We start from the raw sequence: 56,583 nt of genomic DNA, 5'->3' as shown, positions 1-56,583 counted from the left end.
CGGCGGTGAGGGGCTGCGCGGGATGGTGACCCGGCGGCTCACCGGCGAGCAGATGACGGTGATGGAGGTGAGAGGACAGGGGACCTGCTGGTTCGCGGACCGCGCCTCGGAGATCAATCTCGTGCAGCTCCAGGGGGACAAGCTCTACGTGGAGTCGAGCAACCTCCTCGCGACCGACGCGGGGCTGAGAACGGGCACGACGTTCACCGGACTGCGCGGCGCCTCGCAGGGCAACGGACTGTTCACCACGACGGTGGAAGGGCACGGCCAGGCCGCCGTCATGTCGGACGGTCCGGCCGTGGTGCTCCGGGTCAGCCCGCAGTACCCGCTGATCGTCGACCCGGGCGCGTACATCGCCCACCAGGGGAACGTCCGGCAGTCCTTCCAGTCCGGTGTGACGTTCCGCACGTTCTTCGGGGAGGGCGGCGGCGAGGCCTTCCAGATCCGTTTCGAGGGCGACGGGCTGGTCTATGTGCAGCCGAGCGAGCGGAACACGATCGCGGGAGACGTGTGAGATGAGCTTCCGGGAGATCAACTCCAAGATGGTCGAGGCGACCGTACTGCCCGGGCAGCGGCTGTTCAGCCAGCGCGGGGCGATGCTCGCCTACCGCGGAGACGTGTCCTTCACGCCCAATCTCCAGGGCGGCCAGGGCGGGCTGATGTCCATGATCGGGCGGCGGGCGGCCGGAGAGGCGACTCCGCTGATGTCCGTCGAGGGCACCGGCACCGTCTTCTTCGGGCACGGCGGCCACCACGTGCACGTCATCAACCTCTCCGGCGACACCCTGTACGTCGAGGCCGACCGGCTGCTCGCCTTCGAGGGCACCCTGCGGCAGGGCACGATGTTCATGGGCTCGCAGGGCGGCGTCATGGGCCTGGTGCGGGGGCAGGTCACCGGGCAGGGGCTTTTCACCACGACCCTGCAGGGCCACGGGTCCGTGGCCGTGATGGCGCACGGCGGAGTCTTCGAGATCCCGATCACCCCGCAGCGTCCGGTCCATGTGGACCCGCAGGCGTACGTCGCCCACCACGGCGAGGTCCGCAACAAGCTGTCCACCGCGCTCGGCTGGCGCGACATGGTGGGCCGCGGCTCCGGCGAGGCGTTCCAGCTGGAGCTGAGCGGAAGCGGCACGGTGTACGTCCAGGCCTCGGAGGAGAAGCTGTGAGCGCGTACGGGACCCCCGGCGGCCCGGTGGTGTACGACCCGATGACGCTGCCCGCCGACGACAACGTGAACAAGTACACGTTCTGCGTCGAGCTCAAGAGCGGGGAGTGGTTCCTGCAGAAGGGGAAGATGATCGCCTACTACGGGGCGATCGAGTTCAACGGCATCGGGCACGGGCGACTCGACCGACTTGTCCGTACCTCGTTCCATTCGCCTCTGCACGCGAGCGACTGGGTCGTCGCGGCGGGCTCGGGGAAGATGCTGCTGGCCGACCGGGCCTTCGACGTCAACTCCTACGACCTGGACGACGGGAACTTGACCATTCGCGCGGGCAACTTGCTCGCTTTTCAGCCAACTCTCGCACTCAAGCAGTCGATCGTGCCGGGATTTCTGACCCTTATCGGAACCGGAAAGTTTGTGGCCGCATCTAACGGTCCGGTGGTGTTCATGGAACCTCCGATCCGGGTGGACCCTCAGGCACTGGTCGGGTGGGCCGACTGCCCGTCCCCCTGCCATCACTACGACCACGGGTACCTCACGGGTGTCCTGGGCGGACTACGTGCAATGACTGGCCTCGGCGGGGTTTCCGGCGAGGAGCACCAGTTCGAGTTCGTGGGCGCCGGGACGGTCCTGCTGCAGTCCAGCGAGACCCTCATGGCGGAGCCGGAAACGGGGGCGGTCCCGGCCGAGCCGGGGGTGCCTGGCGGTGGCTCAGCGGTACCGGGTGGACACGGTCCGCAATCGTCGGGCGCACCGCGCCTTCCCGGACAGCTGGGGGACCTCCAGCGTCGCTTCGGGCTGTGAGCGGTAGTCTGCGGAGTGTGACGTCGAACGCGTGCGCACTGTCACACCACCCGAAGTAGTTCGTCATTCAACTTCTTAGGTAGACTTCATTCATGGAGACCGAAACGGCCACGCGCTGGCTGACCGATGCGGAGCAGTGCGCCTGGCGCACCCACCTGGAGGTCAACAGGCTGTTGACGTACCAGCTCGAAAAGGATCTGCAGCCGTTCGGCCTGACGATGAACGACTACGAGATCCTCGTAAATCTGTCCGAGTCGGACGACGACCGGATGCGGATGAGCGATCTGGCCTCGGCGACCCTCCAGTCCAAGAGCCGGCTCTCGCACCAGATCACGCGCATGGAGAACGCGAACCTGGTGCGCCGGGAGAACTGCGAGTCGGACCGGCGGGGGCTGTACGCGGTCCTGACCGATCACGGGCTGGAGACGATGAAGAAGGTCGCTCCGCATCACGTGGCGTCGGTGCGCAAGCACTTCATCGATCTGCTGTCGCCGGAGGCGCTGACAGAGCTGGACAAGGCACTGAAGCCGATCGCCGACCACCTGAGGGGGCAGCGGGGGCGTCCTTGAGCCCGGGTGACGCCTCCGGGGTGCCGGGGGTACCCCGCCCTGGAGGCAGCCACCCTCCTTCCCCTCTGCCGAGCCTGGACAGGCCCCGTCCTTACGCTCCCCCGCTCTCGGCTTCGCCCGGGCGGGGGGACCCCCACGACGGGCTGCTCCTCACACCCCCCGCCACCATCGCCGCGGCGACGGCCGTGCCGCCCGCCAGCAGGAAGACCACGCTCAGCGGCAGCCGGCCGATCAGCAGGCCCGTGGCGAGCGCCCCGGTCGAACCGCCCGCGTTCACGGCGGCGTTCACCCAGGCCCCGGCCTGGGTGCGCGAGGCCTCCGTCGCCGTCTCGTCGGCCAGCAGGTACGCCGTCGTCAGCGCCGGTGCGATGAACGCTCCCGCGCAGACCATGGCCGCCGTGAGCGTCCACAGGCCGGGGGCGAGGCCCGCCGCGGCGAGCACCAGGCCGAGACCCGCCGCGAAGGCGGCCAGCCGGACCCGGGCGGGCATGCGCCAGTCGACCGCCCCGCCCGCGAGGCCGCCCACCGCGCTGCCCGCCGAGAGCGCACCGAGGACCCACGGCACCACGGCGGTGTCGTGGGACCGCTCGGCGGCGAAGGCCACCACCAGCAGGTCGATGCCGCTCAGCGCCAGACCGACGCCCGCGGCCACCGCGACCGGCGCCAGCAGGCCGCGGACGGTGCCGCGCCGGCTCTCCCCGCGCGGCGCGGGGCGCGGGCCGGGCATCGCGGGCGAGGTGACGAAGGCACCCGTACCGAAGACGATCAGCAGGGCGCTGAGCAGGATGCCCGAGGCCGGCGGCGCGAAGCCCACGAGCACGCCGACCAGGGCCGGGCCGGAGACGTACAGCAGTTCCTCGGCGACGCCGTCCAGGCTGTAGGCGCGTTGCAACAGGCGCCGGTCGGCGACCAGTTCGGACCACAGGGCGCGCATCGTGGGACCCAGCGGGGGTGCACAGGCGCCGGCGAGGGCCGCGGCCGTGGCGATGGCCGCCGCCGGTGCCCCGGGGCGCCAGGTCAGAGCGGCCAGGGCGCACAGCAGGGTGCCGTAGACCATCGCCATGGGCAGCAGGGCGCGGCGCGGGCCGTACCGGTCGACGAGAGTGGCCCGCAGGGGCATCAGGCAGACCGTCGCGGCTCCGAACAGGGACATGACGGCGCCGGTGACGGCATAGGACCCGGTGGCGCGGGTGACGGAGAGCATCACCGCGAGCGAGACCGTCCCGTAGGACAGGCGGGCCGTGAGCGCAGCGGTGAAGGTGCGGCGCGCGTGCGGGACGCGCAGGACGGCGGCGTAGGAGGGCCGCGACGGCAGGGCAGGGCAGGGCGACGTGGACGCGGACATCGAGAAGTTCCTCACGTGAAGGCATGAAGAGGGGACACCGGAGCGCCGCGTCGGCCGACGGTCGTGCGTCGGCTGCGTACGCGGGCGCGGGTGTGCGCTCTATGCCATGAGGAGGAACATGCCGGTCAAGGTAGCAGCGGACGGCCGGTGCAGGCCACGGCTTTGTACCGGCCAGGCTCGGGCATGACTCTGTACCGGCCAGGTCAGACACAGCTTTGTGTCGGCCGGGCCCGGTCAGCTCTCGGTCAGTCCTGCCACCAGCTCGTCCGCGGCGCGGTAGGGGTCCAGTTCGCCCGCCACGATGCGTTCCGCGAGGGCGCCGAGGTGGCGGTCGCCGTGCAGGTCGCCGATGCGTTCGCGCAGGGCCGTGACCGCGATGGTCTCGACCTCGCGGGCGGCGCGGGCCAGACGGCGCTCGGCGAGGACGCCGTGCTCCTCCATCCACGCGCGGTGCTTCTCCAGGGCCTCGACGACCTCGTCGACACCCTCGGCGCGGGCCGCGACGGTCTTGACGATGGGCGGACGCCAGTCGCCGGGGCCGCGGGCCTCACCGAGGCCCAGCATGTGGTTCAGTTCGCGCGCCGTGGCGTCGGCGCCGTCCCGGTCCGCCTTGTTGACGACGTACACGTCGCCGATCTCCAGGATTCCGGCCTTCGCCGCCTGGATGCCGTCGCCCATGCCCGGGGCCAGCAGGACCACGGAGGTGTCGGCCTGGGAGGCGATCTCCACCTCCGACTGGCCGACGCCGACCGTCTCCACCAGGACCACGTCGCAGCCCGCCGCGTCCAGGACACGGATCGCCTGGGGCGCGGACCAGGCCAGGCCGCCGAGGTGGCCGCGCGTGGCCATGGAGCGGATGTACACGCCGGGGTCGGAGGCGTGATCCGACATACGGACCCGGTCGCCGAGCAGGGCGCCGCCGGAGAACGGCGAGGACGGGTCGACGGCCAGGACGCCGACCCGCTTGTCCTGCTTGCGGTAGGCGGTGACCAGAGCGGAGGTGGAGGTGGACTTGCCGACGCCGGGCGAGCCGGTCAGACCGACCACATAGGCGTTGCCGGTCAGCGGGGCCAGCGCTGCCATGACCTCCCTGAGCTGTGGGGACGCCCCCTCCACCAGGGAGATCAGCCGGGCCACGGCCCGCGGCCGGCCGTCCCTGGCCTGGGCCACCAGAGAGGAGACGTCCTGCATCAAACAGCTCCGTTCACTTCACCGACGTACAGAGAACTCGGGCGTACCGAGGGCCCGGGCGTGCCGGGGCCGCACGCATGCGAAGGCCCCGGCGTACCGGAGGCTCAGGCCTTGGGCACCCGCACGATGAGGGCGTCGCCCTGGCCGCCGCCACCGCACAGCGCGGCCGCGCCGACGCCGCCGCCCCGCCGCTTGAGTTCGAGCGCCAGGTGGAGCACGAGACGGGCACCGGACATGCCGATCGGGTGACCCAGGGCGATGGCGCCACCGTTGACGTTCACCTTTTCCGTGGAAACGCCGAGGTCCTTCATTGACTGCACGGCGACCGCGGCGAAAGCCTCGTTGATCTCGATGAGGTCGAGGTCGGAGACCTCCAGGCCGTCCTTCTTCAGGGCGTGCTGGATGGCGTTGGACGGCTGGGACTGCAGGGAGTTGTCCGGGCCGGCCACGTTGCCGTGCGCGCCGATCTCGGCGAGCCAGTCCAGGCCCAGCTCCTCGGCCTTGGCCTTGCTCATCACGACCACGGCCGCCGCACCGTCCGAGATCTGCGAGGAGGTGCCGGCCGTGATGGTGCCGTCCTTGGCGAAGGCCGGCCGCAGCTTGCCCAGCGACTCGACGGTGGTGTCGCCGCGGATGCCCTCGTCCTTGCTGAAGACGACCGGCTCGCCCTTGCGCTGCGGGATCTCGACCGGGGTGATCTCGGCCTCGAAGATGCCGTTCTTCTGCGCGGCGGCGGCACGCTGGTGGGACAGCGCCGCGATCTCGTCCTGCTCGGGGCGCAGGATGCCGAGGCGGGTGTTGTGCTTCTCGGTCGACTCGCCCATGGCGATGCCCTCGAAGGAGTCGGTCAGGCCGTCGTGGGCCATCGCGTCGAGCATCTCCACCGCGCCGTACTTGAAGCCCTCACGGGACTTCGGGAGCAGGTGGGGGGCGTTGGTCATGGACTCCTGGCCGCCGGCGACCACGATGTCGAACTCGCCGGCGCGGATCAGCTGGTCGGCGAGCGCGATGGCGTCGAGGCCGGACAGGCACACCTTGTTGATGGTGAGCGCCGGGACGCTCATCGGGATGCCGGCCTTGACCGCGGCCTGGCGGGCCGGGATCTGTCCTGCCCCGGCCTGGAGCACCTGCCCCATGATCACGTACTGCACCTGGTCGCCGCCGATGCCCGCACGGTCGAGGGCGGCCTTGATTGCGAAGCCGCCGAGGTCGGCTCCGGAGAAGGACTTCAGCGAGCCCAGCAACCGCCCCATGGGCGTACGGGCGCCCGCGACGATCACAGTGCTGGTCGTTCCAGAAGACATGAGCTGCGATCCCCTTACCGGCCTGCACAGCCGAGGAGTGAACGAGGGTTTACTTCGAATGTACTGACCGGTACTTCATGCGTCATCGGCCCTTCGGTGTGATCGCGCGCACGTTGCGTAACCATCCCAGGAGCGCTGCACTGAATCCATGCTGACGCGAATCGACCACATCGGGATCGCCTGTCGCGACCTGGACGCCACCATCGAGTTCTACCGGGCCACGTACGGCTTCGAGGTGTTCCACACCGAGGTCAACGAGGAGCAGGGCGTGCGCGAGGCCATGCTCAAGATCAACGAGACGTCCGACGGCGGCGCCTCCTACCTCCAGCTGCTGGAGCCGACCCGGGAGGACTCGGCGGTCGGCAAGTGGATGGCGAAGAACGGCGAGGGCGTCCACCACATCGCTTTCGGTACGCCGGATGTCGACGGTGACGCAGCCGCCATCCGCGAAAAGGGCGTACGCGTTCTGTACGAGGAGCCACGGATCGGCTCCATGGGGTCGCGGATCACCTTCCTGCACCCCAAGGATTGCCACGGTGTCCTGACAGAACTGGTCACTTCGGCCCCGGTTGAGTCGCCCGAGCACTGACCCCCGTACATAAGGGCCGGTAGGGTTGGGGGCGGTCGCCCTCGCAACGCCGGGTGGCCGCATGCCGGGGTCCGGGTTTTCGGGGGACGAGCGTCGGGGCAGCAGCCCGTGCTCCGCCGTTGATCTGACACCATTCCCCGGGGGCCCCGTCCGGCGGATGGACGGAGCTCGTTGGAGAAGCTTGCGACCAGGGGACGGATGGGACCGCGCAGTGCGGGGCTACGAGAGCCAGGAGCGAGAGCCGGCGGCTGACGTCGACCACCTCTCTCGGTTCGAGGCCGAGATGAAACGGCTGAAGACCGAGCGGGAAAAGGCGATCCAGCACGCCGAGGACCTCGGCTACCAGGTCGAGGTGCTGCGCGCCAAGCTGCACGAGGCGCGCCGCACCCTCATGACCAGGCCCGCCTACGACGGCGGTGACATCGGCTATCAGGCCGAGCAGTTGCTGCGCAATGCCCAGATCCAGGCCGATCAGCTGCGCCAGGACGCCGAGCGGGAGCTGAGCCAGGCCCGCGCGCAGACGCAGCGGATCCTGCAGGAGCACGCCGAGCAGGCCGCCCGGCTCCAGGCCGAGCTGCACCAGGAGGCGGTCACCCGCCGCCAGCAGCTGGACCAGGAGCTGGCGGAGCGCCGGCAGACCGTCGAGTCGCACGTCAACGAGAACGTGGCGTGGGCCGAGCAGCTGCGCGCCCGCACGGAGTCCCAGGCGCGCAGGCTGCTGGACGAGTCCCGCGCCGAGGCCGAGCAGGCGATGGCCGCCGCCCGCACGGAGGCCGAGCGGCTGACCCGGGAGGCCCGGGACCGGCTGCAGAGCGACGCCGAGGCGGCCCGCGGTGAGGCCGACCAGATCCTGCGCCGCGCCCGCACCGACGCCGAGCGGCTGCTGAACGCCGCCTCCACCCAGGCCCAGGAGGCCACCGACCACGCCGAGCAGCTGCGCAGCAGCACCGTCACGGAGTCGGACACCGCCCGCCGCCAGGCCGCCGAGCTGAGCCGGGCGGCCGAGGAGCGCATGGCCCAGGCCGAGGAGGCGCTGCGCAAGGCGCAGTCCGAGGCCGAGAAGCTGGTCTCCGAGGCGGAGCAGGCCGCCGCCAAGGCGCTGTCGAGCGCCGAGGCCGCCAACGAGACCCGTACCCGCACCGCCAAGGAACAGGTCGCGCGGCTGGTCGAAGAGGCCACCAAGGAGGCCGAGAACACCAAGTCCGAGGCCGAGCAGCTGGTCGCCGACGCCCGTGCCGAGGCCGAGAAGGTCCTCGCGGAGGCCTCGGAGAAGGCCCGCACGGTCACCGCCGAGGAGAGCGCGACCCAGCTCTCCAAGGCCGCCAAGACCGCCGAGGACGTCCTGAACAAGGCGTCCGAGGAAGCCAGGAACACCACCAAGGCCGCCGCCGAGGAGGCCGAGCGGATCCGCACGGAGGCCGAGGCCGAGGCGGACCGGCTGCGCGCCGAGGCGCACGACATCGCCGAGCAGCTCAAGGGCGCCGCGAAGGACGACACCAAGGAGTACCGCGCCAAGACGGTCGAGCTGCAGGAGGAGGCCCGCCGGCTGCGCGGCGAGGCCGAGCAGCTGCGCGCCGACGCGGTCGCCGAGGGCGAGTCGATCCGCGCCGAGGCCCGCCGCGAGGCGGTGGCGCAGATCGAGGAGGCGGCCAGGTCCGCCGAGGAGCTGCTGGCGAAGGCCAAGGCGGACGCCGACGAGCTGCGCAAGAGCGCGACGACGGACAGCGAGAAGGTCCGCACCGAGGCCATCGAGCGGGCCACTGCGCTGCGCCGGCAGGCCGAGGAGACCCTGGAGCGCACCCGCAAGGAGGCCGAGCGGCACCGCGCGGAGGCCACCGAGCAGGCCGAGTCGATCACCTCGGACGCCGAACGGGCCGCGCGTGAACTGCGCGAGGAGACCGAGCGGGCCGTCGAGGCACGCCGCAGCGAGGCCGCCGAGGACCTGGCCCGGCTGCAGTCCGAGACCCAGGAGCGGCTGGCGGCGGCCGAGCAGGCGCTCACCGACGCCCGCGAGGAGGCGGCCCGGATCCGCCGGGAGGCCGCCGAGGAGAGCGAGCGGCAGCGCAGCGAGGCCGCCGACCGGATCCGCACGCTCCAGCAGCAGGCCGAGGACGAGGCCGAGCGGCTGCGCACGGAGGCCGCCTCGGACGCGTCGGCCTCCCGGGCCGAGGGCGAGGCCCTCGCCATACGGCTGCGCTCGGAGGCGGCGGCCGAGGCCGAGCGGCTCAAGGCCGAGGCCCAGGACACCGCCGACCGGGTACGCGCGGAGGCGCAGGCCGCCGCCGAGCGCCTCGGCGCCGAGGCGTCCGAGACGCTGGCCGCCGCGCAGGAGGAGGCGGCCCGGCGCCGCCGCGAGGCCGAGGAACTCCTCGGTGCCGCGCGCACCGAGGCCGACCAGGAGCGCGAGCGGACCCGCGAGCAGAGCGAGGAGCTGCTGGCCTCGGCGCGCAAGCGGGTGGAGGACGCCCAGGCCGAGGCGGTCCGTCTCGTCGAGGAGGCCGACCGGCGCGCCACCGAGATGGTGTCCGCGGCCGAGCAGCACGCCCAGCAGGTACGGGACTCGGTCTCCGGGCTGCACGAGCAGGCGCAGGAGGAGATCACCGGGCTGCGCTCGGCCGCCGAGCACGCGGCGGACCGCACCCGCACGGAGGCCGAGCAGGAGGCGGACCGGGTCCGCGCCGACGCCTACGCCGAGCGGGAGCGGGCGAGCGAGGACGCCTCACGGATCCGGCGGGAGGCCGCCGAGGAGACGGAGGCCGCCAAGGCGCTCGCCGAGCGTACGGTCGCGGAGGCGATCGCGGAGTCCGACCGGCTGCGCACCGACACGTCCGAGTACGCCCAGCGGGTCCGCACGGAGGCGTCGGACGCGCTCGCCGAGGCCGACCAGGCCGCGGCCCGCACCCGGGCGGACGCCCGCGAGGACGCCAACCGGATCCGCTCGGACGCGGCGGCCCAGGCGGACGCGCTCATCACCGAGGCCCGCAACGAGGCGGAGCGGCTCCAGACGGAGACCGTCGCCGAGGCCGACCGGGTCCGCACCGAAGCCGTCGCGGGTGCCGAGCAGCTCATCGCGGATGCCACCGGCGACGCCGAGCGGCTGCGCGCCGAGGCCGCCGAGACGGTCGGCTCCGCCCAGCAGCACGCCGAGCGGCTGCGCAGCGAGGCCGAGCGGGTCAGGGCGGACGCGCAGGCGGAGGCCGAGCGGCTCGTCAACTCCGCGCGCGAGGAGTCCGACCGGACCCTCGACGAGGCCCGCAAGGAGGCCAACAAGCGGCGTTCGGAGGCGGCCGAGCAGGTCGACACGCTCATCACGGAGACCACGGCCGAGGCGGACAAGCTGCTCACCGAGGCCCAGCAGCAGGCGCTGAAGGCCACCGCGGACGCGGAGTCGCAGGCCGACACGATGGTGGGTGCGGCCCGCAGCGAGGCCGAGCGGATCGTCTCCGAGTCGACGGTCGAGGGAAACTCGCTGGTGGAGAAGGCCCGCACGGACGCGGACGAGCTGCTCGTCGGCGCCCGCCGGGACGCGACCGCCATAAGGGAGCGCGCGGAGGAGCTGCGCGACCGCATCACCTCCGAGATCGAGGAGCTGCACGAGCGGGCCCGGCGCGAGGCCGCCGAGACCATGAAGTCGACCGGCGACCGCTGCGACGCGCTCATCACCGCCGCCGAGGAGCAGCTGGCCAAGGCGCAGGCGAAGGCCAAGGAGCTGGTGTCGGACGCCAACTCCGAGGCCGGAAAGGTCCGTATCGCCGCCGTCAAGAAGGCGGAGGGGCTGCTCAAGGAGGCCGAGCAGAAGAAGGCCACGCTGGTCAAGGAGGCCGAGGAGCTGAAGGCCGAGGCGATCCGGGAGGCCCGGCGCACGGTCGAGGAGGGCAAGCGCGAGCTGGAGATCCTGATGCGCCGGCGCGAGGACATCAACGCCGAGATCTCCCGTGTCCAGGACGTCCTGGAGGCGTTGGAGTCCTTCGAGACCCCGTCGGCCGGCAAGGACGGCGGAGTCAAGGCGAGCGCTGCGGTCGGCGCCCCCCGATCGGGTGGCAAGTCCTCGGACGGCTAGCGAAAGATGGCCGATTCCGTGTCTCCTGGGGAGCTTTGGCCCACTATTTGGCAAGCCGTCCGGCGGTCAGCCACCCAAAAGAGGTGTCATTCTCCAGATCAAACACGTATCCGCTCGATGACACACCGCTTCGGCCCCTAGGATTCCCCCTATCACCTCACCGGTCTCTTTCGACAGGAACCCCATGAGCGACACTTCCCCCTACGGCTTCGAGCTTGTGCGGCGTGGGTACGACCGCGCTCAGGTGGACGAACGGATCTCCAAGCTCGTCTCCGACCGTGACAGCGCTCTCGCCCGCATCACCGCTCTGGAAAAGCGCATCGAGGAGCTCCACCTCGAGACGCAGAACGCCCAGGCCCAGGTGACCGACGCCGAGCCGTCGTACGCCGGTCTCGGTGCGCGTGTCGAGAAGATCCTGCGCCTCGCCGAGGAAGAGGCCAAGGATCTGCGCGAGGAGGCCCGGCGCGCGGCCGAGCAGCACCGCGAGCTCGCCGAGTCCGCGGCGCAGCAGGTCCGCAACGACGCAGAATCGTTCGCTGCGGAGCGCAAGGCCAAGGCCGAGGACGAGGGCGTCCGGATCGTCGAGAAGGCCAAGAGTGACGCCTCGCAGCTGCGCTCCGAGGCCCAGAAGGACGCGCAGTCCAAGCGCGAGGAGGCGGACGCCCTCTTCGAGGAGACCCGCGCCAAGGCCGCGCAGGCCGCCGCCGACTTCGAGACGAACCTGGCCAAGCGCCGCGAGCAGTCCGAGCGCGACCTGGCCTCGCGTCAGCAGAAGGCCGAGAAGCGCCTCGCCGAGATCGAGCACCGCGCCGAGCAGCTGCGCCTGGAGGCGGAGAAGCTGCGCACGGACGCAGAGCGCCGCGCCCGCCAGACGGTGGAGACGGCCCAGCGCCAGGCCGAGGACATCGTGGCCGACGCCAACGCCAAGGCCGACCGTATCCGCTCGGAATCCGAGCGCGAGCTGGCGGCGCTCACCAACCGCCGCGACAGCATCAACGCCCAGCTGACGAACGTCCGCGAGATGCTCGCCACGCTGACCGGCGCCGCGGTGGCCGCGGCCGGCTCCCCGGCCGAGGACGAGCCTATCTCCCGCGGGGTTCCTGCTCAGCAGACGCGCTAGTCGAAGGACCCGGTCGAGGGGCGGTGGGGCTCGGTCCCGCCGCCCTTTTCCCTGTCCACGGGCGGAGGGGCGCAGGTCCCCGTCCACGGGCGGAGGGGCGCAGGCCCGGCACGGGCAAGGTGGTCCCCCTCAAGTGGCAGCCCGCGAACCCCGGTCATAGCGTGGCCGCATGATCGAGCTGGAGGGGCTGACCAAGCGGTACGGCGAGAAACTCGCGGTCGACGGTCTCACCTTCGCCGTGCGGCCGGGCATCGTGACCGGGTTCCTCGGTCCCAACGGTGCCGGCAAGTCCACGACCATGCGCATGATCCTCGGGCTCGACCGGCCCACCTCCGGGGACGTCCGGATCGACGGCAGGCACTACGACCGGCTCAAGGACCCGCTGACGTACATGGGTGCCCTGCTGGACGCGAAGGCCGTGCACGGCGGGCGCACCGCCTACAACCATCTGCTGTGTCTCGCGCAGAGCAACGGGATCCCGGACCGGCGGGTGGCCGAGGTGCTGGACACCGTCGGGCTCACCGCCGTGGGGAAGAAGAAGGCCAAGGGGTTCTCGTACGGCATGGGCCAGCGGCTCGGCATCGCGGCCGCGCTGCTCGGTGATCCGCAGATCCTGATGTTCGACGAGCCGGTCAACGGTCTCGACCCCGAGGGCATCCACTGGATCCGGAACCTGATGAAATCGCTGGCCGCGCAGGGACGGACCGTGTTCGTCTCCAGCCATCTGATGAGCGAGATGGCGCTGACCGCCGATCATCTGGTGGTCATCGGGCAGGGCCGGCTGCTGGCCGACACCTCCATGGCCGGCTTCATCCGGGAGTACGCGCGCAGTTACGTACGGATCCGTTCGCCGCAGCGCGAGCGGCTCGTGGACGTGCTGCACGAGGCCGGGATCACCGTCGTCGAGGCGGGCGGCGGCACGCTGGAGGTGGAGGGCGGCAAGGCGGAGCGGATCGGGGAGCTGGCCGCGCAGCACGGCATCGTGCTGCACGAGCTGAGCCTCCAGCAGGCCTCGCTGGAGGAGGCGTTCATGCAGCTGACGGCGGAGTCGGTGGAGTACCACGCGCATGCCGGGCCCACTCCCGCGCCGCAGGGCTGGGGCACCGGCTGGAAAGGGGCCTGACCCATGGCTGCCGTGCAGGTCATCCGGTCCGAGTGGACCAAGATCCGGTCCGTGGCGTCGACGGTGTGGACGCTGTCGCTGGCCGTGGTGGTCACCGTCGCCCTCGGCATGCTCATCTCCGCACTGTCGAGGAGCCAGTACGACAACATGCCGCTGCGGGAGCGAATCTCCTTCGATCCGACCGTGATCAGCTTCGCAGGCATGACCCTCGGGCAGCTCGCCATGATCGTGTTCGGGGTGCTCGTCGTGTCGAACGAGTACAGCACCGGCATGATCCGCGCCTCGCTGGCCGCCGTACCCCAGCGCGGCACCTTCCTGTTCAGCAAGATCGCCGTGGCGGCCGCGCTCGCGCTGGTCGTCGGCATGGTCACCAGCTTCGCCGCGTTCTTCCTCGGCCAGGCGATGCTCGGCCCGCTCGGCACCGGGATCGGCGACTCCGAGGTGCTGCGCGCGGTGCTCGGCGGCGGGCTGTACATGACCCTGATCGCGATGTTCTCCATGGGCGTCGCCGCGATGCTGCGCTCGCCGATGCTCTCGCTCGGCATCCTGATGCCGTTCTTCTTCCTGATCTCCAACATCCTCGGCAACGTGGACGCGACGAAGAAGCTCGGACAGTTCCTGCCCGACCAGGCCGGCAGCCGGATCATGCAGGTGGTGCCGAGGATCGGCGACGACACGCCCTACGGGCCCTGGGGCGGGCTCGGGATCATGGCCCTGTGGGTGATCGCCGCGGTGGCGGGCGGTTACGTCCTGCTCAAGCGCCGGGACGCCCAGTAGGTATCTGTCCTCGCTTCGCCCTGCTCCGGCTTTACTTTCTTTTGGGCGGAACCGTCAAAGCCCGGATATCCTCCTAACCCTTACGGGGGCGTGTGCCCCGCTGTCCTGAACTTTCGATGGGTGCGGAGCATGATCGAGGCTGTAGGCCTGACAAAGCGCTACGGCGACAAGACCGCCGTGTACAACCTTTCCTTCCAGGTGCGACCGGGAGCCGTGACCGGCTTCCTCGGGCCGAACGGCTCGGGCAAGTCGACGACGATGCGGATGATCCTCGGGCTGGACAACCCGACGTCCGGCGCGGTGACCATCGGCGGCTACCCGTACCGCAAGCTGCCCAACGCCCCCCGCCAGGTCGGTGCGCTGCTCGACGCCAAGGCGGTGCACGGCGGCCGGACCGCCCGCAACCACCTGCTGAGCCTCGCCCAGCTGTCGGGCATTCCGGCCCGGCGGGTGGACGAGGTGCTCGGGGTCGTCGGCCTGCAGGAAGTGGCGAAAAAGCGCTCCAAGGGCTTCTCCCTCGGCATGGGCCAGCGCCTCGGCATCGCCGCCGCGCTGCTCGGCGACCCCCAGGTGCTGCTCTTCGACGAGCCGGTCAACGGCCTCGACCCCGAGGGCATCCTCTGGGTCCGCAACCTGATGAAGGCCCTGGCGGCCGAGGGCCGTACGGTCTTCGTCTCCTCGCACCTGATGAGCGAGATGGCGCTGACCGCCGACCACCTCATCGTGATCGGGCGCGGTCAGCTGCTCGCCGACATGAGTGTGACGGACTTCATTTCGGCCAACTCCGCCGACTTCGCGCGCGTGCGCACCCCCGACACCGACCCCCAGCTGCGTGAGAAGCTGACCTCCGCGCTCACCGAGGCCGGCGGCCATGTGCTGCCCGAGCAGGACGGCGCGCTGCGCGTGACGGGGCTGCCGCTGCCGCGCATCAGCGACCTCGCGCACGAGGCGGACGTCCGGCTGTGGGAGCTGTCGCCGCACCAGGCCTCGCTGGAGGAGGCGTACATGCGCATGACGCAGGGCGCCGTCGACTACCGCTCGACCATCGACCAGAAGGCGGGCCTCCAGCAGCCCCTGCCGCCGGGCGCCCAGCCGCCCATGCCGGTCCCCGGGCAGGGTCAGCCCGGCTGGTACGCTCCGCCGCCGCCCCAGCAGGGCCAGCCGTTCACGGTGCCGACGCCGCCCTCGGGCCCGTACGGCGGCGCTCCCGCGGCCCCGTACGGCGCTCCGGGCGTTCCGGGCGCGGGAGTACCCAACCCGTACGCCGCGCCCGCCCCGCAGGCCCCTCAGACGCCCCAGGCGCCCCAGGCGCCCCAGGCGCAGGCTCCGGCCGCCGCACCCCCGGCCCCGGCCGCCGCACCCGCCGCCCCGCCGTCCCAGCCCGCTCCCCCGGCCCCCGCGGCCGACACGACCAAGCCCGAGGACGCCCGATGAGCACCCAGCAGCCCCCGATGCCGCAGGCACCTGTCGCCGCGCCCGACTGGCAGGCGGCGCCCGGCGGGTCCTTCCCCGGCTACAGCTCGCCGATCCCGGTCGTGCGCACCCACCTCCGGCATGCGCTGGCCTCCGAGTGGACGAAGATCAAGTCGGTCCGTTCCACGGTGTGGACGCTCGGCGTCTTCCTCCTGCTCGTGGTCGGCATCGGCCTGCTCGCCGGTCTCGCGGTCCGCGGCTCCAGCTCCGACCTGTCCGGCCAGACCGCGCTGAGCCTCGGCTTCTTCGGCCTGCTGCTCGGCATGATGTGCATCATCACGCTCGGCGTCCTGACCACGGCGTCCGAGTACGGCACGGGCATGATCCGCACGACCATGACCGCCTGTCCCAGCCGGGGCCGGGTGCTGGCCGCCAAGTCGATCGTGTTCTTCGTCCTCGCCTTCGTGGTGACGCTGGTCACCGTGTCGTTCGTGGCGATGGTGCAGACATCCATGCTGTCGGGCCACGGCGCGACCACCCCGTCCACCGGGGAATGGCTGAAGGCCACGCTCGGCATCAGCCTCTACATCGCGCTGCTCGGGCTGCTGTCGCTGCTGATCGGCTCGATCATCCGGCACTCGGCGGGCGCCATCACGATCATGATCGGCGCGGTGCTCGCCCCGCTGGTGATCGCGCTCTTCATGAACGCCTCGTCGCTGCAGTCGGTGCAGAAGGCGCTGCTGGAGTACTCGATCCCGAGCCAGATGGGCGTCTTCTACGACAACACCCTGAGCCAGTCCGGCCCCTCGGGCTGGGACCCGGTGTGGATCATGCTGGGCGTGACGGCGGCCGCGTACGCCGGCGCCTACGCGCTGCTGCAGAACCGGGACGTGTAGCTCAGAACCTCGGCGCGTTACGGGACCGCTGCACCCGCGTGGTGCGGCGGTCCTTCGCGTTCCAGCACGCCTTGTGCCAGTGGCGGCGGTCGTCTACGCCCGCGTGCTCCGGCCAGGCCACCACGTGCGGGACGCCGGACGGGATCAGCTGTTCGCAGCCGGGGCAGCGGTAGGTCTTGCCCTCGGCGCTCGACCCGGCGACATGGCGCACGCTCCACTCCTCGCCCTGCCAGCTCTCCGTCGACTGCCAGCCGCCGTACCGGCCCGCCCGGTCGTCCTCGGTGGCGCTCCCGGACGATGCGGCTGCCTTCGGTCGGTTGCGACGCGGGGACACGGGACACCTCTCGGGGCTATACAGGAAGCACGGGACCCGTCCAGCGTACGCGGCACGCGCAGGGGTACCCGGAGGGAACCAAACCACACAAGTCCCCCCTCGGGGCAGCCCATTCTGCAGACAATCCGCAAATCTCCCCGCCAGGCCGTGTCCTCGGCACGTGTCAGACGGTTATGCGGGTTGGGGGAGCTCCGGGTCGGAGCCAAGGAAGCAGGAAATGCAATGCACGTAGGAAGTTTTGTGCTGGCGGCTCAGTTCCCGGGCCAGGGCCCCGGGGAAGCCCTGTACCGGGCGGTCCGCTCGGCCGAGGTCGCCGAAGAGGCCGGGCTGGACGCGGTGTGGCTGGCCGAGCACCACTTCGTGCCGTACGGCACATGCCCGTCCGCGGTCACCCTGGCCGCCTTACTGCTCGGCCGTACCCGGCGCATCCGTGTCGGCACGGCGGTCAGCGTACTGCCCATCGCGCACCCGGTCGCGCTGGGCGAGCAGGCCGCGCTGCTGCACCTGACGAGCGGCGGGCGGTTCACGCTGGGCGTCGGGCGCGGCGGGCCGTGGGTGGACCTGGAGGTGTTCGGCGCGGGCATCGGTGCGTACGAGCACGGGTTCCCGGAATCACTCGATCTGCTGGTGCGCTGGCTGCGCGAACCATCCGTCTCGGCCTCGGGTGAACGGTTCTCCTTCCGTGAGGTGCCCGTGGTGCCCCGTCCCTCGGAGGCGCTGACGGAGACCCCGGGTCCGGAGGTCGTGGTCGCCTGCACCTCGCCGGGGACCGTGCGGCTGGCCGCCGAGCGCGGACTGCCGATGCTGCTCGGCATGCACGTCGGCGACGAGGAAAAGGCCGAGATGGTCACCCTGTGGCGGCAGTTCGCGCGGGCCGCGGGCCGCCCGCCCGAGGAGATCGCCGGCGCGGCCCATGTCTCCGCCGGGGTCTGCCAGATCGCGGACCGGCGCACCGACGCGGCGGAGACACTGCTGAAGGCGATGCCGGGCTGGCTCAAGCAGGGGCTGGACGCCCATGTGACCGTCGACGGCCGGGCGCGCACGATGCGCGATCCGCTCGCCTACACCGAACTGCTCTGCGGGCTGCACCCGGTGGGCACGCCACGGCTCGCCGCCGACCGGCTCGCGGCCACGTCGGAGCGCACCGGCATCTCCCGCTTCGCCCTGCTCGTCGAGGGCTCGGGCGACCTCGCGGCGACGGAGGAGAACCTGCGGCGCCTGGGTGCCGAGGTGCTGCCCCAGTTGCGCTGACGAGCCGCCGACTCCCTTTCCGCACGGGGGGCTTGCCGCCCCAGTACTGAATGCACCTCCCACGGGTGGAGCGGCAAGCAAGCGGCTCGCTGCCCGGGCGGCACGCGTGCCGCGCGTCAGCAGTCCCGGAGCTCCGGCGACTGGTTCAGCAACTGGCTGCGCACCGAGGTGAAACGGGCGAGCGTCTCGTCCACCGAGGCGTCCAGCGGGAACACCGCCACCCGGTGGCAGTTCTGGAAGGCCAGCCGCACACCGAAGTGCCGCTGCAGCGCGCCGCGGATGGCGTCACTCGCGAGCGCACGCAGCAGTTGACCGCGTGCCTGCTCGTCCGGCGGGGGCGTCTGGTTGTCGGCGAAGGGTGCGCCGTCCACCTTCAGCTGGGCCACCAGGGAGCTGATCATCTCCCACGCATAGGGCAGGGAGGTCCGGACGCAGTCGACGAATGCTGCTTCGTCGACCTCGCCTCGCTCGGCCTGTTCGAGTAGGGCCGGTGAGACGTCGAGCGACATGGGTTCTCCTCTCGCACCCCCGACGAACAGGGGTTGCCGGACAGATGGGGGAGTTCGCGATATCGAACACGCTCCGTGCACACATCGCGACCTCCCGTTCCCTACGGTAGGCAACCGTCGGTGACCGCACCAGCAGAATGCGTATATGGAACGGTCCCTTTAGGCGCACAATCGGCCAGGGATGAACAAGAGTTTCCAGGGATAAATGGGGCGGCACGGCGGACACCGGAGGTCGGGCGGGACGGACGGGGCGAGGGCGAATCGCGCCCACCCGTGGGTGTCGAGTAGCGTTGCCGACCATGCGTCTCGTCATTGCCCGCTGCTCGGTCGACTACGCCGGCCGGCTCACCGCCCACCTGCCCTCGGCGCCCAGACTGATCCTGGTCAAGGCGGACGGCAGCGTCTCCATCCACGCGGACGACCGGGCCTACAAGCCCCTCAACTGGATGTCGCCGCCCTGCACGTTGAAGGAGGGCACCGGCGACGAGGAGGGCGTGTGGACCGTCGTCAACAAGGCAGGCGAGAAACTGATCATCACCATGGAGGAGATCCTCCATGACTCCTCGCACGAACTCGGCGTGGACCCGGGGCTGATCAAGGACGGCGTGGAAGCACACCTCCAGGAACTGCTCGCCGACCGTATCGAGACACTCGGCGACGGCTACACGCTCATCCGCCGCGAGTACATGACGGCGATCGGCCCGGTGGACATCCTGTGCCGGGACGCCGAGGGCCGGACCGTCGCCATCGAGATCAAGCGGCGCGGCGAGATCGACGGCGTCGAGCAGCTCACCCGCTATCTCGAACTGCTCAACCGCGACCCGCATCTCGCTCCGGTCCGCGGCGTCTTCGCCGCCCAGGAGATCAAGCCCCAGGCCCGGGTCCTCGCCACGGACCGCGGCATCAACTGCCAGATCCTGGACTACGACGCCCTGCGCGGCATCGAGGACGACAAGCTCCGCCTGTTCTGAGCCGAACGCTCCGCCACCTGCCGGGCCGACGCCCGGCAACAGGCGTGCGCCCGGCATCACGCCCACGCCCGGCATCATGACGACCACCGACAACAGACCTGTGCCCGGCATCACGCCCACGCCCGGCATCAGGCCTGCGGTCGGCACCGGGCCTGCGGTCGGCACCACCTGTGCCCGGCATCCGGTCCAGGGCATCGCTCCCGCGCCCGGCATCACCCCCGCGTCGGGCACCAGGCGTACGGCCCTCCGTACCGAGCAGCCCCCGTTCCCGCCGCGACGGCGCTCAGCCGTGACGGCGGTGACCGGCGGTGCCGGGCCCGCCGAGGGCCCTGGGGGTCCGCCGGTCTCGTATCGACCGGCGCTGCCGGCCCGCACCGCCGCCGCCGACCGAAGTCGCGGCGGGAACGCCTGTCCGCCGAGCCGCTAGATCACCGAACCGGTACCGCTCGGCGTCACGGCACCCGTGCCCTGCGGTGCGCTCGCCGAGTTGCTGGCGACGGGCGACGACGAACCGGCCGTCGTGCCACCGGTCGTGCCTGTGGTGGTCCCCCCGGTCGTGCCACCGGTCGTCCCCGAGGTGGTTCCGCCGTCGGTGCCGCCTCCGGTGGTCGTGCCGCCCGTGGTCCCGCCGTTCGTGCCGCCGGTGGTCCCGCCGTTGGTCCCTCCGTTCGTGCCGCCCGTGGTTCCGCCGTTGGTCCCGCCGTTGGTGCCGCCTCCGGTGGTCGTGCCGCCCGTCGTGCCGCCCGTCGGCCCACCCGTCGTGCCGCCGGTGGGCCCGCCCGTCGTGCCGCCGGTGCTTCCGCCGGTCGTGCCGCCGCCCGGCGTGCTGGACGACCCCGACGGCTTGGGCGACTTGGACGGCGAGCCCGAGGTCTTGGAGCCGGTCGGCCTGGCGCTCTGCGAGGGCCGGACGGTGGCCGACGGCGGCGTCGGGTCGTCCGCCGTGCCGTAGGTGCCGTCGGGGCCGGGGTTCGTCGGAGTGCCGGCGGGGCTGTCGGCGTCGCCGCCCGCGCCGTCGTTCTGCTTCGGGTCCGCGCCCAGGCTGCCGTCGTCCGTGCCCTGGCTCGCGGACGGGGCGTCGACCGTACCGGCCGGGTTCTTGCCCGCGTTCTGGTCGGACGTCATGCCGAGGGTGACGACCGTGCCGAGAACGGCGGCGAGCAGGGCCCCGGAGCCGGCCGCGACGAGGTTGCGGCGGGCCAGGCGCCGGATGCCGCCCAGGGACGTGCGGGCCGGGGGCTGATGGGTGACCAGGGTGTCGTCGGCGGGCGCGTAGAGCGGCGGGAAGGGCGTCGGCAGCCCGCCGGGAGGCAGCGCCGACTCCTCGTGGCGGGCGTCCGGCACCTCCTCGCCCACCATCGGTGCGGCCGCGTCGCCCGCGAGGTCGGCGACCAGCGCGAGGGCACGGCGCCCGGCGACGGTGCCCCGCTTGTCGGCGAGCGCCCCGCGCAGGCCGGCGGACGTCTCCAGCTCGGCGCGGGCCCGGTCGAGCTGTCCGCCGCAGAGCGCGAGGATGCCCAACTCGTGGTGGAAATAGGCCTGTTCGGAGATCTCGCCGGAGAGCCGGGAGGCCTCGGCGCCGGAGCGCAGCGCCCGCTCCCAGGCACTCCAGTGCAGTCCGGCGGCGAAGGCGGGCGCGGCCGTGCGCGCGAGCCGCACCGCACAGCTCTCCTCGCCCTCGGCGGGCGGTGCCGTGTCCCCCACCGCCACGGTGAGCGCGGCGAGGACCGCGTCGGCCTCGGCGCACACCCGCTCGGGGGCCACCGAGGGATGGCCGGTCCACCAGGCGTAGTGCTCGGCCGCGGCGAGGGCCTGGGCCGGGGCGTCGGCGGCGTAGTCGGCGGCCTCCAGCTGCGCCTGCACGCCGGCCGCCAGGCGGTAGCGGGAGCCGACCGGGGAGACCAGTCCGCAGCCGGCGAGTTCGCCGAGCGCGGCGTCCGCGTGGGTGTCGCCGACCAGCGCGGGCAGATGCGCCTGGTGCGGCACCTCGCCGCCGAGGGCGACCGCGAAGCGGAGGGTCGCGCGGGCGGAGGCGCTGAGCCGGGAGGCGAGCAGCGGGGCGGGCGCGGCCGCCTCGCCGAGGGCGGGCAGCGGGACGTCCTCCGTCTCCGCCACGTCCAGGGGCTCCTCGACGGCCGGCCGTACGTCCTCGAAGACGCCGTACGCGTCGACCGCCCCGGCGCTGGCCCGCAGCTGGTCGCGCTGCCGGAGCAGGGCACCGGCCTGGACGAACCGCAGGGGCAGCCCCTCGGACTCGAACCACAGGTCGCCCGCCCAGTTGGCCTCGTCCTCGGTGAGGACACGGCCGACGGCCCGCTCCAGGATCTCCACGCCACAGGCGCGCTCCAGGCCGGCGAGGAAGACCTCCTCGACGTCGGCGTCGGCGGTCGGCGCGGGCACGTCCGGGGTGGCGGCGAGCAGGAAGGCGCATTCGGGGGTGGCGGCGAGCACTTCGTCCAGGGCGGCGCCGCCGAGCTCCAGGTCGTCCACGACCACGACCGCGCCGATCTCGGCGACCAGTTCGAGCAGCTGGTCGCGTTCGGGCCGGTACCGGGGGGCTTCGTAGACGGCGTGGAAGAGGTCGTGGAGGAGGTCGGTGGCCGTGCGGCGGAAGCCGGTGAGCCGGACCACGCCGTCGGGGGCGAGGTCGAAGCAGTCCTCGGCGACGAGGTCGAGCAGGGCGGTGCGCCCGGAGCCACCGGGGCCGGTGAGCCGCACGGAACGGCCGCGGGCGAGCAGCCGGACCAGGCGCTCGCGCTCGTCCTGGCGTTCGAGGAGGGAGAGCGTGGGCTGCGCCGGGCCGGGCGGTACCGGTGGCCGGGCGGCGCGCTCGGTCTCGGCGCGCTCGGCGGAGCTGCGCTTGCGGGGCCGTCCCGGCCTCTCTCCCCCGCTCTCGAATGCGCTTGAGAGGGAGGTGCCCCCAGGCGGGCAGGGCTCTATCTCGCTGCCGTCGACGGGGTTGACGGTCAGCAGGAAGTCGCCGGAGACGAGGCGCGCCGTGCGGGCGAGCGCGGGTGTGCTCTGCCCGAAGTCGGAGTTGAGGGATTCCCGGGGCGGGCGGCGGCCCGGAGCGTGGCCGTGCTCCTCGGGTCCCGGAGTGATCGGGTCCATGGGTTCAAACCCCCAAAAGCGTCGCGTGCCCTTGAATACCGGCCCCTCCCGGCCTGCTGCACACCGCGCTGTCGCTTCTGGTCCGGGCCCGCTCGAGGGTGGTGAGGCAGCGGGCGACCGAACCCTAAACCTTCGCACAGTATCTACGACAGGGTGGGGTGCCGTGCGGTCCGAGACATCACAGTCCGGTGAGGATTGCCCCCGACGTGCGGTTCGACGCCTGCGTCCGGGTCTCACCCGTCGCCCGGTTCACACCTGCTCGTCGGGTTACACCCGGGGGGCCGACTCCGCCCCGATGCCGCCCTCGATGGCGAGGATGCGGTGCAGCCGCGTGGCCACCAGCAGGCGCTGCATCTGGGGCGGGACGCGGCGCAGCACCAGGCGGCGGCCGCACCGGCCGGCCCGCCGGTGGGCTCCCATGATCACCCCGAGTCCGGTGGCGTCCCAGGAGTCCAGCTCGGACAGGTCGAGCACCAGGTCGCCGACTCCGTCGTCGACCGCCGAGTGCAGGGCCGTACGGGCGTCCGCCGCGCTGCGGACGTCGAGGCGGCCCCCGACGACCAGCTCGGCGTGGTCGCCCCTGATGTGCATATGCGCTCCCCGATGAATGCGGTGGCGTACTCCGTGACGGTGCTGTGCAACGTCTGACTGCCTTTGCGGCAGTACGGTTGCTGTTTGTAAGCGAACCGATACCGAATTCACCCCCGGGAGTGAAACTCCCGGTGTGCGTCTCCGGTCGGATGCGGATCAGTACTTGTAGAAGCCCTGCCCGCTCTTGCGCCCGATGTCACCGGCATCCACCATCCGGCGCATCAGCTCCGGCGGGGCGAACTTCTCGTCCTGGCACTCGGTGTAGATGTTGCCGGTGGCGTGCAGCAGGATGTCCACGCCGGTCAGGTCCGCGGTGGCCAGGGGGCCCATGGCGTGGCCGAAGCCCAGCTTGCAGGCGAGGTCGATGTCCTCGGCCGTGGCGACGCCGGACTCGTAGAGCTTGGTCGCCTCGACCACCAGGGCCGAGATGAGACGGGTCGTGACGAAGCCGGCCACGTCCCGGTTGACGACGATGCAGGTCTTGCCGACGGACTCGGCGAACTGCCGCGCGGTGGCCAGGGTTTCGTCGCTGGTCTTGTAGCCGCGGACCAGCTCGACGAGCTGCATCATCGGCACCGGCGAGAAGAAGTGCACACCGACGACCCGCTCGGGGTGCTCGGTGGCTGCCGCGATCTTGGTGATCGGGATGGCAGAGGTGTTGGAGGCGAGCACGGCGTCCTCGCGGACGATCTTGTCGAGCGCGCGGAAGATCTCGTGCTTGACCTCGAGCTTCTCGAAGACGGCCTCGACGACGATGTCGGCGTCGGCGGCCGCGTCCAGGTCGGTGGTCGCGGTGATGCGGCCGAGGGCGGCCTCGGCGTCGCGCGCCTCCAGCTTGCCCTTGCCGACGAACTTGTCGTACGAGGCCCTGATGCCGTCGGTGCCCCTCTTGAGCGCCTCGTCGGTGACGTCGCGCAGGACGACGTCCCAGCCCGCCTGTGCGGCGACCTGGGCGATACCGGATCCCATGAGACCGGCTCCGATGACGGCGAGCTTCCCTGCCACTCCGACTCCCTGAACGCTGTTGACGTCTGCCTCTTCGGCGGACCATAGCGCTCCGGAGCCGCTGTGTGACCGGTAAGTAACGCGCGTCACGTCTCAATTGACGGACATCACACCGGCAGGGGTCAGGGCGCGCCTCGGACGGCGTAGTTGAGGACCTTTTCGCTCAACAGGTCCTCGATGTCGTCGAGGAGAACGAGCACCTCTCGTGACACTTCGCGCGGTTCGCGCCCCTTGACCATCTCGCGTGAGATGACCGCCATGACCGTACTGTGCGCCCATCCGATCTGACCGGCCATCAGGGTCGGCAGGTCGTCGCCGTCCGCCGCGCCGGCCTCCTCGCGCAGGACCTGCTCCAGGTTGGCCTGCACCTCCTGGGCGAGGGCCCACAGCCGGGAGCGCAGTGCGGGGGTCTCCTCGATCACCTTCATGAAGCTCGCGTACCCGGGGATCAGGCCCACCCGGGGGGAGACCGCCTCGACCTCCTCGCGCAGCTCGCGCAGGACCGCACCGGCCGCGGACTCGCCGGCGGGGCGGCCCCGCACCCAGCGGGCGAGCCGGTCGACCATGCCGGCGGAGCGGTCGAAGAAGAGGTCCTCCTTGGCCGGGAAGTAGTTGTAGACGGTGTTGACGGAGACGTTCGCCGCCTCGGCGATCTCCGCGACCGTGACGGCGTCGAAGCCGCGTTCGAGGAACAGCCCTGTGGCGACGTCCGAGATGTACTGCCTGGTCTGCCGCTTCTTCCGCTCCCTGAGCCCCTCCGCCATGCCCGCATCCTAACTTCGCTGGGACCTCTGAAAACTTGGTGTCATTGCAAAATTTCAGTGTCTCTGTTTTTCTGAGGACATGGCAGCAGTCATCAGCGCGGCCGGACTGGCCCGCACCTTCCAGACGAAATCCGGACCCGTGGAGGCCGTACGGTGCATCGACCTCACCGTTCGCGAGGGCGAGATCCTCGGGTTCCTCGGCCCCAACGGCGCCGGCAAGACGACCACCCTGCGGATGCTCACCACCTTGCTGAAGCCCACCGGCGGCGCGGCCACCGTCGCCGGCCACGACCTGGCCGCCGACCCGGCCGGAGTGCGCCGGGCCTCGGGCTATGTCGCCCAGTCCGGCGGGGTGGACCCGCAGATCACGGTCCGGGAGGAGCTGGTCACCCAGGGCCGGATGTACCGCCTGCCGAGAGCCGAGGCGGTCCGGCGGGCCGCGGAACTGGCCCGGGACCTGGACCTCACCGAGCTGCTCGACCGGAGGACGGCCGCCCTCTCCGGCGGCCAGCGCCGCCGCCTGGACATCGCGATGGCGCTCACCCACCGCCCCAAGGTGCTGTTCCTGGACGAACCGACGACCGGCCTGGACCCGGGCAGCCGCGCCGACCTGTGGGACCTGGTCCGCCGGCTGCGCGACGAGCACGGCACCACGGTCTTCCTGACCACCCACTACCTGGACGAGGCCGACGCCCTCGCCGACCGGCTCGTGATCGTCGACCGCGGCGTGGTCGCGGCCGAGGGCACCCCCGGCGCACTCAAGGCGGCACACGGCGGCTCGGCCGACGCCACCCTCCAGGACACGTTTCTCGCCATCACCGGCCGCGGCCCCTCCCCGGCCGACCCCGCCCCCGTGGCCGTATAGGACCGCCCGACAGGACCACACGACCCGCCCGACCCGCCCGACCCGCCCGACCCGCCCGACCCGCCCGACCAGGACCATCCGACCACGCCCGACCAGGACCGCCCGTTAGGACCCGCCCGCATGCTTGTGCACGACACCGCCCTCGTCTACGGCCGCTATCTCCGCCAGTCCCTGCGCTCCCGCTTCGCCCTGCTCTTCGGCGTGCTGACCCCGCTGCTGTATCTCCTCTTCTTCGGCCCGCTGCTCACCGGCCTGCCGCTGGGCGAGGAGGGCAGCTCCTGGCAGGTCCTGGTGCCCGGACTGCTGCTCCAACTCGGGCTGTTCGGGGCTCTGTTCGCGGGCTTCACGGTCATCATGGAGAACGCTCAGGGGGTGGTGGAGCGGATGCGCGTCACCCCCGTCAGCCGCCTCGCCCTGCTCCTGGGCCGGGTGCTGCGGGACGCCACCGTCTTCGTCTTCCAGGCGGTGCTGCTGGTGCTCGCCGCGGTGGCGATGGGCCTGCGCGCGCCGCTGCCCGGCGTCCTCATCGGGTTCGCGTTCGTCGCCCTGCTCACGCTCTCGCTGGCATCCCTGTCGTACGCGATGGCGATGAAGGTCCGCACCCCGCAGGAGTTCGGCCCCCTGATCAACGCGGTGTCGATGCCGTCGATGCTGCTGTCCGGACTGATGCTCCCGATGACGCTCGCGCCCGCCTGGCTGGACGTGCTCTCGCACTTCGTCCCGTTCCGCTATCTGGTGGACGCGGTGCGCGACGCCTACGTCGGCCGCTACACGAGCGCGCACATGCTCCAGGGCTCGCTCGTGGCCGTCGGCTTCGCCGTACTGGCCGTGACGGTGGGCACACGCGTGTTCCGGAGCGCCGGAGCGTAACTACGCTGGCCACATGGTCAATCTGACGCGCATCTACACCAGGACCGGCGACCAGGGCACCACCAACCTCGGTGACATGAGCCGGGTCGCCAAGACCGACCTCAGGATCTCGGCCTACGCCGACGCCAACGAGGCCAACGCGGTGATCGGCACCGCGATCGCGCTGGGCGGGCTGGACGACGAGGTCGTCACGGTCCTCACCCGCGTCCAGAACGACCTGTTCGACGTGGGCGCGGACCTGTCGACGCCGGTCGTGGAGAACCCGCAGTTCCCGCCGCTGAGGGTCGAGCAGTTCTACGTCGACCGGCTGGAGGCGGACTGCGACCGCTTCAACGAGCAGCTGGAGAAGCTGCGCTCCTTCATCCTCCCCGGCGGCACGCCCGGCGCGGCCCTGCTGCACCAGGCCTGCACGGTGGTCCGCAGGGCCGAGCGCTCCACCTGGGCGGCCCTGGAGGTGCACGGCGACGACATGAACCCGCTCACCGCGACCTACCTCAACCGCCTCTCCGACCTGCTGTTCATTCTGGCGAGGACGGCGAACAAGGAGACCGGGGACGTGCTCTGGGTGCCGGGCGGGGAGCGCTGAGCGCTCCCCGCCGGTCCGGGCCGGGGTCCTTCTGTCGGATCGGGCCGGCTTCGGGGCACGGCGCCTCGGGGCGGGCCCGAGCCCCCGCGCCCCCGGCAAGATCCGAAGACAGGCCCTAGACGCCGGTGCGGCCGTCGGCCAGCTCGCGCAGGATGTCGAGGTGGCCGTTGTGCCGGGCCGTCTCCTCGATGAGGTGCAGCAGGATCCAGCGCAGGTCGGCCGCCTCGCCGTCGCCCCGCTTGCGCTGCGCCCTGGCGTCCAGGTCGTGTGCCGCGACCAGCTCGTTGTGGCGCGCGGACTGCTCGGCGTACTCGTCGAGCAGCCGGGACAGCGGGATGTCCACGGCGATGCGCATCTCGCGGTCGGGGTCCTCGTCGGTCCAGGGTCCCTCGTCCTCCTCGCCGAGGAAGACGACCCTGAACCAGTAGTACTCGACCCAGCGCAGGTGGTTGATCAGACCGCTCAGGGTCATCAGCGGCGAGCCGGGCAGGAGGGCCTTGCGGGCGTCCTCGTCGGAGAGTTCCTCGCACTTGGCGCGCGCGGTGGCGCGGACGTAGTCGAGGAACGTGGTCAGCTGGGTGCGCTCGTCCCGGGCGGGAGGCGTGTCAGTGCGTGTCATCGCCGCGATGATCGCTCAGCGGCGTGGTCCTGGCGAGCGGTTTTTTCACCGGCGCCGCCCTCGGGCCGCCGCTTCGGGAATAGCGTGTAACTGGCGGCGATCACCACGTTGATGCCGATCACCCACAGCATGCGCTGCTGCCACGCCCGCAGCGAGCCGGTGTCGCCGTCGCCCCCCACGTACCAGACCGCGCCCTGCAGCAGGGCCATGGCGACGACCGCGGCCAGCGTCCAGCGGCCGGCGACCTTCCACTCGTGGACGGCGCGTGCCGTGCCGCACTTCGGCGCCCTGACGGGAGGCGGACCGCCGGCGAAACGGTGGGCGACCCGGGCGTCGGCCCACTTGATCGTGGAATGCCCGAGACCGACGGTGAAGCCGATGTAGACGGCGGCGAGGCCGTGCCGCCAGTCGGGTTCCGCGCCGTTCTTGAGGTCGATCGCGGTCACGGTGAACAGCACGACCTCCAGCAGCGGCTCGCACAGCAGCAGCGTGAGGCCGATGCGGGGCATCCGGAAGGCGTACCGGAAGGTCAGTCCGGCGGCCAGCAGCACCCAGAACGCCACCTCACAGGCGATGATCAACCCGACGATCACAGTTCGCTCCCTTCGCTCACCCTTCCAGGCTGGCGTGGGCCGGCGCCCGCATCATCGTCGTCGTGGGCGAGGTCGCCGTAAGCGAAAGTTGCAGTCCAGGACCGTCCCCGGGGAGCAGGCGCAGTGGCCGCGGGGCGTGTTGGATGGGGGTCATGTCCCTCGCACCGCCCCGCCCGCACCACCACGACCTGCGCATCGCCGTGGGCGGACTGCTCGGCGGGGTGCTGCTGTGGGCACTCGGCATCCACCCGCGCGTGGCCTCGGACACCGTCGTGCTGTGGGACGCGCCGTGGGCGCCGCTGGTGCCGCTGGCGATGACCGCCGCCTGCGAGCCGCTGCGCCGCATCCGGCCCCGCCTCGGCCTGCTGATCGGCACCGCCGCGCTGGTCCTGGACACGGTGACCCTGGGCAGCGTCGTCACGGTCGTGCTGTACACCGATCTGATGTACGCGGCCGTCCTGTACGGCAGCCCCGCCGCCGCCCGCCGCATCCCCTGGGTCACCGGCATGCTGACGGTCCTCGGCGGAGTCGTGCCCGCCGCCCTGTGGCGCGACCCGCAGGGCCTGCTGATCGGGGTGGGCGTCGGCGTGGTCGCGTTCGCGCCCGCCTCCACCGGCTGGGTGGTGCGCAACCACCGCGACGCGGCCGAGGCGGCCCAGCTGCACGCCGAACAGACCGCCCTGCTCGCCGAGATGGACCGCGTCCAGGCGGTCACCGCCGAACGGTCGCGATTCGCCAGGGAGTTGCACGACATGGTCGCCAACCATCTGTCCGCGATCGCGATCCACTCCACGGCCGCGCTCTCCCTCGACGACCCGAAGACCTCGAAGGACGCCCTGGCCGTCATCCGGGAGAACAGTGTCGCGGGGCTGGCCGAGATGCGCAGGCTGATCGGGATCCTGCGGGACAGCTCCGGCGACCACGAGCCCGCCGCGTCCCCCACCCTCGACGGCCTGGCCACCCTGGTGGACGGCGCCCGCGCCAATGGCCTGGACGTCACCCTCGACACCGGCCACGACAGCGTGCCCGCGCCGGTCGAGCTGGCCGCGTACCGGATCGTGCAGGAGTCGCTGACCAACGCCCTGAAGCACGCGGCACCGGGGCGGGTCCACATCAGCCTCCGTCAGCACAGCGGTGCCCTGCACCTGCGGGTGACCAGCCCCTACCGGCCCGGCGACAGCCCGCGCGCCCCCGGCTCCGGCTCGGGTCTGACCGGGATGCGGGAGCGGGCCGCGCTGCTCGGCGGCAGTTTCACGGCCGGGCCCGAGGAGGACCGCTGGTCCGTGTGCGCCGCCCTTCCACTCACCGAAGGAGACCTCGCATGAACCGCGCCATCCGGGTCCTGGTCGCCGAAGACCAGTCCGCCGTCCGCGCCGGGCTGGTGCTCATCCTGGGCAGCGCGCCCGACATCGAGGTGGCCGGGGAGGCGGCGGACGGCGAACAGGCCGTGGAGCTGGCCCGGGAGCTGCGGCCGGACCTCGTCCTGATGGATGTGCAGATGCCACGCCTGGACGGGGTGGCGGCGACCCGGCGGATCGTCGCCGAGCAGACCGCGGACGTGCTGGTGCTGACCACCTTCGACCTCGACGAGTACGTGTTCGGGGCACTGCGGGCGGGCGCGGCCGGTTTCCTGCTGAAGAACACCGAGGCGAAGGACCTGCTCCAGGCGGTGCGGACGGTGGCGCGCGGGGAGGGGATCGTCGCGCCGGCGGTCACCCGGCGGCTGATCGCCGAGTTCGCCGCGAAGCCGATGCGCCGGTCGACGGCCGATCCGGCCCTGCTGGACAGTCTCACCCCGCGCGAGCGCGAAGTGCTCTCGTGCATCGGTGAGGGCCTGTCCAACGCCGAGATCGCGGGCCGTCTGGAGATGGCGGAGGGCACGGTGAAGACGCACGTCAGCCGTCTGCTGAACAAGCTGGAGCTGCGCAGCCGGGTCCAAGCGGCCGTGCTGGCACAGGAGTTGGGGATCTAGGGGATCCAGAGAGCGAGTGGTCCAGACCTATTGACCCGTGGTCCAGACCTTTCTATTCTCACGGCACCGTGGGCGTGGAGGCTCAGTCATGCCCCGGCCACCCCCAAATGGATGCCCCACACACGAGGGAGGCGCAGCATGCGCTTCAGACACAGAGCCGCGGCAGGGTTCGCGACCCTGTTGCTCCCGCTGGCCGGCCTGGTCGGTCTCACGAGTCCCGCGCGGGCCGCGGCGGACTCCGCGTCGGCCACCGCCACCTACACCAAGACCCAGGACTGGGGTACCGGCTTCGGCGCGCAGTGGACCGTCAAGAACACCGGTACCAGCTCCATCAGTTCCTGGACCGTCGAATGGGACTACCCCTCCGGGACGTCCGTGACCTCCGCCTGGGACGCGGACGTCACCAGCTCCGGCACCCACTGGACCGCCAAGAACAAGTCCTACAACGGCACCCTGGCCCCGGGCGCCTCCGTCACCTTCGGCTTCAACGGCGCGGGATCCGGCTCCCCGTCCCACTGCAAGCTCAACGGCGACAGCTGTGACGGCACCACCGTCCCCGGCGACGCGGCCCCCTCCGCCCCCGGCACCCCGGCCGCCTCCTCCATCACCGACACCTCGGTGAAGCTCAGCTGGAGCGCGGCCACCGACGACAAGGGCGTCAAGAACTACGACGTGCTGCGCGACGGCAAGGTCGTCTCCACCGTGACGACCACGTCGTACTCGGACACCGGCCTCACCGCCGGCACCGACTACTCCTACACCGTGCAGGCCCGGGACACCGCCGACCAGACCGGACCGGTCAGCGGCGCGGTCAAGGTGCACACCACCGGAGGCGGCACCACTCCCCCGACCACCGGCGACAAGGTCAAGCTCGGTTACTTCACCGAGTGGGGCATCTACGGCCGCAACTACAACGTCAAGAACCTGGTGACGTCCGGCTCCGCCTCGAAGATCACGCACATCAACTACGCCTTCGGCAACGTCACGAACGGCCAGTGCGCCATCGGTGACTCCTACGCCGACTACGACAAGGCGTTCACCGCCGACCAGTCGGTGAGCGGCGTGGCCGACACCTGGGACCAGCCACTGCGCGGCAACTTCAACCAGCTGCGCGAGCTGAAGGCCAAGTACCCGAACATCAAGGTGATCTGGTCCTTCGGCGGTTGGACCTGGTCCGGCGGCTTCGGCCAGGCGGCGGCCAACCCGACCGCCTTCGCCCAGTCCTGCTACAACCTGGTCAAGGACCCGCGCTGGGCCGACGTCTTCGACGGCATCGACATCGACTGGGAGTACCCGAACGCCTGCGGTCTGTCCTGTGACACCAGCGGGGCCGCGGCCTTCAAGAACGTGATGGCCGCGCTGCGCGCCAAGTTCGGCTCCTCCGCGCTGGTCACCGCGGCCGTGACGGCCGACGGCTCCTCCGGCGGCAAGATCGAGGCCGCCGACTACGCGGGCGCCGCACAGTACGTCGACTGGTACAACGTGATGACGTACGACTTCTTCGGCGCCTGGGACGCACAGGGCCCCACCGCCCCGCACTCCCCGCTCACCGCGTACTCCGGCATCCCGAAGGCGGGCTTCACCACCGCCGACGCGATGGCCAAGTACAGGGCGGCCGGCGTCCCCGCGAGCAAGCTGCTCATCGGCATCGGCTTCTACGGCCGCGGCTGGACCGGCGTCACCCAGGACGCCCCGGGCGGCACGGCCACGGGTCCGGCCACGGGTACGTACGAGCAGGGCATCGAGGACTACAAGGTGCTCAAGACGTCCTGCCCGGCGACCGGCACCGTCGCCGGCACGGCGTACGCGCACTGCGGCAGCAACTGGTGGTCGTACGACACACCGTCGACGATCGCCGGGAAGATGAGCTGGGCCAAGTCCCAGGGCCTCGGCGGCGCGTTCTTCTGGGAGTTCAGCGGTGACACCGGCAACGGTGAGCTGGTGAGCGCCATCAGCAGCGGGCTGTCGTAGGACGGTTCGAAGAAGAAGCGGACCCTGAGCGACGTTGACGTCCCCCGGACCGCGTCCGGGGGACCCCGCCCGGGCAGCGGGTGAATGCGGCTACGCCACGTTCACCCGCTGTCCGGGCGGGGCCGCCTCCAGCCACGCGAGGAAACCGGTCAGCGCGTCCTCGCTCATCGCGAGTTCGAGGCGCGTGCCCCGGTGGGTGCAGGCGAGGACCACCGCGTCGGAGAGCAGCGCCATCTCCTCCTCGCCCTCGGGCAGCCGGCGGCCGGCCACCTCGATCTGCGAGCGCTCCAGGATCCGGCGCGGTCGGGGTGCGTAGGAGAAGACGCGGTACCACTCGATGCGGTCGCCGCTGTAGCGGGCGACGCCGTAGCTCCAGCCCTTGCCGTTGGCGTCCGGTTTCTCCGCGACGTCCCAGCGCAGCGAGCAGTCGAAGGTGCCGCCGGAACGCTGGATGAGTCTGCGGCGCAGGCCGAACAGGAACAGTCCCACCACCACGAGCGCGACCACGATCCCGCACACAGTCAGAGCGAGGATCATCGGCACCGACCTCCTCGTCTCCTAGGCAATGACACTGAAGCTGAGTATGCAACTGAGTAATGAAACGGAAAAAACACCCGTATCTGCCTCAGCCGCGACCGGCACCGGATTGCTCCGGGCCGGCCGCGGCTGAGTGACGTCATCACGCGGCGCGTTGGTTCAACGCGCTGCGGTCGCCGCCCGCAGACGGACATCCGCGCGGCGCTCGGCCTCGGCGTCGTCGTCCGCCTTCGCGCGCTCGAGCTCTCGCTCCACGCGCTGGACATCGATCTCGTCCGACAGCTCGGCGACCTCCGCCAGCAGCGACAGTTTGTTGTCCGCGAACGAGATGAAACCGCCGTGCACCGCAGCGACGACCGTTCCACCATCACTCGTACGGATGGTCACCGGGCCCGACTCCAGCACACCGAGCAGCGGCTGGTGACCGGGCATGACGCCGATGTCGCCGGACGTGGTGCGCGCGACGACCAGGGTGGCCTCGCCGGACCAGACCTGGCGGTCCGCGGCGACCAGCTCGACGTGCAGCTCAGCAGCCAAGGGTGGCTCCTCGGGTCACCACCCGGCGGTAGTGCCGGGTGTTGGGGTCAATTCTAATGGGCGTGGGAGAGGGGGCGGGACGCACCCACCCCCTCACACGAGCACGAGGCTCAGGAGACGCCCAGCTCCTTGGCGTTGGCCTTGAGGTCCTCGATGCCACCGCACATGAAGAACGCCTGCTCGGGGAAGTGGTCGTACTCACCGTCGCAGATCGCGTTGAACGCGGCGATCGACTCGTCGAGCGGCACGTCCGAGCCGTCCACGCCGGTGAACTGCTTGGCGACGTGGGTGTTCTGGGACAGGAAGCGCTCCACACGACGGGCACGGTGGACGACGAGCTTGTCCTCCTCGCCCAGCTCGTCGATACCGAGGATCGCGATGATGTCCTGGAGGTCCTTGTACTTCTGCAGGATCGTCTTCACGCGCATGGCCGCGTTGTAGTGATCCGCAGCGATGTAGCGCGGGTCCAGGATCCGGGACGTGGAGTCCAGCGGGTCCACGGCCGGGTAGATGCCCTTCTCGGAGATCGGACGGGACAGAACCGTCGTCGCGTCGAGGTGGGCGAAGGTGGTGGCCGGAGCCGGGTCGGTCAGGTCGTCCGCGGGAACGTAGATCGCCTGCATCGAGGTGATCGAGTGACCACGGGTCGAGGTGATGCGCTCCTGGAGGAGACCCATCTCGTCGGCCAGGTTCGGCTGGTAACCCACCGCGGAGGGCATACGGCCGAGCAGCGTGGAGACCTCGGAACCGGCCTGCGTGAAGCGGAAGATGTTGTCGATGAAGAACAGCACGTCCTGCTTCTGGACGTCACGGAAGTACTCGGCCATGGTGAGGCCGGCCAGCGCGACGCGCAGACGGGTGCCCGGGGGCTCGTCCATCTGACCGAAGACGAGCGCGGTCTTGTCGATGACGCCCGAGTCGGACATCTCCTCGATGAGGTCGTTGCCCTCACGGGTGCGCTCACCGACACCGGCGAACACGGAGACACCGTCGTGGTTGTTGGCGACGCGGTAGATCATCTCCTGGATGAGCACCGTCTTGCCGACGCCGGCGCCGCCGAACAGACCGATCTTGCCGCCCTTGACGTACGGGGTCAGCAGGTCGATGACCTTGACGCCGGTCTCGAACATCTCGGTCTTCGACTCGAGCTCGTCGAAGTTCGGGGCCTTGCGGTGGATGCCCCAGCGCTCGCCCTCGTACTTCTCGTCGACGTTCAGCACCTCACCGAGGGTGTTGAACACCTTGCCCTTGGTGAAGTCACCGACGGGCACCGTGATGGAGCTGCCGGTGTCGGTGACCGGGGCCTGGCGGACCAGACCGTCGGTGGGCTGCATGGAGATGGTGCGGACCAGGCCGTCACCCAGGTGCTGGGCGACCTCCAGGGTCAGGATCTTCTTCTCGCCCGCGTTCGCCGGGTCGGCGACCTCGACGTGCAGGGCGTTGTAGATCTCCGGCATCGCGTCGACGGGGAACTCCACGTCGACGACCGGGCCGATGACCCGGGCGACGCGGCCCGTAGCCGTCGCGGTCTCAACAGTGGTGGTCATTATCGGTCACTCCCCGCGGTCGCGTCGGCCAGGGCGCTCGCGCCACCGACGATCTCGCTGATTTCCTGGGTGATTTCGGCCTGGCGGGCCGCGTTGGCAAGACGGGAGAGCGTGTTGATCAGCTCGCCCGCGTTGTCGGTGGCCGACTTCATCGCGCGCCGCGTGGCGGCGTGCTTCGAAGCGGCCGACTGGAGCAGCGCGTTGTAGATGCGGCTCTCCACGTACCGCGGCAGCAGGGCGTCGAGGACGTCCTCCGCCGAGGGCTCGAAGTCGTACAGCGGGAGGATCTCCCCCTGGGGGGCGGCCTCCTTGGCGACCTCTTCGAGGCTCAGCGGCAGCAGCTGTGCGTCGAGTGCCGTCTGCGTCATCATCGAGACGAACTCGGTGAAGACGATGTGGAGTTCGTCCACACCACCCTCGGCCGTGTCCTTCTCGATGGCCTCGATCAGAGGCGCAGCGACCTTCTTGGCATCCGCGTACGTCGGCTCGTCGGTGAAGCCGGTCCACGACTCCGCGATCTTGCGCTCACGGAAGTTGTAGTGGGCGACACCGCGCCGGCCGACGATGTACGTGTCGACCTGCTTGCCCTCGCGCTCCAGGCGCTCGGTCAGCTGCTCCGCCGCCTTGATGGCGTTGGAGTTGAAGGCGCCGGCCAGACCGCGGTCGCTCGTGAGGAGCAGAACTGCGGAACGGGTCGGGTTCTCCGCCTCCGTCGTGAGCGGGTGCTTGGTGTTCGAACCCGTACCGACCGCCGTGACCGCGCGCGTCAGCTCGGTCGCGTACGGCGTGGAGGCCGCCACCTTGCGCTGCGCCTTGACGACGCGCGAGGCGGCGATCATCTCCATCGCCTTGGTGATCTTCTTGGTCGCGCTGACGGATCGGATGCGACGCTTGTAGACCCGGAGCTGGGCTCCCATGAGTCAGGTCCCTTCCTTACGTCACTTGGCGGCAGCGGCCGGAGTGTCCTCGCCGAGGAGCTTGCCGTCCGAGGTCTCGAACTGCTTCTTGAACTCGGCAACGGCGTCGTCGATCGCCTGGATGGTGTCGTTCGACATCTTGGCGCCCTCCTTGATGGAGGTCATCAGGCCCTGGTGCTTCCGGTGCAGGAAGTCGATCAGTTCCTTCTCGAAGCGGCGGATGTCGACGACCGGAACGTCGTCCATACGGCCGTTGGTGCCGGCCCAGACGGAGACGACCTGGTCCTCGGTGGCCATCGGCTGGTACTGGTTCTGCTTCAGCAGCTCGACCATGCGCGAACCGCGCTCCAGCTGGGCCTTCGAGGCCGCGTCCAGGTCGGAACCGAAGGCGGCGAACGCCTCCAGCTCACGGAACTGGGCGAGGTCGACACGGAGACGGCCGGAGACCTGGCGCATCGCCTTGTGCTGCGCGGAACCACCGACTCGGGAGACGGAGATACCGACGTTCAGCGCGGGGCGCTGACCGGCGTTGAACAGGTCCGACTCCAGGAAGCACTGGCCGTCGGTGATGGAGATGACGTTGGTCGGGATGAACGCCGAGACGTCGTTGGCCTTGGTCTCGACGATCGGCAGACCGGTCATCGAGCCGGCGCCCATGTCGTCGGAGAGCTTGGCGCAGCGCTCCAGCAGACGGGAGTGCAGGTAGAAGACGTCACCCGGGTAGGCCTCACGGCCCGGCGGGCGGCGCAGCAGCAGGGACACGGCGCGGTAGGCGTCGGCCTGCTTCGAGAGGTCGTCGAAGATGATGAGGACGTGCTTGCCCTCGTACATCCACTGCTGGCCGATGGCCGAACCGGTGTACGGCGCCAGGTACTTGAAGCCGGCCGGGTCGGACGCCGGGGCGGCGACGATGGTCGTGTACTCCAGGGCGCCGTTCTCCTCCAGCGCGCGGCGCACGCCGGCGATGGTGGAGCCCTTCTGGCCGATGGCGACGTAGATGCAGCGGACCTGCTTCTTCGGGTCGCCGGTGCGCCAGTTGTCGCGCTGGTTGATGATCGTGTCGACGGCCAGGGCGGTCTTGCCGGTCTGGCGGTCACCGATGATCAGCTGACGCTGACCACGGCCGATCGGGGTCATCGCGTCGACGGCCTTGTAGCCGGTCTCCATCGGCTCGTGCACCGACTTGCGCTGCATGACCGTGGGGGCCTGCAGTTCGAGGGCACGGCGGCCGGACGTCTCGATCTCGCCGAGGCCGTCGATCGGGTTGCCGAGCGGGTCGACAACGCGGCCGAGGTAACCCTCGCCGACCGCGACGGAGAGCACCTCACCGGTGCGCGTGACCGGCTGACCCTCCTCGATGCCGCTGAACTCACCGAGGACGATGGCGCCGATCTCGCGCTCTTCCAGGTTGAGCGCGAGGCCGAGGGTGCCGTCCTCGAACTTCAGCAGTTCGTTGGCCATGGCCGAGGGAAGACCCTCGACCTTCGCGATGCCGTCGCCGGCAAGGGTGACCGTACCGACTTCCTCGCGCGAGGCCGCGTCCGGCTTGTACGACTGGACGAAGTTCTCCAGCGCGTCCCGGATCTCCTCCGGCCGGATCGTGAGCTCCGCCATCTGGGTTCCCTGCTCTCCTTGTTGGGCCCGAAGTTTCACTTTGGGGGGATGTGGGACTCCCCCCTGAAAGAGGTGAATCCTCTGCACGGCCCAACCAGGGCCGTAAGTACGTACTGCTTTTGTCGATTACCGAGCGCTGCTCAGCTCGCCATGCGGCGGGCGGCCTCGTCCAGCCGGTCCGCGAGGGACCCGTTGATGACCTCGTCACCGACCTGCACCCGGATCCCGCCGAGGACCTCGGGGTCCACGTCCAGGTTGAGGTGCATCCGGCGGCCGTAGAGCTTCGCCAGGGCCGCGCCGAGGCGCTGCCTCTGCGTGTCGCTCAGCGGCACCGCGGAGGTGACGACGGCGACGACCCGGTCGCGGCGCTCGGCGGCAAGCTTGGACAGGGACTCCAGTCCCGCTTCCAGGCTACGTCCCCGCGGCGCGGTCACAAGGCGCGTCACCAGACGCTCGGTGGCCGGCTTGGCACGACCGCCGAGCAGCCGGTGCAGCAGCTCGGTCTTGGCCGAGGTGCCGGCGGCACGGTCGGTGAGCGCGGCGCGCAGCTCGGTGCTGGAGGAGACGATCCGGCCGAACCGGAACAGCTCGTCCTCCACGTCGTCCAGCGTGCCCGTCTTCTCCGCGGCGGTGAGGTCGGCGATGTCCGCCAGCTCCTCCGTCGCGTCGACCAGGTCGCGGGTCTGCGACCAGCGAGCGCGGGCCATCCCGGACACCAGGTCGGCGGTGGTACCGCTGACCTGTCCGCCGATCAGGCGCTGGACCAGCTCCGCCTTGGCCTCTCCGGGCTGCGCCGGGTCGGTGAGAACCCGGCGCAGGCCGGCCTCGCGGTCGAGCAGCGCGGTGACGGCCGCCAGCTCGTCCGCGAGCTGCGCGGCGTCCACGGACGTGGAGTCCGTCAGCGCGTCGAGACGCTCACGTGCGGCTGCCAGGGCCTCGCGGCTCGCTCCGTTCATCGCGTGGCCTCGGCCTTCTCCTCGAGCTCGTCGAGGAAGCGGTCGATGACACGGCTCTGACGGGCGTGGTCCTCAAGGGACTCGCCGACCAGCTTGCCGGCCAGGTCGGTGGCGATCCTGCCGACGTCCTGGCGCAGCGCCTGAGCAGCGGCGTTGCGGTCGGCCGCGATCTGGGTGTGACCAGCGGCGACGATCTCCTCGCGCTGACGCTGACCCTCGGCCCGCATCTCGGCGATGAGCGCGGCACCCTGCTCCTGCGCCTCCTGACGCAGGCGCGCGGCCTCGTGACGGGCCTCGGCGAGCTGAGCCTTGTACTGCTCAAGAACGCTCTGGGCCTCGGTCTGCGCGGCCTCGGCCTTCTCGATACCGCCCTCGATGGCTTCGCGGCGCTCTTCCAGAACCCTGTTGATGTTCGGGAGGAGCTTCTTCGCGAGGAAGCCGAAGACGATGACGAAGGCGATCAGGCCGATGACGAGCTCGGGGATCGGCGGGTAGAGGGGGTTCTCCCCCTGCTCTGCCGCCAGGGTGAGCATCTGGCTCATGTCAGTGCCTTTCGTCTAGGGGGCTGTCGCTGATCGGTTGATCAGGTGCCGTAGACGAACGGCATGACCAGACCGATGAGGGCGAGCGCCTCACAGAAGGCGAAGCCGAGGATCTGGTTGGCGCGGATCAGGCCGGCCGCCTCGGGCTGACGGGCCAGGGCCTGGGTGCCGTTGCCGAAGATGATGCCGACGCCGACGCCGGGGCCGATGGCGGCGAGGCCGTAGCCGATGGAACCGAGGGAGCCGTGGACGCCGTCGGCAGCAAGGGTCTGGAGAGCGGACATGCCGATTCTTCCTTCTTCTTTACGGACCGGTGGGGGTTGGCCACCGGACGATCAGGGGGGTGGTGCGGGGCGTGCTCAGTGGTGCTCGGCGAGGGCGCCCTGGATGTAGGTGCACGTCAGGAGGACGAAGACGTACGCCTGCAGTGCCTGGATGAAGAGCTCGAAGGCCGTCATCACGATGGTCATCAGGAAGCTGACGCCGGCGTAGGCGATGCCGATGCCGTTCAGCAGGTACCAGCTGGCGATCGTGAAGAGCAGCAGCAGGGTGTGACCCGCGAACATGTTCGCGAACAGTCGTACGGCGTGGGTGAAGGGCCGGACCAGCAGGTTCGAGAAGAACTCGATGGTCATGGCGAGCGGCAGCACACCGCCGAGCGACTTGTCGTAGCCGGTGACGTTCTTGAAGAAGCCGACGAATCCGTGGCGCTTGAAGGTCAGCGAGACCCACAGGACGTAGACGATCAGCGCGAGGACGAGCGGGTACGAGATGATCGACGTCACCGGGAACTGGGCGACCGGAATGATCGACCAGAGGTTCATCATCCAGATGAAGAAGAACAGCGAGACGACCAGCGGAACGTACTTCTCGCCCTCCTTCTTGCCGATCGTCTCGTAGACGACACCCCGGCGGATGAAGTCGTAGCCGGCCTCGGCAACCATCTGCACCTTGCCGGGGACGACCTTCGGCTTGCGGAAGGCGGCCCAGAAGAAGCCGACGATGATGATCGAGCCGAGCAGCGCCAGCAGCATCGTCTTGTTGAAGTACACGTTGCTGTCGGCGTCGCCCCAGATGGGCTTGAACAGGAACGAGTGCAGGCCGGGAGCCGGGAAGCCACAGCCGTTGAAAATGTGGCAGTCGGACTCGAAGGCGAGCACCTGCGTCGGGTCAGCACTCACCGCGGGCTCCTTCAGCGTGGCGCATAGGTACGGCAACCTCGTTGTGTCGGCGCGGCATGCAGCCGCGGTTCGGCACGGGACTGGTGTTACGGATGGTGGGGCGGCTGGGGGGCATCTTGCCTCGCGATTGAGCAGGCGTCAGCTCGGATGCCCGCGCCCGCGATGCCGCAGTTGGCACCGGACGATAGCAGGATCTCTCATGCGCCTTTATCCCGGCCCTACCTCTCACGACGAGTGCCCCGACTTGTGGGGCTTCCCGTCATGGGAGGAGGTGGTCGAATCGGGTTCGACGTAGAGGATCTTGGACTTCATGTGTGCACGCGTCTGCGCGGCGATCCAGGCGAGGGTGCCGGCGACGAGCGTGAGCGCGAAGGCCTTGGGGTTGAACAGCGTGGTGTGCTTGAACACGGCCAGGAAGACGAACAGCAGCAGGATCTGGGCCGCGTAGAGCATCAGCCCCATGGCCTGGAACAGATGCGGAAGCGATTTGGCAGTGCGCTGCAGAACGTAGAGACCGAGCCCCATGAACAGGATGACGATCACCGTCGCGACGGCGGCCCCGATCGCTCCCTTGCCGCCCGCGACCACACCGCTGACGACGGCGGCAAGCGCGCCGACGGCAGCCGTGGGCACGGCGGCCTGGGCCAGGATCCGGACGTCATTGGACGGCATGGCGGCAACTCCGCTTTCGCAGGGGGGCAGGGTGTCGTCATGGACGAGCGTAGTCCCGGGCTGAGTGATCGAGACCTCACACCAATGGACCGTCGCACTACGGTCCTCGGCTCTATCCGGGGTTCTCGTGAACCGTATCACAAACTATTTGATGAGGTCTTTACCTGCTGGGTGTGCTTGCTGTCACACATGAGAGTGACAGTGCCCGTCTGTGCAAAAACCGCGCCCACTTGTCTGGTATTGGGGGTCTTTGCTCCCCCACGACTTGGTAACGCTCTAGTCAGATTCTTACCTTGTGGCCTTGCCGATACGCGAACGGGGGCCGATGGCGGTCGCACCGTTGACGCCCGTGGCACCAGCGATGGCCGGGGCCCGTTCCTCGCCCGCCGGGGCCCCGGGACCGGTCGTCCCGACGGCTTTGGCAGGCAGTTCGGCGGCCGGGCGACGCCTGCGGTAGCGCGGCGGGACGAAGCCCTGCGCCCAGGCCGGCACGCGGGGCGTGAAGCGCGGGAGCAGCAGCAGGACCAGGCCGATCGCGCTGAGGAAGACCACTCCGAGCACGATCCACATCGACGCCGAGTTGACCGAGTACGCCAGCGCTCCGAAGCCGATCAGCGCCGACCAGAAGTACATGATCAGCACGGCCCTGCTGTGCGAGTGGCCGATCTCCAGGAGCCGGTGGTGCAGATGACCGCGGTCCGCGGCGAACGGGGACTGACCGCGCCAGGTGCGCCGGACGATCGCGAGCACCAGGTCCGCCGCCGGGATGGCGATGACCGTCAGCGGCAGCAGCAGCGGGACGAAGACCGGAACGGTGGCCTGCACGGCCTGCCGCTCGCTGCCCTTGAAGAACAGCCGCATCGCGTCCGGATCCACCTGGCCCGTGAGGGAGACGGCCGCGGCGGCGAGCACCAGGCCCAGGAGCATGGAGCCCGAGTCGCCCATGAAGATGCGGGCGGGATGCATGTTGTGCGGCAGGAAGCCGAGGCACATGCCGATCAGGCACGCGGCGAAGAGCGTCGCGGGGGCGGCGGCCTCGATGTTGTACCCGTACCAGATCCGGTACGCGTAGAGGAAGAAGGCCACGGACGCGATGGCCACCATGCCGGCGGCCAGGCCGTCGAGTCCGTCGACGAAGTTCACGGCGTTGATGGTGATCACGACCATCGCGACGGTGAGCAGCGTGCCCTGCCACGGGGTCAGCGCGACGATGCCCACGCCGGGCACCGGCAGCCACAGGATCGTCAGGCCCTGCATGACCATGACGCCCGCGGCGATCATCTGGCCACCGAGCTTGATCAGCGCGTCGATCTCGAACTTGTCGTCGAGGACGCCGATGAGCCAGATGAGCGCGGCGCCGGAGAGCAGCGCCCGGGGTTCGTTGGAGGTCTTGAAGACCTCGCCGACGTTCGTCAGATGGCTGGCGACGAGCAGACCCGCGCACAGCCCGAAGAACATCGCGATGCCCCCGAGCCGGGGCGTGGGTTCCCGGTGGACGTCACGGGACCGGACCTCGGGTACGGCGCCGGCCACGATGGCGAACTTCCGCACCGGCCCGGTCATCAGATACGTGACCGCGGCCGCGACGAGCAATGTCAGCAGAAATTCACGCACAGATATGCCCCACGGGTTCCGGTAGCCGACCTCAAGCTCACACAATAAACCCCTCGCTCGCGCCCGGGATGTGCGAGCAACGGGATGGATACAGCCTTGTCGCCGTACGCGGACACACCGTCCGGGCTCGGCGCCGCAGGGCCTGCGCCGCCCGGATGCGGACCGTCTTGAGCTCGTCGAAAGTCACAGGAACTCCACAGAGTGATGTGGATCCCCTGTGGACGCCGCCCCGTGCCGCCGGTCCCCTCTCAGCCCGGGTACGGCGGGAAGGCACGGGCCAGCGCCCGCGCCTCGCCCCGCGCCTCGGCCGGCTCGGTCCCGCCCCGCAGCACACCGGCCAGCAGTGCCGCGATCCGCACCATCTCCGGCTCCCCCATGCCCTGGGTGGTCACCGCGGCCGTGCCCAGGCGCAGCCCGCGGCCGTCGCCGTGCGGCAGCACACAGCAGTCCAGGACGATCCCGGCGGCGGCGAGCCGGCCGCGCGCGGTGCGCCCGTCCACGCCGAGCGGAGCCGGGTCCACGGTGATCAGGTGGGTGTCCGTGCCGCCGGTGGTGACCGCCAGCCCCTCGGCTCCCAGGTGACGCGCGAGGACCCGGGCGTTGTCGACCACCTGATGGGCGTACACGCCGAAGGCCGGCGTTGCCGCCTCGGCGAACGCGACGGCCTTGGCGGCGATGGTGTGCATCTGGGCGCCGCCCTGGGTGAAGGGGAAGACGGCCCGGTCCACGCGCTCCGCCAGCTCGCTCCCGCACAGGATCATCCCGCCGCGCGGGCCGCGCAGCACCTTGTGCGTGGTGGCGCACACGACGTCCGCGTACGGCACCGGGCTGGGCGCCGCTCCCCCGGCCACCAGGCCGATCGGATGCGCCGCGTCGGCGATCAGATAGGCCCCGACCTCGTCGGCGACCTCGCGGAAGAAGGCGTGGTCGAAGTGGCGGGGGTAGGCGATGGAGCCGCACACGATGGCCTTGGGCCGGTGGTTGCGGGCCAGGTGGCGCACCTGGTCGTGGTCGACGAGCCCGGTCTCGGCGTCGACGCCGTAGCCGACGAAGTCGAACCAGCGGCCGGAGAAGTTCGCGGGCGAGCCGTGGGTGAGATGACCGCCGTGTTGCAGCCCGAGGGCGAGGACGGTGTCGCCGGGGCGCAGCAGGGCGGCGTAGGCGGCCAGCACGGCCGAAGAGCCCGAGTGGCACTGGACGTTGGCGTGTTCGGCGCCGAAGAGGGCCTTGGCGCGCTCCACCGCGAGGCGCTCGGCGACGTCGACCAGTTCGCAGCCGCCGTGGTGCCGGGCGCCCGGATAGCCCTCGGCGTACTTGTTGGCGAGCGCCGAGCCGAGGACGCTGAGCACGGCCGGCGAGGTGAAGTTCTCGGCGGCGATCAGCTGGAGCGTCGTCGACTGCCGCTCCAGTTCCCCCTGCAGGATCTCGGCCAGCTCCGGGTCCTGCCGCCGCAGGACATCGGTCTCTAGGACGGGTGTGACCGACATGACGGGCTCCGGGCGGTCGGGTGCGACGGCGGTGCACCTCGGGGGCGCCCCGGCCGGTGGCCGAGCGAGATCGTGCTCGGCCCTCCGGGTCCTGGCGCGTGCGCCCGCACGGCACCGGCGCGCCCCTTCGGCTCACTCGCCACGGTGGCGTAGGTCCAATGTAGGCCCGGGGCGGTTGGGGTGCGCGGTGTCAGGCCCGCGCGGGTACGCCGGTGAGCGCCGTCACCACCGGATCCAGCGCCTCGCGTATCTCGTCCCCGACCGAGCGGAAGAACGGCAGCGGCGCGCCGTACGGGTCGTAGACCTCGTCCGCCTCGGCGGTGGGCGCCAGCAGCCACCCGCGCAGCGCCGCGGCCGCCCGCACCAGTGCACGGGCCCGCGCGACCACACCGTCCTCCAGCGGCGGCAGCGTCGCCGGATCTATCGCACGGACCAGCCGGGTGAACTCCTTCAGGGTGAACGTCCGCAGCCCCGCCGAGTGCCCCATGGAGATCACCTGGGCCCGGTGGTCGCGGGTGGCCGTCAGCACCAGGTCGGCCATGATCACGTGTTCGTCGAGCAGTTCCCTGCCGACGAACCCGGAGGCGTCCGCGCCGAAGTCGGCCAGCACCCGCTCCGCGTTGGCCTCCATGGGCGCGCCCTCGTGGCCCCAGGTCCCCGCGCTCTCCACGACCAGCCCGCCGCCGAGCACGCCGAGGCGCTCCGTCACGAAATGGCGGGTCAGACGCTCGGTGATGGGCGAGCGGCACACGTTGCCGGTACTGACGTGCAGGATGCGGAACGTGTCACGCGGGAACCCGAACGTCGTCGTCTGCTCCGCCGCTCGTTCCCCGTTGTCTATGCCACGCCCCGTCTCAGGGGCCGTCAATTCGCCACCTCGAGGTCGGGTACGACCTTCCTCAGCTCGTCCGGGGAGATCGCGCCCTCGCGCAGCAGCACCGGCACCGGGCCGGAGACGTCGACGATGGACGACGGCACGATGCCCGGGGTCGGGCCGCCGTCGAGGTAGACGGAGACGGAGTCGCCGAGCATCTGCTGGGCGGCGTCGCAGTCCTCCGGCGCCGGATGGCCGGTGAGGTTCGCCGAGGACACGGCCATGGGGCCGACCTCGGTGAGCAGCTCGATCGCGACCGGGTGCAGTGGCATGCGCACGGCAACCGTGCCGCGGGTGTCGCCCAGGTCCCACTGCAGGGACGGCTGGTGCCTGGCGACCAGCGTCAGGGCGCCCGGCCAGAACGCGTCGACCAGTTCCCAGGCCAGCTCGGAGAAGTCCGTGACGAGGCCGTGCAGGGTGTTCGGGGAGCCGATGAGGACGGGGGTGGGCATGTTGCGGCCCCGGCCCTTGGCGGCGAGCAGGTCGGCGACGGCCTCCGAGGAGAACGCGTCGGCGCCGATGCCGTACACCGTGTCGGTCGGCAGCACCACCAGCTCGCCCCGGCGGACGGCGGACGCGGCCTCGCGCAGACCCGTCGTGCGGTCGGTCGCGTCGTTGGTGTCGTATCGCCGTGCCATCTAGCTGGCCTCCTCGTACACGTACTGCGGGCGGTGGGTCGTCGGGATGCTCACGGCAGCGCCTTGCGCGCGGTCGCGAACCGGGGGCGGTTGTTGAGGTCGGGGTGATCGGCCGCGTCGGCCCAGCCCCGCTCCTCGGTGAAGATCCACGGCACCTGGCCGCCCTGGGTGTCGGCGTGCTCGATGACGACGACCCCTCCGGGGCGCAGCAGCCGGTGCGCGGTGCGCTCGATCCCGCGGATGAGGTCGAGGCCGTCCTCGCCGGAGAACAGCGCCAGCTCCGGGTCGTAGTCGCGGGCCTCCGGGGCGACGTACTCCCACTCCGTGAGCGGGATGTACGGCGGGTTGGAGATGACCAGGTCGACGTGGCCGTCGAGGTCCGGGAAGGCCGTCAGGGCGTCGCCCTGACGCAGGTCGACCCTGGACCCCGCCACGTTCTTGCGGGTCCACACCAGGGCGTCCTCGGACAGCTCCACCGCGTGCACACGCGAGCGCGGGACCTCCTGGGCGAGGGCGAGCGCGATGGCACCGGAGCCGGTGCACAGGTCGACGATGCACGGCTCGACCACGTCCATGGCGCGCACGGCGTCTATGGCCCAGCCGACCACGGACTCGGTCTCGGGCCGGGGCACGAAGACGCCCGGCCCGACCTGCAGCTCCAGATACCGGAAGTAGGCCCGCCCGGTGATGTGCTGCAGCGGCTCGCGCTGCTCGCGCCGGGCGATGACCTCCCAGTAGCGGGCGTCGAAGTCGGAGTCCTTCACGGAGTGCAGCTCGCCCCGCCGTACACCGTGCACGAACGCGGCGAGCTCCTCCGCGTCGTTGCGCGGCGAGGGCACGCCGGCGTCGGCCAGCCGCTGGGTGGCCTGTGCCACCTCTGCGAGCAGCAGGTTCACGCAAGTCCTCCGTGTGGTACTCGTACGTGCCTTTATGCAGCTGCCAGCTTCGCCGCCGAGTCGGCGTCGACGCAGGCCTGGATCACCGCGTCGAGGTCGCCGTCCAGGACCTGGTCCAGGTTGTACGCCTTGAAGCCGACCCGGTGGTCCGAGATGCGGTTCTCCGGGAAGTTGTAGGTGCGGATCTTCTCGGAGCGGTCGACGGTGCGGACCTGGCTGCGGCGGGCGTCGGCGGCCTCCCGCTCGGCCTCCTCCTGCGCCGCCGCGAGCAGCCTGGAGCGCAGGATACGCAGAGCCTGCTCCTTGTTCTGCAGCTGGCTCTTCTCGTTCTGGCAGGAGGCGACCACTCCGGTCGGAAGGTGCGTGATGCGCACCGCGGAGTCGGTGGTGTTGACCGACTGGCCGCCGGGGCCGGAGGACCGGTAGACGTCGATGCGCAGGTCGTTCGGGTTGATCTCGACTTCCACCTCCTCGGCCTCGGGGGTCACGAGGACACCGGCGGCGGAGGTGTGGATGCGGCCCTGGGACTCGGTGGCCGGCACACGCTGCACGCGGTGCACACCGCCCTCGTACTTCATTCGGGCCCACACGCCCTGGCCGGGCTCGGTGGCACCCTGGCCGCCCTTGGTCTTCACCGCGACCTGGACGTCCTTGTAGCCGCCCAGCTCGGACTCGGTGGAGTCGATGATCTCGGTCTTCCAGCCGGCGCGCTCGGCGTAGCGCAGGTACATGCGCAGCAGGTCACCGGCGAACAGCGCCGACTCGTCACCGCCGGCACCCGCCTTGATCTCCAGAATGACGTCCTTGTCGTCACTCGGGTCGCGCGGGACCAGCAGGAGGCGCAGCCTCTCGGTCAGCTCCTCGCGCTGCTTGTCCAGCTCCTTGACCTCGGCCGCGAAGTCGGGATCGTCGGCGGCGAACTCACGTGCGGTCTCGATGTCGTCACCCGTCTGCTTCCAGGAGCGGTACGTGGCGACGATCGGGGTCAGCTCGGCGTAGCGCTTGTTCAGCTTGCGCGCGTTCGCCTGGTCGGCGTGGACCGACGGATCGGCGAGCTTGTTCTCCAGATCGGCGTGCTCGGCGACGAGCTCCTCGACGGCCTCGAACATCTTTCGGCTCCTGATACTGCGGGTGAAGGGCTGGCGGGCGACCAAAAACGCCGGTCCCGGGCACACCCCCGCAGGGGGCGTGACCGTGGACCGGCGAAATCGGGCTCGCTACTTCTTGGAGCCGGCGGCAGCCTTGCCGAAGCGGGCCTCGAAGCGGGCCACACGGCCACCGGTGTCGAGGATCTTCTGCTTGCCCGTGTAGAACGGGTGGCACTCGGAGCAGACCTCGGCCCGGATGGTGCCGGACGCGATGGTGCTACGGGTGGTGAACGACGCACCGCAGGTGCAGCTGACCTGCGTCTCGACGTACTCGGGGTGGATGTCGCGCTTCAAGGTGTCTCCTAGGTTTCGGGAGGGCGCCGGGTCGCTGCCGCGGGATGCGAAAGCGTGAACCGGAGCCGACGTACCAGTCTGCCAGGACTGGCGCCATCCCCCAAAACCGGGGGTGCGGCTGTTCTATTCCTGCGGGTCGCGGGTGGTCCGCCCACGGGGGTGCCGCTCGATCGTCGTGGGCGGGTGCGGGTGTGCCGTGGCTGCCCGCGCGGGTCCCCCGCACCCCTTACGGGGCGCTCACCACGCCCTTGGCCTCGCCGGTTGCCGTTCCCTGTGTGGCCGACTTCGGGATCGGGCGGTCGTTCTTGAGGGCGGTCCAGATCATCCGGGCCTTGGCCTTCTCCAGGAGGACCCGGTTGGGGTTCGCCGGGTCGTACTGCACCGGCATCGTCACCATCTTCAGATGGGACGAGCCGATGCCCTTCAGGCCGTTCGCGAAGTCGGCGAGGGCGTTGACCGAGCCGAGGTCGGAGTCGGTGGTGACCGTCCTGGTGGCGGTGTCGGCGAGGTCGTACAGCTTCTTGGGGCTGCTGAGCACGCCGACCTGCTCGACCTGGTCGAGCAGCGCCTTGACGAAGGCCTGCTGGAGCTGGATGCGCCCGAGGTCGGAGCCGTCGCCGACGCCGTGGCGGGTGCGGACCAGGCCGAGGGACTGCTGTCCGTCGAGCGTGTGGGTGCCGGCCTTGAGGTTCAGGTGGCTCTGCGGGTCGGCGATGTTCCTGGTCGTGGTGAGCCGAACCCCGCCGAGGTCGTCGATGAGCTTCTGGAAGCCGGCGAAGTCGACCTCCAGATAGTGGTCCATGCGGATGCCCGTGAGGGACTCGACCGTCTTGACGGCACAGGCGGCGCCACCGGTGGAGTAGGCCGAGTTGAACATCACGCCCGACGCGGCCGGGTAGGTGTGGCCCTTGGTGTCCGTGCAGGTGGGACGGTCGATGAGGGTGTCCCTGGGGACGGAGACCACGGAGGCCTTCTTGTGGCCCTTGTAGAGGTGGACGATCATCGCCGTGTCGGAGCGGGCGCTGCCGTCGTCGATGCCGCCGCCCAGCTTCTTGTTGCCGCCGGAGCGCGAGTCCGAGCCCAGGACGAGGATGTTCTGCGAGCCGTTGTCGACCTTCGTCGGACGGTCGGCACCGAGCGCCTGGTTGATGTCGACGCTCTTGATGTTGCCGTTGAGCTTGAAGTAGACGTATCCGAGGCCCGTACCGCCCAGCACGACCACGCCCGCCGCCGTCCAGGCCGTGATGCGCAGGGCCTGACGTCCCTTGCCGCGGGGCTTGCGGCGGCTCCTGCTGCCACGGCCGGGAGGGACGGTGGTCGACTCCGGTATGCCGGGCTCCTGCGTGCTCTCGGCGGACACATCGCTCCTAGGTCTCGTCCGGTCGGTTACCCCCTGCGGTCAGGGTCGGGCGCGGTCACCGCACCATCGTCGCTCTGTCGGGTCAGACGGAGAAACTCGGCACAGGGTTGCACGACGCACCGTGCCCACCGCGTACGGCGACGGGCACGGTGCGTAGTGGCCCAATCGGGACGATCCCCCCGCTCACCTGCGTTTTCAGCCGAACAGGTCGTACTGCTGGAAGCCGGTACCGATCGAGACACGTGTGGCAAAGATCTCGCTCGTCGCCTTGCCGGTGCCCTTGTACAGGTAGAGGGTGCCGCCCGGGGTGCGCGCCAGGAAGTCGGCCAGACCGTCGCCGCTCACGTCGCCGACCGCGTCGAAGGCGTTGTATCCGGTCCAGGCGCTGCGCACCTTGACGCGGGCGGAGAAGGCGCCGGAGCCGGACGTGCCGGTGCCCTTGTACAGGTACAGGTCGTCGCTGCCGGACTTGCGGGCGATCAGGTCGGCCTTGCCGTCGCCGGTGAAGTCCCCGTGGCCGCGGACCGAGTTGTACTGGTTCCAGCCCGTGCCGACCTCCACACGCGAGCCGAAGGTGCCGTTGCCCTTGCCCGGGTAGATCCACAGCGCGCCGGCGGAGTCGACGGACAGGATGTCGGGCACGTAGTCGCCGGTGACATCGCCCGGGGCGATGATCCGGGTGCGGGTCTTCCAGCCGCTGAAGATCTTCGTGTCGGCCCAGGAGCCGCTCGTCCGGGCGCTGTTGAGCACGAAGTGCTCCCAGTGGACGTCACCGGTGGAGCCGGCCCGGTACACGAGGTCCTGGTAGCCGTCCCGGTCGAGGTCGGTCTGCAGGACCAGGTCGGCGCCGCTCCAGTCGCCCCAGGAGGACCGGGCGCCGAACGAGCTGCCGCTGGAGTCCTTCTCGTAGCCGGTCCTGCCGGAGGATGCCCGTACGAAGATGTCGGCCTTGCCGTCCGGCTTCTTGTTGAAGAGGCTCAGGTTGGTGTCGTCGATCTGGTGGTGGGCCGAGCCGACGTAGAAGCCGACCTTGGTGAAGACGCTGTAGTAGCCCTTCGCCACGCAGTTCTCGATGCCGAAGGAGACCACCCCGGCGATCCGGCCGCCCACCACGAGCGGGCCACCGGAGTCACCGTTGCACGTCGCGCTGGTACCGGTGTCGCTCCCGCTCTGGGTGCCCGCGCAGACCATGCGCCCCGCGACGAAGGCCGTGTCGTAGACGCCGGCACAGGTGCTGTCGGCGTGCAGGGTCAGCGTGGTCGTCCTCAGCGTCTGGGAGATGTCCTGGCCGGTGGAGCTGGTACGGCCCCAGCCGTAGACCTCGGCGCTGGTGCCGGCCGCGTAGGACGCGGTGTCGCCGGAGGTGACCATGCGGATCGGCGTGGCCTTGACCGGGACGGCCAGGGTCAGCATGCCGAGGTCGTCCTGGTTCCTCCCCGCCTCCCTGTCCACCGGGTCGTACCCCGGCTGCCACCACTGGCGCAGCACGGCCGTGGCCTGGCCGCCGTGCAGGTCCGTGGTGCCGGTAGAACCCTTGGTGGGCAGCTGGTCGGTACCCGTGACGACGGTGCCGTGGGCCTGCCAGTCGTAGTCCTTGTTGTCGTTCCTGAGGCAGTGGGCCGCCGTCAGGATCTTCGTCGGCGAGACCACCGTGCCGCCGCAGAAGAGGTTCACGTCGTCGCCGGTGTCGGCGGTGTTCCGGTCGTCGTGGTACCAGAGCTGGGCCATCCAGGGCGCCGAGGAGATGGTGGTCCCGGTGCCGCCGACGATCTTCGGGGAGACGGCGGATCCGCTGCTGCCGCCGGCGGCCGGCCCGTCGGCGGCGAGGGCGCCCGCGATCCGCTTCTCCAGGGTGGCCTGGGAGGGCTGGTCGACGACAGGGACGGCGCCCGGCTTCGGCAGCGCGGTGGCCGCACCGGCGGAGGTCGCCAGGAGCGCCGCGGTCACCGCAGCGGCGACACCGGCGGCGCCGAGGGGCAGGGCAAGACGGAGGCGACGTCTGTGGCGCCCGGGCAGGGGCATGAGCAAGGAAGGCTCCGCAGGGAGAGACGAGACAGGAGGGGAGCGTGTTGTGCTCCGTACCTCTCAGCGCCAAAAGGCCGCCCCCCGTCACTTCTCGACGGGGGGCGGCCTCAACACCCTGGGGGCGCGGGACTGCATTCAGTGTGCGGCTCCGCCGCGCGGGCACGGCCGCCGCGGACGAGCCGCGGCAGGCCGGCAGGAGTCACCTCAACGGCGCTCAGTCACCGTTGCCCGGAGTCGGCGTCGTCTTCTGAATCTGCATCAGGAACTCGCCGTTCGACTTGGTCTGCTTCATCTTGTCGAGAAGCAGCTCGATGGCCTGCTGCTGGTCCAGCGCGTGCAGAACACGACGCAGCTTCCAGACGACGGCCAGCTCCTCGTTGCCGAGCAGGATCTCTTCCTTGCGGGTGCCGGACGCGTCCACGTCCACCGCCGGGAAGATGCGCTTGTCGGCGAGCTTCCGGTCGAGCTTGAGCTCCATGTTGCCGGTGCCCTTGAACTCCTCGAAGATCACCTCGTCCATGCGGGACCCGGTGTCCACCAGCGCGGTGGCGAGGATGGTCAGCGAGCCGCCGTCCTCGATGTTGCGGGCCGCACCGAAGAAGCGCTTCGGCGGGTACAGGGCGGTCGAGTCGACACCACCGGACAGGATGCGGCCGGAGGCGGGCGCGGCCAGGTTGTACGCACGGCCCAGACGCGTGATCGAGTCGAGCAGCACGACGACGTCGTGGCCCAGCTCCACCAGACGCTTGGCACGCTCGATGGCCAGCTCGGCGACCGTGGTGTGGTCCTCGGCCGGACGGTCGAAGGTCGAGGAGATGACCTCGCCCTTGACCGACCGCTGCATGTCGGTGACCTCTTCCGGACGCTCGTCGACCAGGACGACCATCAGGTGGCACTCGGGGTTGTTGTGCGTGATCGCGTTGGCGACCGCCTGCATGATCATGGTCTTGCCGGTCTTCGGCGGGGCCACGATCAGACCGCGCTGGCCCTTACCGATCGGCGACACGAGGTCGATGATGCGGGTGGTCAGTACGCCCGGGTCGGTCTCCAGGCGGAGGCGGTCCTGCGGGTAGAGCGGGGTCAGCTTGTTGAACTCCGGGCGGCCGCGGCCGTGTTCGGGCGCCATGCCGTTGACGGAGTCCAGGCGGACCAGCGCGTTGAACTTCTCGCGACGCTCGCCGTCCTTCGGCTGACGGACCGCACCGGTGACGTGGTCACCCTTGCGCAGACCGTTCTTGCGGACCTGGGCGAGGGAGACGTACACGTCGTTCGGACCGGGCAGGTAGCCGGAGGTCCGGATGAACGCGTAGTTGTCGAGGATGTCGAGGATGCCCGCGACGGGGATCAGGACGTCGTCCTCGGCGAGCTGCGGCTCGGCGCCGCCGATCTCGTCACGGCCACGACGGCCACGACGGTCGCGGTAGCGGCCGCGACGGCCACGGCGTCCGCCCTCGAAGTCGTCGTCGTCCTGCGGACCGGCGTTGCGGTCCTGACGGCCGCCGCCCGGCTGCTGGCTCTGCGGCTGGCGCTGACCGCCCTGGCCCTGCTGCTCGTCGCCCTTGCCCCGGCGGTCGCGGTCGCGGTCCCGGCCGCGCTCACGGCGGTCGCGGCGGCCACGGCCCTCGCCGTCACCGGCGTCGCCCCGGGCCTCGCCCTGCTGCTGGGCGGACGCGTCGGCCTTGGTCTCGCCCTTGGCCTCGGCGACGACGGTCTCGGTGCTGCCCGCGGCCGGGCTGCCCGCCTCGGCGGTGGCGCGCCGACGGCGGCGCTCGGTCGGCGCGTCGTCGGTCTCGCTCGCGCGGGAGGTGCCGCCGGCCGGCTGGCCGGGGATCTCGATCTGCTGCTGGGCCACGGCCTTCTCGGCGGGGGCCTCCGCGGCCTTCTCCGCCGTCTTCTCGGCGGCGGCCTCGCCCGTGCGGGCCTTCGAGGTGGCCCGGCGCTTGGGCTTGGTCTCGGCGGCGGCCTCGGCCTTGGGGGCGGCGCCCCCGCCCCCGGAGCCCGAAGAGGCCTGGGAGGTGCCCCCAGCCTGGGCCTCCTTGATGACCTCGATCAGCTGGCTCTTGCGCATACGCGCGGTGCCCCTGATGCCGAGGCCCGAGGCAACCTGCTGCAGCTCGGCCAGCACCATGCCCTCGAGGCCGGTACCGCGGCGCCGCCGGGAGCCGGCACCGGTGGCAGGCGCGGAGGCGTCCGTGGCGGGCGCGGCAGCGGTCTCCTCGACACGTGCGCCCATCAGATCGGTGGTGTCGCTCACGAAGGGTCCTTCCCTGGAGCGGACGTCGGCCTGTCTGGCTCGGCGACCGGTTGTGCTGTCCGGATACGGTCCTGTCTCTGTGAACCGTGCCGGGGCGGTGGTCCGCCAAAGCGGCGGAACAGATTTCTGGTGATGGCGCTTCCGCGAGCCGTGGCACCCAGTGTCACGTGGCGTGGTAGCACCGATTCCGGAGCGTGCCCGGTGTCCCGCTCAGTGTCCGCATACGACGTACTGCCCAGGTACGGCGCACGGAACACGGAGTGGCTCGGGAGGCTCCCGGAAGAAGGTCTGTCCCGGACGGGGACACGAGGCACCTCGCCATGGTGGGGTCGGGTGCAGACTTGAGGTTAACACTACCGGATCCAACAAACATTCCCCCTCTCCAAATCCGGCAACCGTGTCTCAGGTCGCAAGCGGCAGCACGCTCGCTCCCTGCACATCGAGACTCAGCCGGTTGGCGGCCCAGTCGGCGCCGGCAAGGGTTTCCACCTTGTCGGCGGTGTCGCCGTCGGTCAGGGCCATGACGGTGGGCCCGGCGCCCGAGATGACGGCCGGGATCCCGTCGGCCCGCAGTCGCTCCACCAGCGCGGCGCTCTCCGGCATGGCCGGGGCGCGGTACTCCTGGTGGAGGCGGTCCTCGGTGGCCGACAGCAGCAGCTCGGGGCGCCGGGTGAGGGCCTCGACGAGCAGGGCGGCGCGGCCCGCGTTCGCGGCGGCGTCGACGTGCGGCACGGTGCGCGGGAGCAGGCCGCGCGCGGTCTCGGTCAGGACCGGCTTTCCGGGCACGAAAACCACCGGAACGATGGAATCGTTCGGGTCCATCCTGATCGCCCGGGCGGCGCCGGCCTCCATCCAGGACAGGGTGAACCCGCCCAGCAGGCAGGCCGCGACATTGTCCGGATGGCCCTCGATCTCGGTGGCCAGTTCCAGCAGCGCTTTGTCGTCGAGCCGGGCTTCGCCGCCTATGGTCACCGCGCGGGCGGCGACGATGCCGGCGCAGATGGCGGCCGAGGAGGAGCCCAGACCCCGGCCGTGCGGAATGCGGTTGGCGCAGACGATTTCCAGGCCGCGGGGCTGTCCGCCCAGCAGATCGAAGGCTGTGCGCAGGGAACGGACGAGCAGATGGCTCTCGTCCCGGGGCAGGGTCTCACTGCCCTCGCCCGCGATGTCGATATGCAGCCCGGAGTCGGCCACCCGGACGACCACGTCGTCGTAGAGCCCCAGCGCGAGGCCCAGGGCGTCGAAGCCCGGGCCGAGGTTGGCACTGGTGGCGGGAACGCGCACCCGGACGGCGGCGGCGCGGAACGCTGGACCGGCCATCGCTCGTTGACTCTCCTTGAGCTGCGTGATTGTCGAATGACACTCGATGGACATCCGATGGACATTCGATGACGTACGAAGACCCGTCGGGCCGCGGAGACGACGCGGCGCCTGCCACACACGGATGGCATATGCGGTGGGCGGGTTCGGTACAGCCTATCGAAGGAAGGTTCTGTGGCGACATAGGGCGCACAGGAGGCGCACGATGCGTGTCGTATGCCCCCTGTGCACCCCGCCGGGGTTTGCCCTGCCGGGACCGGGCCGTTCAGGGCCCGGGCCGGGCCGCCGAGGGCTCGGCCCGGGCCTGCACCGGCTGCTCGGGCCGGGCGCCTGCACGGACCGTTCGGGCCGGGCCGGAAAAAGCAGCCCGGGCCGGGTCGCTCAGGCCAGGCCGAGGCGCTCGGCCGCGGTGGCCGCGTCGACCGGGACGGTCACCGGCTGCGGGGCGCCGGCGACGGCCCAGTCGGGGTCCTTCAGACCGTTTCCGGTGACCGTGCACACGATCTTCTGGCCCGGGTCCACCTTGCCCTGCTCGGCCGCCTTCAGCAGACCGGCCACGGAGGCCGCGGAGGCGGGCTCCACGAAGACGCCCTCCTGCGAGGCCAACAGCCGGTAGGCGCGCAGGATTTCACGGTCCGTCACCTCGTCGATGGCACCGCCGGACTCGTCCCGCGCCGCCAGCGCGTACTGCCAGGAGGCCGGGTTGCCGATGCGGATCGCGGTGGCGATGGTCGAGGGGTCCTTGACCACCTCGCCGCGCACGATCGGCGCACTGCCGGAGGCCTGGAAGCCCCACATCCGGGGGGTCCTGGAGGAGATGCCGTCGCCGGCGTACTCCTTGTAGCCCTTCCAGTAGGCCGTGATGTTGCCCGCGTTGCCGACCGGGAGGACGTGGATGTCGGGGGCGTCGCCGAGCATGTCCACGATCTCGAAGGCAGCCGTCTTCTGGCCCTCGATGCGCACCGGGTTCACCGAATTGACCAGCGCCACCGGGTAGTTCTCGCTCAGCGCACGGGCGAGCGTGAGGCAGTCGTCGAAGTTGCCGTCGACCTGGAGGATCTTCGCGCCGTGCACGAGGGCCTGGCCCATCTTGCCGAGCGCGATCTTGCCCTGCGGCACGAGGACGGCCGACACCATGCCCGCACGCACCGCGTAGGCGGCGGCGGAGGCGGAGGTGTTGCCGGTGGAGGCGCAGATGACGGCCTTCGCCCCCTCCTCCTTGGCCTTGGAGATGGCCATGGTCATGCCGCGGTCCTTGAAGGACCCGGTCGGGTTCGCGCCCTCGACCTTGAGGTGCACCTCGCAGCCGGTGCGCTCGGAGAGCACCTGCGCGGGCACGAGGGGCGTGCCACCCTCACGGAGCGTCACGACCGGCGTGGTGTCGGACACCGGCAGCCGGTCCCGGTACTCCTCGATGATTCCGCGCCACTGGTGGGTCATTGCTGGTTACTCTCCTTCAACCCGCATGATGCTGGCGACACCCCGCACGGTGTCGAGCTTGCGCAGCGCCTCGACGGTCCCGGACAGGGAGGCGTCGGACGCACGATGGGTGACGACGACGAGGGAGGCCTCGCCGTCCTTGCCCTGCTGCCGAACGGTGTCGATCGACACCCCGTGCTCGGCGAAGACGGTCGCAACCTGGGCGAGTACACCCGGTTTGTCCGCGACGTCAAGGCTGATGTGGTAGCGCGTGACGACGTCACCCATCGGCGAGACGTGCAGGGCTGCGTACGCCGACTCACCGGGCCCCGTTGCGCCGTTGAGCCGGTTGCGGCAGACGGCGACCAGGTCGCCGAGGACCG

At 70.7% G+C, this 56,583-nt stretch carries 53 protein-coding genes (2 of these 53 only partly in view); 19 read left to right on the top strand and 34 right to left on the bottom strand.

The annotated features are described in order from the left end of the window. From ACFZCP_RS03450 to ACFZCP_RS03435, 4 genes are all read left to right on the top strand, one after another. Positions 1-514 carry the 3' portion of an AIM24 family protein gene (locus tag ACFZCP_RS03450; protein WP_362692488.1) on the top strand. It extends 119 nt beyond the left edge of the window, so only the last 514 of its 633 coding nucleotides appear in the window; the start codon falls outside the window, past its left edge; its stop codon occupies positions 512-514. Position 515: 1 nt separating this feature from the next. Next, positions 516-1,166 (top strand): AIM24 family protein, encoded by a 651-nt coding sequence (locus ACFZCP_RS03445; RefSeq protein ID WP_362692415.1) that lies wholly within the window; start codon positions 516-518, stop codon positions 1,164-1,166. Further along, the gene (locus tag ACFZCP_RS03440) at positions 1,163-1,969 is read left to right on the top strand and encodes an AIM24 family protein (RefSeq protein ID WP_362692412.1); all 807 of its coding nucleotides are present in this window, start codon (positions 1,163-1,165) and stop codon (positions 1,967-1,969) included. Before ACFZCP_RS03445 ends, ACFZCP_RS03440 begins: the two co-directional genes overlap by 4 nt. Positions 1,970-2,061: 92 nt before the next feature. After that, positions 2,062-2,538, top strand: a complete 477-nt coding sequence (locus ACFZCP_RS03435; RefSeq protein WP_391423586.1) for a MarR family transcriptional regulator — start codon at positions 2,062-2,064, stop codon at positions 2,536-2,538. 91 nt (positions 2,539-2,629) lie between these two features. Here ACFZCP_RS03435 and ACFZCP_RS03430 read toward each other — a convergent pair whose 3' ends face one another. The 3 genes from ACFZCP_RS03430 to ACFZCP_RS03420 all read right to left on the bottom strand — a co-directional run bounded on the left by ACFZCP_RS03430 (position 2,630) and on the right by ACFZCP_RS03420 (position 6,378). Next, positions 2,630-3,883, bottom strand: coding sequence for an MFS transporter (locus tag ACFZCP_RS03430; protein ID WP_391423584.1), 1,254 nt, complete (start codon positions 3,881-3,883; stop codon positions 2,630-2,632). A 234-nt stretch (positions 3,884-4,117) separates the two neighbouring features. Next, entirely contained in the window at positions 4,118-5,074 is a 957-nt protein-coding gene (gene meaB / locus ACFZCP_RS03425) for a methylmalonyl Co-A mutase-associated GTPase MeaB (protein WP_391423582.1), read from the bottom strand. A 104-nt stretch (positions 5,075-5,178) separates the two neighbouring features. Next, positions 5,179-6,378 carry an acetyl-CoA C-acyltransferase gene (locus ACFZCP_RS03420; protein WP_391423580.1) on the bottom strand — a complete coding sequence of 400 codons (1,200 nt, stop codon included), beginning with the start codon at positions 6,376-6,378 and terminating at the stop codon, positions 5,179-5,181. A 148-nt stretch (positions 6,379-6,526) separates the two neighbouring features. On the opposite strand from ACFZCP_RS03420, the gene mce reads away from it, so the two are divergent. From mce to ACFZCP_RS03385, 7 genes are all read left to right on the top strand, one after another. Beyond that, complete coding sequence (mce, locus tag ACFZCP_RS03415) at positions 6,527-6,967, top strand: methylmalonyl-CoA epimerase (protein ID WP_362692397.1); 441 nt, start codon at positions 6,527-6,529, stop codon at positions 6,965-6,967. A 211-nt stretch (positions 6,968-7,178) separates the two neighbouring features. Further along, a complete protein-coding gene (gene scy / locus ACFZCP_RS03410; protein WP_391423577.1) occupies positions 7,179-11,027 on the top strand; it encodes a polarized growth protein Scy in 3,849 nt (1,282 codons plus the stop codon). 184 nt (positions 11,028-11,211) lie between these two features. After that, on the top strand, positions 11,212-12,147 hold the full coding sequence (locus ACFZCP_RS03405) for a cellulose-binding protein (RefSeq protein ID WP_362692391.1): 936 nt from the start codon (positions 11,212-11,214) through the stop codon (positions 12,145-12,147). Between the two features lie 169 nt (positions 12,148-12,316). Further along, entirely contained in the window at positions 12,317-13,270 is a 954-nt protein-coding gene (locus tag ACFZCP_RS03400; RefSeq protein WP_391423575.1) for an ATP-binding cassette domain-containing protein, read from the top strand. Between the two features lie 3 nt (positions 13,271-13,273). Next, complete coding sequence (locus ACFZCP_RS03395; RefSeq protein WP_391423573.1) at positions 13,274-14,047, top strand: ABC transporter permease; 774 nt, start codon at positions 13,274-13,276, stop codon at positions 14,045-14,047. Between the two features lie 129 nt (positions 14,048-14,176). Next, entirely contained in the window at positions 14,177-15,481 is a 1,305-nt protein-coding gene (locus tag ACFZCP_RS03390) for an ATP-binding cassette domain-containing protein (protein ID WP_391423570.1), read from the top strand. Continuing rightward, a complete protein-coding gene (locus ACFZCP_RS03385) occupies positions 15,478-16,356 on the top strand; it encodes an ABC transporter permease (RefSeq protein ID WP_362692379.1) in 879 nt (292 codons plus the stop codon). Before ACFZCP_RS03390 ends, ACFZCP_RS03385 begins: the two co-directional genes overlap by 4 nt. 1 nt (position 16,357) lies before the next feature. On the opposite strand, the gene ACFZCP_RS03380 is transcribed toward ACFZCP_RS03385, so the two are convergent. Next, complete coding sequence (locus ACFZCP_RS03380) at positions 16,358-16,690, bottom strand: ATP/GTP-binding protein (protein WP_391423568.1); 333 nt, start codon at positions 16,688-16,690, stop codon at positions 16,358-16,360. A 222-nt stretch (positions 16,691-16,912) separates the two neighbouring features. Between ACFZCP_RS03380 and ACFZCP_RS03375 the strand changes: the two genes are divergently transcribed. Beyond that, a complete protein-coding gene (locus ACFZCP_RS03375; RefSeq protein ID WP_391423566.1) occupies positions 16,913-17,941 on the top strand; it encodes an LLM class flavin-dependent oxidoreductase in 1,029 nt (342 codons plus the stop codon). Between the two features lie 116 nt (positions 17,942-18,057). Here the strand turns inward: ACFZCP_RS03375 and ACFZCP_RS03370 are convergent, their stop codons facing one another. Further along, complete coding sequence (locus tag ACFZCP_RS03370; RefSeq protein ID WP_362692370.1) at positions 18,058-18,450, bottom strand: SCO5389 family protein; 393 nt, start codon at positions 18,448-18,450, stop codon at positions 18,058-18,060. A 299-nt stretch (positions 18,451-18,749) separates the two neighbouring features. Here ACFZCP_RS03370 and nucS point away from each other — a divergent pair, with 299 nt between their 5' ends. Beyond that, positions 18,750-19,421, top strand: a complete 672-nt coding sequence (nucS, locus tag ACFZCP_RS03365) for an endonuclease NucS (protein WP_391423563.1) — start codon at positions 18,750-18,752, stop codon at positions 19,419-19,421. A 423-nt stretch (positions 19,422-19,844) separates the two neighbouring features. On the opposite strand, the gene ACFZCP_RS03360 is transcribed toward nucS, so the two are convergent. The 4 genes from ACFZCP_RS03360 to ACFZCP_RS03345 all read right to left on the bottom strand — a co-directional run bounded on the left by ACFZCP_RS03360 (position 19,845) and on the right by ACFZCP_RS03345 (position 24,892). Next, positions 19,845-22,532 carry an ATP-binding protein gene (locus tag ACFZCP_RS03360; protein WP_391423562.1) on the bottom strand — a complete coding sequence of 896 codons (2,688 nt, stop codon included), beginning with the start codon at positions 22,530-22,532 and terminating at the stop codon, positions 19,845-19,847. 267 nt (positions 22,533-22,799) lie between these two features. Next, positions 22,800-23,123 carry an anti-sigma factor antagonist gene (locus ACFZCP_RS03355; RefSeq protein ID WP_391423560.1) on the bottom strand — a complete coding sequence of 108 codons (324 nt, stop codon included), beginning with the start codon at positions 23,121-23,123 and terminating at the stop codon, positions 22,800-22,802. A gap of 156 nt (positions 23,124-23,279) precedes the next feature. Then, a complete protein-coding gene (locus tag ACFZCP_RS03350) occupies positions 23,280-24,128 on the bottom strand; it encodes a 3-hydroxyacyl-CoA dehydrogenase family protein (RefSeq protein WP_362692358.1) in 849 nt (282 codons plus the stop codon). A 122-nt stretch (positions 24,129-24,250) separates the two neighbouring features. Next, the gene (locus tag ACFZCP_RS03345) at positions 24,251-24,892 is read right to left on the bottom strand and encodes a TetR family transcriptional regulator (RefSeq protein WP_391423558.1); all 642 of its coding nucleotides are present in this window, start codon (positions 24,890-24,892) and stop codon (positions 24,251-24,253) included. 79 nt (positions 24,893-24,971) lie between these two features. On the opposite strand from ACFZCP_RS03345, the gene ACFZCP_RS03340 reads away from it, so the two are divergent. The 3 genes from ACFZCP_RS03340 to ACFZCP_RS03330 all read left to right on the top strand — a co-directional run bounded on the left by ACFZCP_RS03340 (position 24,972) and on the right by ACFZCP_RS03330 (position 27,213). Further along, positions 24,972-25,757, top strand: coding sequence for an ATP-binding cassette domain-containing protein (locus tag ACFZCP_RS03340; RefSeq protein WP_391423556.1), 786 nt, complete (start codon positions 24,972-24,974; stop codon positions 25,755-25,757). A gap of 120 nt (positions 25,758-25,877) precedes the next feature. Further along, complete coding sequence (locus tag ACFZCP_RS03335) at positions 25,878-26,627, top strand: ABC transporter permease (protein ID WP_391423554.1); 750 nt, start codon at positions 25,878-25,880, stop codon at positions 26,625-26,627. A gap of 13 nt (positions 26,628-26,640) precedes the next feature. Further along, entirely contained in the window at positions 26,641-27,213 is a 573-nt protein-coding gene (locus ACFZCP_RS03330; RefSeq protein ID WP_391423552.1) for a cob(I)yrinic acid a,c-diamide adenosyltransferase, read from the top strand. 115 nt (positions 27,214-27,328) lie between these two features. Here ACFZCP_RS03330 and ACFZCP_RS03325 read toward each other — a convergent pair whose 3' ends face one another. Together ACFZCP_RS03325 and ACFZCP_RS03320 are read right to left on the bottom strand one after the other, a co-directional pair. Beyond that, the gene (locus ACFZCP_RS03325) at positions 27,329-27,832 is read right to left on the bottom strand and encodes a DinB family protein (protein ID WP_362692343.1); all 504 of its coding nucleotides are present in this window, start codon (positions 27,830-27,832) and stop codon (positions 27,329-27,331) included. After that, the gene (locus ACFZCP_RS03320) at positions 27,829-28,425 is read right to left on the bottom strand and encodes a hypothetical protein (RefSeq protein ID WP_391423550.1); all 597 of its coding nucleotides are present in this window, start codon (positions 28,423-28,425) and stop codon (positions 27,829-27,831) included. The genes ACFZCP_RS03325 and ACFZCP_RS03320 overlap by 4 nt, the downstream gene beginning before the upstream one ends. A 152-nt stretch (positions 28,426-28,577) precedes the next feature. On the opposite strand from ACFZCP_RS03320, the gene ACFZCP_RS03315 reads away from it, so the two are divergent. The 3 genes from ACFZCP_RS03315 (at position 28,578) to ACFZCP_RS03305 (ending at position 32,368) form a co-directional block, all read left to right on the top strand. Beyond that, a complete protein-coding gene (locus tag ACFZCP_RS03315; RefSeq protein ID WP_391423548.1) occupies positions 28,578-29,750 on the top strand; it encodes a histidine kinase in 1,173 nt (390 codons plus the stop codon). Next, complete coding sequence (locus tag ACFZCP_RS03310; RefSeq protein WP_391423545.1) at positions 29,747-30,397, top strand: response regulator; 651 nt, start codon at positions 29,747-29,749, stop codon at positions 30,395-30,397. The genes ACFZCP_RS03315 and ACFZCP_RS03310 overlap by 4 nt, the downstream gene beginning before the upstream one ends. 138 nt (positions 30,398-30,535) lie before the next feature. Then, positions 30,536-32,368 carry a glycosyl hydrolase family 18 protein gene (locus tag ACFZCP_RS03305; protein WP_391423543.1) on the top strand — a complete coding sequence of 611 codons (1,833 nt, stop codon included), beginning with the start codon at positions 30,536-30,538 and terminating at the stop codon, positions 32,366-32,368. 90 nt (positions 32,369-32,458) lie between these two features. Here ACFZCP_RS03305 and ACFZCP_RS03300 read toward each other — a convergent pair whose 3' ends face one another. From ACFZCP_RS03300 to ACFZCP_RS03190, 23 genes are all read right to left on the bottom strand, one after another. After that, positions 32,459-32,905, bottom strand: a complete 447-nt coding sequence (locus ACFZCP_RS03300; protein ID WP_362692328.1) for a DUF2550 domain-containing protein — start codon at positions 32,903-32,905, stop codon at positions 32,459-32,461. 159 nt (positions 32,906-33,064) lie between these two features. Beyond that, positions 33,065-33,442, bottom strand: coding sequence for a F0F1 ATP synthase subunit epsilon (locus ACFZCP_RS03295; RefSeq protein ID WP_362692325.1), 378 nt, complete (start codon positions 33,440-33,442; stop codon positions 33,065-33,067). A 110-nt stretch (positions 33,443-33,552) separates the two neighbouring features. Then, complete coding sequence (gene atpD, locus ACFZCP_RS03290) at positions 33,553-34,989, bottom strand: F0F1 ATP synthase subunit beta (protein ID WP_391423540.1); 1,437 nt, start codon at positions 34,987-34,989, stop codon at positions 33,553-33,555. After that, positions 34,989-35,906: a F0F1 ATP synthase subunit gamma gene (locus ACFZCP_RS03285; RefSeq protein WP_362692319.1), complete on the bottom strand. Its 918-nt coding sequence runs from the start codon at positions 35,904-35,906 to the stop codon at positions 34,989-34,991. Before ACFZCP_RS03285 ends, atpD begins: the two co-directional genes overlap by 1 nt. Before the next feature lie 21 nt (positions 35,907-35,927). After that, positions 35,928-37,520, bottom strand: coding sequence for a F0F1 ATP synthase subunit alpha (gene atpA, locus ACFZCP_RS03280; protein WP_362692316.1), 1,593 nt, complete (start codon positions 37,518-37,520; stop codon positions 35,928-35,930). 140 nt (positions 37,521-37,660) lie between these two features. Further along, complete coding sequence (locus ACFZCP_RS03275; RefSeq protein WP_391423538.1) at positions 37,661-38,476, bottom strand: F0F1 ATP synthase subunit delta; 816 nt, start codon at positions 38,474-38,476, stop codon at positions 37,661-37,663. After that, the gene (locus tag ACFZCP_RS03270; protein ID WP_391423536.1) at positions 38,473-39,018 is read right to left on the bottom strand and encodes a F0F1 ATP synthase subunit B; all 546 of its coding nucleotides are present in this window, start codon (positions 39,016-39,018) and stop codon (positions 38,473-38,475) included. Before ACFZCP_RS03270 ends, ACFZCP_RS03275 begins: the two co-directional genes overlap by 4 nt. Before the next feature lie 41 nt (positions 39,019-39,059). Then, complete coding sequence (locus ACFZCP_RS03265) at positions 39,060-39,302, bottom strand: F0F1 ATP synthase subunit C (protein WP_093474678.1); 243 nt, start codon at positions 39,300-39,302, stop codon at positions 39,060-39,062. 75 nt (positions 39,303-39,377) lie between these two features. Continuing rightward, on the bottom strand, positions 39,378-40,199 hold the full coding sequence (gene atpB, locus ACFZCP_RS03260; protein WP_391423534.1) for a F0F1 ATP synthase subunit A: 822 nt from the start codon (positions 40,197-40,199) through the stop codon (positions 39,378-39,380). Positions 40,200-40,424: 225 nt separating this feature from the next. Next, a complete protein-coding gene (locus ACFZCP_RS03255; RefSeq protein WP_391423533.1) occupies positions 40,425-40,871 on the bottom strand; it encodes a hypothetical protein in 447 nt (148 codons plus the stop codon). Between the two features lie 288 nt (positions 40,872-41,159). Beyond that, the gene (locus tag ACFZCP_RS03250; RefSeq protein WP_391423531.1) at positions 41,160-42,485 is read right to left on the bottom strand and encodes an MraY family glycosyltransferase; all 1,326 of its coding nucleotides are present in this window, start codon (positions 42,483-42,485) and stop codon (positions 41,160-41,162) included. A gap of 248 nt (positions 42,486-42,733) precedes the next feature. Continuing rightward, on the bottom strand, positions 42,734-43,972 hold the full coding sequence (gene glyA / locus ACFZCP_RS03245; protein ID WP_391423529.1) for a serine hydroxymethyltransferase: 1,239 nt from the start codon (positions 43,970-43,972) through the stop codon (positions 42,734-42,736). Positions 43,973-44,162: 190 nt separating this feature from the next. Next, positions 44,163-44,840, bottom strand: coding sequence for a protein-tyrosine-phosphatase (locus ACFZCP_RS03240; protein WP_362692292.1), 678 nt, complete (start codon positions 44,838-44,840; stop codon positions 44,163-44,165). Next, a complete protein-coding gene (locus ACFZCP_RS03235; RefSeq protein WP_362692289.1) occupies positions 44,837-45,484 on the bottom strand; it encodes an L-threonylcarbamoyladenylate synthase in 648 nt (215 codons plus the stop codon). Before ACFZCP_RS03235 ends, ACFZCP_RS03240 begins: the two co-directional genes overlap by 4 nt. A 50-nt stretch (positions 45,485-45,534) precedes the next feature. Then, positions 45,535-46,380, bottom strand: coding sequence for a peptide chain release factor N(5)-glutamine methyltransferase (prmC, locus tag ACFZCP_RS03230; RefSeq protein WP_391423526.1), 846 nt, complete (start codon positions 46,378-46,380; stop codon positions 45,535-45,537). Between the two features lie 32 nt (positions 46,381-46,412). Then, complete coding sequence (gene prfA, locus ACFZCP_RS03225; RefSeq protein WP_391423524.1) at positions 46,413-47,489, bottom strand: peptide chain release factor 1; 1,077 nt, start codon at positions 47,487-47,489, stop codon at positions 46,413-46,415. A 108-nt stretch (positions 47,490-47,597) separates the two neighbouring features. Beyond that, the gene (gene rpmE, locus ACFZCP_RS03220; RefSeq protein ID WP_030944953.1) at positions 47,598-47,822 is read right to left on the bottom strand and encodes a 50S ribosomal protein L31; all 225 of its coding nucleotides are present in this window, start codon (positions 47,820-47,822) and stop codon (positions 47,598-47,600) included. 226 nt (positions 47,823-48,048) lie between these two features. After that, positions 48,049-49,182, bottom strand: coding sequence for an LCP family protein (locus ACFZCP_RS03215; RefSeq protein ID WP_391423521.1), 1,134 nt, complete (start codon positions 49,180-49,182; stop codon positions 48,049-48,051). A gap of 195 nt (positions 49,183-49,377) precedes the next feature. Next, positions 49,378-51,204, bottom strand: coding sequence for a trypsin-like serine protease (locus ACFZCP_RS03210; RefSeq protein ID WP_391423519.1), 1,827 nt, complete (start codon positions 51,202-51,204; stop codon positions 49,378-49,380). A gap of 217 nt (positions 51,205-51,421) precedes the next feature. Next, a complete protein-coding gene (gene rho / locus ACFZCP_RS03205) occupies positions 51,422-53,461 on the bottom strand; it encodes a transcription termination factor Rho (protein WP_391423517.1) in 2,040 nt (679 codons plus the stop codon). A 402-nt stretch (positions 53,462-53,863) separates the two neighbouring features. Continuing rightward, positions 53,864-54,781, bottom strand: coding sequence for a homoserine kinase (gene thrB / locus ACFZCP_RS03200; protein ID WP_391423515.1), 918 nt, complete (start codon positions 54,779-54,781; stop codon positions 53,864-53,866). A 381-nt stretch (positions 54,782-55,162) separates the two neighbouring features. Further along, positions 55,163-56,221: a threonine synthase gene (gene thrC, locus ACFZCP_RS03195; protein ID WP_362692268.1), complete on the bottom strand. Its 1,059-nt coding sequence runs from the start codon at positions 56,219-56,221 to the stop codon at positions 55,163-55,165. Positions 56,222-56,227: 6 nt separating this feature from the next. Further along, positions 56,228-56,583 carry the 3' end of a homoserine dehydrogenase gene (locus ACFZCP_RS03190; protein WP_362692265.1) on the bottom strand. It continues 937 nt past the right edge of the window, so only the last 356 of its 1,293 coding nucleotides appear in the window; its start codon lies off the right edge, out of view — the gene reads right to left on this strand; its stop codon occupies positions 56,228-56,230.

Origin of the sequence: Streptomyces sp. NPDC007971 (genome assembly GCF_042958635.1) — a bacterium.
GTDB lineage: Bacteria > Actinomycetota > Actinomycetes > Streptomycetales > Streptomycetaceae > Streptomyces.
Note: the sequence above shows the minus strand (reverse complement) of the source record. Positions and strands in the feature narration are given on the sequence as shown.

Excerpts from the sequence above, each read along its gene's own strand:
- ACFZCP_RS03445 (WP_362692415.1), top strand. The coding sequence starts at position 516 with ATGAGCTTCCGGGAGATCAACTCCAAGATGGTCGAGGCGACCGTACTG.
- ACFZCP_RS03435 (WP_391423586.1), top strand. The coding sequence starts at position 2,062 with ATGGAGACCGAAACGGCCACGCGCTGGCTGACCGATGCGGAGCAGTGC.
- ACFZCP_RS03430 (WP_391423584.1), bottom strand. The coding sequence starts at position 3,883 with ATGTCCGCGTCCACGTCGCCCTGCCCTGCCCTGCCGTCGCGGCCCTCC.
- meaB (WP_391423582.1), bottom strand. The coding sequence starts at position 5,074 with ATGCAGGACGTCTCCTCTCTGGTGGCCCAGGCCAGGGACGGCCGGCCG.
- ACFZCP_RS03420 (WP_391423580.1), bottom strand. The coding sequence starts at position 6,378 with ATGTCTTCTGGAACGACCAGCACTGTGATCGTCGCGGGCGCCCGTACG.
- mce (WP_362692397.1), top strand. The coding sequence starts at position 6,527 with ATGCTGACGCGAATCGACCACATCGGGATCGCCTGTCGCGACCTGGAC.
- ACFZCP_RS03405 (WP_362692391.1), top strand. The coding sequence starts at position 11,212 with ATGAGCGACACTTCCCCCTACGGCTTCGAGCTTGTGCGGCGTGGGTAC.
- ACFZCP_RS03400 (WP_391423575.1), top strand. The coding sequence starts at position 12,317 with ATGATCGAGCTGGAGGGGCTGACCAAGCGGTACGGCGAGAAACTCGCG.
- ACFZCP_RS03395 (WP_391423573.1), top strand. The coding sequence starts at position 13,274 with ATGGCTGCCGTGCAGGTCATCCGGTCCGAGTGGACCAAGATCCGGTCC.
- ACFZCP_RS03390 (WP_391423570.1), top strand. The coding sequence starts at position 14,177 with ATGATCGAGGCTGTAGGCCTGACAAAGCGCTACGGCGACAAGACCGCC.
- ACFZCP_RS03385 (WP_362692379.1), top strand. The coding sequence starts at position 15,478 with ATGAGCACCCAGCAGCCCCCGATGCCGCAGGCACCTGTCGCCGCGCCC.
- ACFZCP_RS03375 (WP_391423566.1), top strand. The coding sequence starts at position 16,913 with ATGCACGTAGGAAGTTTTGTGCTGGCGGCTCAGTTCCCGGGCCAGGGC.
- ACFZCP_RS03370 (WP_362692370.1), bottom strand. The coding sequence starts at position 18,450 with ATGTCGCTCGACGTCTCACCGGCCCTACTCGAACAGGCCGAGCGAGGC.
- nucS (WP_391423563.1), top strand. The coding sequence starts at position 18,750 with ATGCGTCTCGTCATTGCCCGCTGCTCGGTCGACTACGCCGGCCGGCTC.
- ACFZCP_RS03360 (WP_391423562.1), bottom strand. The coding sequence starts at position 22,532 with ATGGACCCGATCACTCCGGGACCCGAGGAGCACGGCCACGCTCCGGGC.
- ACFZCP_RS03355 (WP_391423560.1), bottom strand. The coding sequence starts at position 23,123 with ATGCACATCAGGGGCGACCACGCCGAGCTGGTCGTCGGGGGCCGCCTC.
- ACFZCP_RS03345 (WP_391423558.1), bottom strand. The coding sequence starts at position 24,892 with ATGGCGGAGGGGCTCAGGGAGCGGAAGAAGCGGCAGACCAGGCAGTAC.
- ACFZCP_RS03340 (WP_391423556.1), top strand. The coding sequence starts at position 24,972 with ATGGCAGCAGTCATCAGCGCGGCCGGACTGGCCCGCACCTTCCAGACG.
- ACFZCP_RS03335 (WP_391423554.1), top strand. The coding sequence starts at position 25,878 with ATGCTTGTGCACGACACCGCCCTCGTCTACGGCCGCTATCTCCGCCAG.
- ACFZCP_RS03330 (WP_391423552.1), top strand. The coding sequence starts at position 26,641 with ATGGTCAATCTGACGCGCATCTACACCAGGACCGGCGACCAGGGCACC.
- ACFZCP_RS03325 (WP_362692343.1), bottom strand. The coding sequence starts at position 27,832 with ATGACACGCACTGACACGCCTCCCGCCCGGGACGAGCGCACCCAGCTG.
- ACFZCP_RS03315 (WP_391423548.1), top strand. The coding sequence starts at position 28,578 with ATGTCCCTCGCACCGCCCCGCCCGCACCACCACGACCTGCGCATCGCC.
- ACFZCP_RS03310 (WP_391423545.1), top strand. The coding sequence starts at position 29,747 with ATGAACCGCGCCATCCGGGTCCTGGTCGCCGAAGACCAGTCCGCCGTC.
- ACFZCP_RS03305 (WP_391423543.1), top strand. The coding sequence starts at position 30,536 with ATGCGCTTCAGACACAGAGCCGCGGCAGGGTTCGCGACCCTGTTGCTC.
- ACFZCP_RS03300 (WP_362692328.1), bottom strand. The coding sequence starts at position 32,905 with ATGATCCTCGCTCTGACTGTGTGCGGGATCGTGGTCGCGCTCGTGGTG.
- atpD (WP_391423540.1), bottom strand. The coding sequence starts at position 34,989 with ATGACCACCACTGTTGAGACCGCGACGGCTACGGGCCGCGTCGCCCGG.
- ACFZCP_RS03285 (WP_362692319.1), bottom strand. The coding sequence starts at position 35,906 with ATGGGAGCCCAGCTCCGGGTCTACAAGCGTCGCATCCGATCCGTCAGC.
- atpA (WP_362692316.1), bottom strand. The coding sequence starts at position 37,520 with ATGGCGGAGCTCACGATCCGGCCGGAGGAGATCCGGGACGCGCTGGAG.
- ACFZCP_RS03275 (WP_391423538.1), bottom strand. The coding sequence starts at position 38,476 with ATGAACGGAGCGAGCCGCGAGGCCCTGGCAGCCGCACGTGAGCGTCTC.
- ACFZCP_RS03270 (WP_391423536.1), bottom strand. The coding sequence starts at position 39,018 with ATGAGCCAGATGCTCACCCTGGCGGCAGAGCAGGGGGAGAACCCCCTC.
- ACFZCP_RS03265 (WP_093474678.1), bottom strand. The coding sequence starts at position 39,302 with ATGTCCGCTCTCCAGACCCTTGCTGCCGACGGCGTCCACGGCTCCCTC.
- ACFZCP_RS03255 (WP_391423533.1), bottom strand. The coding sequence starts at position 40,871 with ATGCCGTCCAATGACGTCCGGATCCTGGCCCAGGCCGCCGTGCCCACG.
- glyA (WP_391423529.1), bottom strand. The coding sequence starts at position 43,972 with ATGTCGGTCACACCCGTCCTAGAGACCGATGTCCTGCGGCGGCAGGAC.
- ACFZCP_RS03235 (WP_362692289.1), bottom strand. The coding sequence starts at position 45,484 with ATGGCACGGCGATACGACACCAACGACGCGACCGACCGCACGACGGGT.
- prfA (WP_391423524.1), bottom strand. The coding sequence starts at position 47,489 with ATGTTCGAGGCCGTCGAGGAGCTCGTCGCCGAGCACGCCGATCTGGAG.
- ACFZCP_RS03210 (WP_391423519.1), bottom strand. The coding sequence starts at position 51,204 with ATGCCCCTGCCCGGGCGCCACAGACGTCGCCTCCGTCTTGCCCTGCCC.
- thrB (WP_391423515.1), bottom strand. The coding sequence starts at position 54,781 with ATGGCCGGTCCAGCGTTCCGCGCCGCCGCCGTCCGGGTGCGCGTTCCC.
- thrC (WP_362692268.1), bottom strand. The coding sequence starts at position 56,221 with ATGACCCACCAGTGGCGCGGAATCATCGAGGAGTACCGGGACCGGCTG.